The sequence below is a fragment of the Streptomyces sp. NPDC001889 genome (genome assembly GCF_053594535.1).
In genome coordinates this window covers 1-57,671 of record NZ_JBSFER010000026.1, presented here as the reverse complement: position 1 = coordinate 57,671, position 57,671 = coordinate 1, and the positions used below count along the sequence as shown (strand labels likewise).

At 72.1% G+C, this 57,671-nt stretch carries 44 protein-coding genes and 1 pseudogene; 12 read left to right on the top strand and 33 right to left on the bottom strand.

The genetic code is table 11. The features are described 5' to 3' along the window. Positions 1-104 precede the first annotated feature (104 nt). The 5 genes from ACWCRA_RS28075 to ACWCRA_RS28055 all read right to left on the bottom strand — a co-directional run bounded on the left by ACWCRA_RS28075 (position 105) and on the right by ACWCRA_RS28055 (position 15,486). The gene (locus ACWCRA_RS28075; protein WP_351555992.1) at positions 105-1,160 is read right to left on the bottom strand and encodes an MDR family NADP-dependent oxidoreductase; all 1,056 of its coding nucleotides are present in this window, start codon (positions 1,158-1,160) and stop codon (positions 105-107) included. Then, on the bottom strand, positions 1,157-2,923 hold the full coding sequence (locus ACWCRA_RS28070) for a phytoene desaturase family protein (protein ID WP_451068903.1): 1,767 nt from the start codon (positions 2,921-2,923) through the stop codon (positions 1,157-1,159). The genes ACWCRA_RS28075 and ACWCRA_RS28070 overlap by 4 nt, the downstream gene beginning before the upstream one ends. Beyond that, complete coding sequence (locus ACWCRA_RS28065; protein ID WP_451068902.1) at positions 2,920-4,758, bottom strand: phytoene desaturase family protein; 1,839 nt, start codon at positions 4,756-4,758, stop codon at positions 2,920-2,922. Before ACWCRA_RS28065 ends, ACWCRA_RS28070 begins: the two co-directional genes overlap by 4 nt. Further along, the gene (locus ACWCRA_RS28060; RefSeq protein WP_451068901.1) at positions 4,748-14,365 is read right to left on the bottom strand and encodes an amino acid adenylation domain-containing protein; all 9,618 of its coding nucleotides are present in this window, start codon (positions 14,363-14,365) and stop codon (positions 4,748-4,750) included. The genes ACWCRA_RS28065 and ACWCRA_RS28060 overlap by 11 nt, the downstream gene beginning before the upstream one ends. Positions 14,366-14,532: 167 nt before the next feature. Beyond that, a complete protein-coding gene (locus ACWCRA_RS28055; protein WP_351555982.1) occupies positions 14,533-15,486 on the bottom strand; it encodes a sterol desaturase family protein in 954 nt (317 codons plus the stop codon). A gap of 625 nt (positions 15,487-16,111) precedes the next feature. Between ACWCRA_RS28055 and ACWCRA_RS28050 the strand changes: the two genes are divergently transcribed. Next, positions 16,112-17,179, top strand: a complete 1,068-nt coding sequence (locus ACWCRA_RS28050) for an LLM class flavin-dependent oxidoreductase (protein ID WP_351555980.1) — start codon at positions 16,112-16,114, stop codon at positions 17,177-17,179. Next, complete coding sequence (gene msuE, locus ACWCRA_RS28045; protein ID WP_351555978.1) at positions 17,176-17,742, top strand: FMN reductase; 567 nt, start codon at positions 17,176-17,178, stop codon at positions 17,740-17,742. Before ACWCRA_RS28050 ends, msuE begins: the two co-directional genes overlap by 4 nt. Before the next feature lie 103 nt (positions 17,743-17,845). On the opposite strand, the gene ACWCRA_RS28040 is transcribed toward msuE, so the two are convergent. The 9 genes from ACWCRA_RS28040 to ACWCRA_RS28000 form a co-directional block, all read right to left on the bottom strand. Continuing rightward, a complete protein-coding gene (locus tag ACWCRA_RS28040; protein ID WP_351555975.1) occupies positions 17,846-18,403 on the bottom strand; it encodes a MarR family winged helix-turn-helix transcriptional regulator in 558 nt (185 codons plus the stop codon). Positions 18,404-18,536: 133 nt separating this feature from the next. Further along, positions 18,537-19,703 (bottom strand): NAD(P)-dependent alcohol dehydrogenase, encoded by a 1,167-nt coding sequence (locus ACWCRA_RS28035; protein WP_351555972.1) that lies wholly within the window; start codon positions 19,701-19,703, stop codon positions 18,537-18,539. Positions 19,704-20,363: 660 nt separating this feature from the next. Further along, positions 20,364-21,128 (bottom strand): ABC transporter ATP-binding protein, encoded by a 765-nt coding sequence (locus ACWCRA_RS28030; protein WP_351555969.1) that lies wholly within the window; start codon positions 21,126-21,128, stop codon positions 20,364-20,366. Then, positions 21,125-21,925, bottom strand: coding sequence for an ABC transporter ATP-binding protein (locus ACWCRA_RS28025; RefSeq protein ID WP_351555966.1), 801 nt, complete (start codon positions 21,923-21,925; stop codon positions 21,125-21,127). Before ACWCRA_RS28025 ends, ACWCRA_RS28030 begins: the two co-directional genes overlap by 4 nt. Beyond that, the gene (locus ACWCRA_RS28020; RefSeq protein ID WP_351555963.1) at positions 21,922-22,749 is read right to left on the bottom strand and encodes an ABC transporter permease; all 828 of its coding nucleotides are present in this window, start codon (positions 22,747-22,749) and stop codon (positions 21,922-21,924) included. Before ACWCRA_RS28020 ends, ACWCRA_RS28025 begins: the two co-directional genes overlap by 4 nt. After that, complete coding sequence (locus ACWCRA_RS28015) at positions 22,746-23,711, bottom strand: ABC transporter permease (RefSeq protein ID WP_351555960.1); 966 nt, start codon at positions 23,709-23,711, stop codon at positions 22,746-22,748. The genes ACWCRA_RS28020 and ACWCRA_RS28015 overlap by 4 nt, the downstream gene beginning before the upstream one ends. Then, entirely contained in the window at positions 23,711-25,225 is a 1,515-nt protein-coding gene (locus tag ACWCRA_RS28010) for an ABC transporter substrate-binding protein (protein ID WP_351555957.1), read from the bottom strand. The genes ACWCRA_RS28015 and ACWCRA_RS28010 overlap by 1 nt, the downstream gene beginning before the upstream one ends. Positions 25,226-25,269: 44 nt before the next feature. Continuing rightward, positions 25,270-26,010 (bottom strand): DUF1684 domain-containing protein, encoded by a 741-nt coding sequence (locus ACWCRA_RS28005; RefSeq protein ID WP_351555955.1) that lies wholly within the window; start codon positions 26,008-26,010, stop codon positions 25,270-25,272. Between the two features lie 858 nt (positions 26,011-26,868). Beyond that, positions 26,869-27,603, bottom strand: coding sequence for a LysR family substrate-binding domain-containing protein (locus ACWCRA_RS28000; protein WP_451068900.1), 735 nt, complete (start codon positions 27,601-27,603; stop codon positions 26,869-26,871). A 58-nt stretch (positions 27,604-27,661) separates the two neighbouring features. On the opposite strand from ACWCRA_RS28000, the gene ACWCRA_RS27995 reads away from it, so the two are divergent. Continuing rightward, the gene (locus ACWCRA_RS27995; protein WP_351559954.1) at positions 27,662-28,057 is read left to right on the top strand and encodes a DUF5997 family protein; all 396 of its coding nucleotides are present in this window, start codon (positions 27,662-27,664) and stop codon (positions 28,055-28,057) included. Positions 28,058-28,201: 144 nt separating this feature from the next. Here the strand turns inward: ACWCRA_RS27995 and ACWCRA_RS27990 are convergent, their stop codons facing one another. After that, positions 28,202-28,837, bottom strand: coding sequence for a TetR/AcrR family transcriptional regulator (locus ACWCRA_RS27990; RefSeq protein WP_351559897.1), 636 nt, complete (start codon positions 28,835-28,837; stop codon positions 28,202-28,204). A gap of 272 nt (positions 28,838-29,109) precedes the next feature. On the opposite strand from ACWCRA_RS27990, the gene ACWCRA_RS27985 reads away from it, so the two are divergent. The 3 genes from ACWCRA_RS27985 to ACWCRA_RS27975 all read left to right on the top strand — a co-directional run bounded on the left by ACWCRA_RS27985 (position 29,110) and on the right by ACWCRA_RS27975 (position 33,612). Beyond that, positions 29,110-30,423: a UDP-glucose dehydrogenase family protein gene (locus ACWCRA_RS27985; RefSeq protein ID WP_451068899.1), complete on the top strand. Its 1,314-nt coding sequence runs from the start codon at positions 29,110-29,112 to the stop codon at positions 30,421-30,423. A 125-nt stretch (positions 30,424-30,548) separates the two neighbouring features. Further along, complete coding sequence (locus ACWCRA_RS27980) at positions 30,549-31,766, top strand: glycosyltransferase (protein ID WP_451068898.1); 1,218 nt, start codon at positions 30,549-30,551, stop codon at positions 31,764-31,766. A gap of 211 nt (positions 31,767-31,977) precedes the next feature. Beyond that, positions 31,978-33,612, top strand: coding sequence for an MDR family MFS transporter (locus ACWCRA_RS27975; protein WP_451068897.1), 1,635 nt, complete (start codon positions 31,978-31,980; stop codon positions 33,610-33,612). A 94-nt stretch (positions 33,613-33,706) separates the two neighbouring features. Here the strand turns inward: ACWCRA_RS27975 and ACWCRA_RS27970 are convergent, their stop codons facing one another. The 17 genes from ACWCRA_RS27970 to ACWCRA_RS27890 all read right to left on the bottom strand — a co-directional run bounded on the left by ACWCRA_RS27970 (position 33,707) and on the right by ACWCRA_RS27890 (position 51,598). Continuing rightward, complete coding sequence (locus ACWCRA_RS27970) at positions 33,707-35,197, bottom strand: FAD-binding oxidoreductase (protein ID WP_351558446.1); 1,491 nt, start codon at positions 35,195-35,197, stop codon at positions 33,707-33,709. Positions 35,198-35,509: 312 nt separating this feature from the next. Next, positions 35,510-36,013 (bottom strand): MarR family winged helix-turn-helix transcriptional regulator, encoded by a 504-nt coding sequence (locus ACWCRA_RS27965; protein ID WP_351558444.1) that lies wholly within the window; start codon positions 36,011-36,013, stop codon positions 35,510-35,512. Continuing rightward, the gene (locus ACWCRA_RS27960; protein ID WP_351558442.1) at positions 36,014-36,901 is read right to left on the bottom strand and encodes a class I SAM-dependent methyltransferase; all 888 of its coding nucleotides are present in this window, start codon (positions 36,899-36,901) and stop codon (positions 36,014-36,016) included. It abuts the gene before it with no gap. Continuing rightward, complete coding sequence (locus ACWCRA_RS27955; RefSeq protein WP_451068896.1) at positions 36,894-37,427, bottom strand: VOC family protein; 534 nt, start codon at positions 37,425-37,427, stop codon at positions 36,894-36,896. The genes ACWCRA_RS27960 and ACWCRA_RS27955 overlap by 8 nt, the downstream gene beginning before the upstream one ends. After that, the gene (locus ACWCRA_RS27950; RefSeq protein ID WP_351558439.1) at positions 37,424-37,753 is read right to left on the bottom strand and encodes a hypothetical protein; all 330 of its coding nucleotides are present in this window, start codon (positions 37,751-37,753) and stop codon (positions 37,424-37,426) included. Before ACWCRA_RS27950 ends, ACWCRA_RS27955 begins: the two co-directional genes overlap by 4 nt. Then, positions 37,750-38,850, bottom strand: coding sequence for a class I SAM-dependent methyltransferase (locus ACWCRA_RS27945; RefSeq protein ID WP_451068895.1), 1,101 nt, complete (start codon positions 38,848-38,850; stop codon positions 37,750-37,752). The genes ACWCRA_RS27950 and ACWCRA_RS27945 overlap by 4 nt, the downstream gene beginning before the upstream one ends. Before the next feature lie 20 nt (positions 38,851-38,870). Further along, the gene (locus ACWCRA_RS27940; RefSeq protein WP_351558435.1) at positions 38,871-40,424 is read right to left on the bottom strand and encodes an ABC transporter substrate-binding protein; all 1,554 of its coding nucleotides are present in this window, start codon (positions 40,422-40,424) and stop codon (positions 38,871-38,873) included. Continuing rightward, complete coding sequence (locus ACWCRA_RS27935) at positions 40,421-41,377, bottom strand: ABC transporter ATP-binding protein (RefSeq protein WP_351558433.1); 957 nt, start codon at positions 41,375-41,377, stop codon at positions 40,421-40,423. Before ACWCRA_RS27935 ends, ACWCRA_RS27940 begins: the two co-directional genes overlap by 4 nt. After that, the gene (locus ACWCRA_RS27930) at positions 41,374-42,357 is read right to left on the bottom strand and encodes an ABC transporter ATP-binding protein (RefSeq protein ID WP_451068894.1); all 984 of its coding nucleotides are present in this window, start codon (positions 42,355-42,357) and stop codon (positions 41,374-41,376) included. The genes ACWCRA_RS27935 and ACWCRA_RS27930 overlap by 4 nt, the downstream gene beginning before the upstream one ends. A 62-nt stretch (positions 42,358-42,419) precedes the next feature. Continuing rightward, the gene (locus ACWCRA_RS27925) at positions 42,420-43,322 is read right to left on the bottom strand and encodes an ABC transporter permease (protein WP_351558429.1); all 903 of its coding nucleotides are present in this window, start codon (positions 43,320-43,322) and stop codon (positions 42,420-42,422) included. Between the two features lie 3 nt (positions 43,323-43,325). Further along, positions 43,326-44,285 (bottom strand): ABC transporter permease, encoded by a 960-nt coding sequence (locus ACWCRA_RS27920; RefSeq protein ID WP_351558427.1) that lies wholly within the window; start codon positions 44,283-44,285, stop codon positions 43,326-43,328. 77 nt (positions 44,286-44,362) lie between these two features. Further along, complete coding sequence (locus ACWCRA_RS27915) at positions 44,363-45,370, bottom strand: SDR family oxidoreductase (RefSeq protein WP_351558425.1); 1,008 nt, start codon at positions 45,368-45,370, stop codon at positions 44,363-44,365. A 238-nt stretch (positions 45,371-45,608) separates the two neighbouring features. Beyond that, a complete protein-coding gene (locus tag ACWCRA_RS27910) occupies positions 45,609-47,012 on the bottom strand; it encodes an aldehyde dehydrogenase family protein (RefSeq protein ID WP_351558423.1) in 1,404 nt (467 codons plus the stop codon). A 14-nt stretch (positions 47,013-47,026) separates the two neighbouring features. Further along, positions 47,027-47,860: a maleate cis-trans isomerase family protein gene (locus tag ACWCRA_RS27905; protein ID WP_351558421.1), complete on the bottom strand. Its 834-nt coding sequence runs from the start codon at positions 47,858-47,860 to the stop codon at positions 47,027-47,029. Then, positions 47,854-48,993 (bottom strand): FAD-dependent oxidoreductase, encoded by a 1,140-nt coding sequence (locus ACWCRA_RS27900; protein WP_351558419.1) that lies wholly within the window; start codon positions 48,991-48,993, stop codon positions 47,854-47,856. The genes ACWCRA_RS27905 and ACWCRA_RS27900 overlap by 7 nt, the downstream gene beginning before the upstream one ends. 229 nt (positions 48,994-49,222) lie before the next feature. After that, positions 49,223-50,143: an HpcH/HpaI aldolase/citrate lyase family protein gene (locus ACWCRA_RS27895; RefSeq protein ID WP_451068893.1), complete on the bottom strand. Its 921-nt coding sequence runs from the start codon at positions 50,141-50,143 to the stop codon at positions 49,223-49,225. A 6-nt stretch (positions 50,144-50,149) separates the two neighbouring features. Beyond that, entirely contained in the window at positions 50,150-51,598 is a 1,449-nt protein-coding gene (locus tag ACWCRA_RS27890; RefSeq protein WP_351558415.1) for a dihydroorotase, read from the bottom strand. Between the two features lie 163 nt (positions 51,599-51,761). On the opposite strand from ACWCRA_RS27890, the gene ACWCRA_RS27885 reads away from it, so the two are divergent. The 4 genes from ACWCRA_RS27885 (at position 51,762) to ACWCRA_RS27870 (ending at position 56,094) form a co-directional block, all read left to right on the top strand. Further along, positions 51,762-52,961, top strand: a complete 1,200-nt coding sequence (locus ACWCRA_RS27885; protein WP_351558413.1) for a CaiB/BaiF CoA transferase family protein — start codon at positions 51,762-51,764, stop codon at positions 52,959-52,961. A gap of 1 nt (position 52,962) precedes the next feature. Continuing rightward, positions 52,963-53,736 carry a cyclase family protein gene (locus tag ACWCRA_RS27880; protein WP_351558411.1) on the top strand — a complete coding sequence of 258 codons (774 nt, stop codon included), beginning with the start codon at positions 52,963-52,965 and terminating at the stop codon, positions 53,734-53,736. Further along, positions 53,729-55,147 (top strand): MmgE/PrpD family protein, encoded by a 1,419-nt coding sequence (locus ACWCRA_RS27875; protein ID WP_351558409.1) that lies wholly within the window; start codon positions 53,729-53,731, stop codon positions 55,145-55,147. The genes ACWCRA_RS27880 and ACWCRA_RS27875 overlap by 8 nt, the downstream gene beginning before the upstream one ends. Positions 55,148-55,278: 131 nt before the next feature. Further along, positions 55,279-56,094 (top strand): IclR family transcriptional regulator, encoded by an 816-nt coding sequence (locus ACWCRA_RS27870; RefSeq protein ID WP_351558407.1) that lies wholly within the window; start codon positions 55,279-55,281, stop codon positions 56,092-56,094. A 61-nt stretch (positions 56,095-56,155) separates the two neighbouring features. Here ACWCRA_RS27870 and ACWCRA_RS27865 read toward each other — a convergent pair whose 3' ends face one another. After that, on the bottom strand, positions 56,156-56,503 hold the full coding sequence (locus ACWCRA_RS27865) for a PRC-barrel domain containing protein (protein WP_351558405.1): 348 nt from the start codon (positions 56,501-56,503) through the stop codon (positions 56,156-56,158). A gap of 401 nt (positions 56,504-56,904) precedes the next feature. Between ACWCRA_RS27865 and ACWCRA_RS27860 the strand changes: the two genes are divergently transcribed. Together ACWCRA_RS27860 and ACWCRA_RS27855 are read left to right on the top strand one after the other, a co-directional pair. Next, entirely contained in the window at positions 56,905-57,330 is a 426-nt protein-coding gene (locus ACWCRA_RS27860) for a DUF2267 domain-containing protein (protein ID WP_351558403.1), read from the top strand. A gap of 97 nt (positions 57,331-57,427) precedes the next feature. Then, positions 57,428-57,574 (top strand): annotated as a pseudogene (locus ACWCRA_RS27855) (CsbD family protein); the annotation flags it as partial. Between the last annotated feature and the right edge of the window lie 97 nt (positions 57,575-57,671).

Here is a 57,671-nt window from a genome sequence, read left to right as displayed (position 1 = left end):
CTGGCGGGGCGGGACGAGAGGGGAGCGCCCGGGTGCGGGGGTCCGGCCCGGGCGGGGTGCGGGTGTGCGGACGGGAGGCTCGCCCGGTCGGGCGGGGTGTGCGGTCAGAGCGCGACCAGGACCTTGCCGAGCCGGCTCCCCCGGTCCCGGTAGAGGCTCGCGTAGGCGGCCGGGATGTTCTCGAACCCGTGGTGGACCGTCTGGTCGCAGACCACCTCGCCCCGGCGGATCAGACCGCCCAGCTCCTCGTGGAGGGCCTGCCAGTTCCGCTCGGTGAACCATTCGAGCGAGAAGATGCCGCGGATCGTCGTGCGCGGGAACATGATGTACGGGAGCAGCCGCGGCCCCATGGCCTCTCCCCCGACCTGCGTGGCCCACTGCCAGCACACGGCCACCTGGCTGTCGACGTTGAGCAGGGGGAAGACCGCGTCGGTGACGGCGCCGCCCAGATTGTCGAAGTACTTGTCGACACCGTCGGGGGCGGCGGTCCGCAGCGCCGACCGCACGGTGTCGGCGCTGTCCCCGTGGCGGTAGACGACGACGGCGTCGAAGCCCAGTCCGGCGAGGAGTGCCGCCCGGTGCGGGGTGGAGGTGGTGCCCACCACCCGGGCGCCCGCGCGCCGGGCGAGCTGGCCCACCAGGGTGCCCACGGAGCCGGACGCGCCGCTGATCACCACCGTGTCCCCGGCGGTGACCGTCATGAACCGGGTGAGCGTTCCCCAGGCCGTCATGCCGGGCCCGCCCAGGGCGCCCAGCGCGGTGGCGGGCGGCAGCACCTCGTCGTACCAGAGGGGGTCGAGCCGGCGGTAGGCCGGGAAGACCATGGGGAAGGTCCCGGTCCGCCAGAGCGCGGGGGCGCCGGTGCTGATCAGATGGGTGCGCCAGCCGCCGAAGCCCTGGACCAGGTCGCCCGGGCGGTGGGCCGCGAGCGGGCCGGCGTCCAGCACCTCCATCACGGAGTCGGCGCCCATGGGGTCGCCGATGGGGGTGTCGCGGGCGATGCCCTGGAGGTAGGGGTCGACCGATACGTACACCGTCCGCAGCAGCATCTCGTCGGGCGCGAGCGTCACATCGAGGTGTTCGACGACCCGCTCGTAGACCCGTTCCACATCGGGGACGCCCTCCATGTGCTCCCGGACGACCCACTTCTCCGTTCTCATGACTCCTCCTTCGCCGGGGGGACGGCTCCGGGGCCGGTGCCGTCCGCGCCCGGGGCGACGGGAATGACCAGATGGACCGGCGGCGGGCCGGACTCGTCGATGGACGCGGTGAACTCCCTGCCGTCGTCCCGGCAGACGAACTGCATGACATGCCGGCCGGCGGCGGCGGCGCGGATCAGACCGCCGGTGGTGGCCCACACCCCCGACTGGTAGAAGCCGGCCAGGCCCGGCACCCCGGGCCCGTGCTTCTTGACCAGTTCCTCCAGGGTCTCGCCGCTCTCCACGAAGGGCTGCCAGCCGAGGACGGTCCCGTTGTAGTTGCCGGTGTAGCGGACCTGGGTGAGCGGGCTGGACACATCGCGTACGGCGATCGCGTCCCCGATGCCGGGGTACCGCTCCTCCAGGAACCGCACGATCGCGTCCCGGGCCCGCCGCTTGGCCGCGTAGTAGCCGCGTCCGTGCCGTACGGGCAGGGTGTGCAGCCGCAGGCCGCCGCGGTTCCTGCTGGCCTGTTCCGGGCCTTCGTCGAGGGCGCGCCAGGGTTCGATGTCGCAGAAGTAGGTGGCGTAGACGACGGTGGTGTCCCGCGGGGACAGCTCGGGGTAGTGCCTGCTGCGGAACTGCACGTTGATGCTCGGGTGGCGGATGCCGGTCAGCTCGGCCGCCAGGGTGTCGTCGAGCAGATGGGTGGTGCAGGGCTCGCCCTCGGGGAAGGGCCGGCGCAGGCCCAGGAAGAGGGTGAAGTAGCCGGGGAAGACCATGCCCGGTTCGAGGATGGTCCGGGTGTAGAGCTTGCGGTACTCGTCGTTGAGATAACGGCCCTTGAGGAGCTTCATCATGGTGGTGTGGCCGTCGCAGGCGGAGATGACGATGTCGGCCCGGTACTCGCGGCCGTCGGTGAGCCGGACCCCCACCGCCCGGTCGTTCTCGACGAGCACCTCCTCGACCTTCGCGTTGTACGTCACCTCGCCGCCGAGCCGGAGGTAGCGCTGTTCGATCGAGGTGGCGAGGCCGAGCGAGCCGCCCTCGGGCACTCCGGCGGAGAGGTTGGCGTGCGAGGCGAGCTGGAAGTGGAACGGCAGCACGGGGAAGGCGGGGTGCTTCTCGTACAGGATGAAGTTGAACGCCTCGCGCAGCAGCGGGTCCTTGAACCGGGCCGAGTAGTCGGCCATCAGCACGGTGATGGAGGTGCGGATGACATTGAAGTACGGGAGGAAGGAGGCGAGCATCCGCCAGCGCTCCATCCGTCCCATCAGGCCGACGGGTTTGAGGAAGGGGTAGACGGCGAGGCACTCGCGGAAGGCGCGCAACTGGCCGCAGAAGTGCCGGATCAGTCGCGCGTCGGCGGGCGAGAGCCGGGTGAGATGGGCCTGGAGACGGTCGGGGTCGGAGTAGAAGCGGACGGTGCGGCCGTCCCGGCCGCGCACGATGTTGAACACATCGAAGTGGCGCACCAGTTTGCCCTGGAGAGCGCCCAGCTCCAGCCAGATCTGGTGCATCTCGTTGCCCGGGCCGCTGCCGAGCAGCCAGCTGACACAGCAGTCCAGGGTGAAGTCCCCGCGCTCCCAGGCGGTGCAGCAGCCGCCCGGGATCTCGTGCATCTCCAGGATGTGGCTGCGGTAGCCGTTCATCTGGGCGTAGCACCCGGTGGAGAGGCCGCCGAGCCCCGCACCGATGACGATCACTGTCTCCCTGCCGCTCCTGGCGGTTCGCGCCACGGGTCCGCTCTCCTTCGCCGGGGTCTCGCGCCGGATCGCCCTCATGGGCCGGTCCCCTCCCGCCAGGGCTGCCGGCCCCGCCGGTCCAGCTGGGGGAGCCGGCCGAGGCGGTCGCGGTGCCAGGGGCCGCGCACGGTGGCCTCCTCCGCCCGGAACGGCAGGCCCCACTCCTCGCAGAGGTACTGGACGGCGAACCGGCCGGTGGAGGCGGCGCGGATCAGACCGCCGAGGCCGACCCACTGGCCGGCCATGGAGAAGCCGCTCAGACCCGGCAGCCGCATCCGGTCCTTGCCCACCAGTCCCGCGGCCACGTCGTCGGCGTCGGAGAAGGCCTTCCAGGCGAGGATGGAGCCGTCGAGATTGCCGGTGTACCGCTTGGTGGTGACGGGCGAGGCCACGTCGATCAGCTCGATCCGTTCGGCGACGCCCGGCCAGCGGCGCTCCAGGAAGTCCCGGACGAAGAGGGCGACCTGGCGCTTGCGCTCCCGGTACTCCCGGCGGTCGTGGGCGCGCAGCTCCCGCCAGTAGGCGAAGTCGCTGAAGTAGGTGCAGTGGACGACCGATTTCCCCGGCGGGGCGAAGCCGTCCGCGTAGCGGGAGCGCAGTTGCACCACCAGGCTGCGCTGGAGGCCGCCCGGGAGCCGGGCGGCGTCCTCGGCGGAGAGCAGATGGGTGGTGCTGTGGGTGGTGTCGGGGCCGGGGTCGCCGTCGATGCCGACGAAGGCCGAGACGACCGCCGGGAAGAGGGTGCCGGGGCGGTTCAGCAGATCGTCGTAGAGCCGGTCGATGCGGGGTCCGGTCCAGCGGCCGTCGAGCAGGGAGTAGATGGTGGTGTGGCCGTCGCAGGCGGCGACGACATGGTCCGCGTAGAAGCGCTTGCCGCTGGTGAGTTCGATCCCCACGGCCCGGTTCTCCTCGACCAGGACGCGCGCGACCCGGGAGCGGTAGCGGATCGAGCCGCCGAGCCCCGTGTACCGCTCCTCGATGGAACGGGCGAGGCCGAGCGATCCCCCTTCGGGGAAACCGGCGTTGCGGTGGCGGGCGGCGGCCATGTTGAAGAGATAGGGCAGCAGCGGAAAGCCCTCGGGGTCCTGGAAGAAGATGTTCCGGAACGCCCGGCGGAGCAGGGGATCCTCGAAGCGGTCGGCGAAGGTGTGGATGGGGGTGGCGGCGGTGCGCCAGAAGAGCAGGAAGGCGGGGAGGACGGTCCGCAGCAGGGCGGCGCGCTCGCGCACCGTGCGCAGCGGCGGCGGGGTCAGGAAGGGGTAGAGCTGGATGGCGGCGAACCGCCGCAGGTCACGGCAGAAGGCGCGGATGTGGGGGGCGTCGGCGGGGGAGATCTCCAGCAGGTGCCGCTCCAGCCGGTCGGGGTCGTTGTAGAAGGTGACGGAGCGGCCGTCCTCGCCGACGACCCGGTTGAACATGTCGAAGTTGGTGATGGTCTTGCCGTCGAGCGCGCCCAGCTCGCGCCAGATGCGGTGTGCCTCGTTCCCGGGCGCGGTGCCGATCAGCCACTCGATGCAGTAGTCGAAGATGTAGCCGTCGCGGGCCCATGCGGTGCAGCAGCCGCCGGGGAGCACATGCTTCTCGAAGATCCGGGTCCGGATGCCGTTCATCTGCGCGTAGCACCCGGTGGACATTCCGGCGACCCCCGCGCCGATGATGATCACTCGGGGCGGCCGGGCGGCCGGGCCGCGCCCGGGGGTCCAGCGGTCGGGCGGGCGGACGCTCCAGTCGCAGGAGTCGTCCACGGCCGTATCGCCCCCGGAGGTACCGCTCCCGGCCGTATCGCGCGCGGCGGCCGTACCGCTCCCGGTCGCGTCGTCCTCGGGACGGCTGTCCGGTGGAGGGCCGTCACTGGGCAGGTCGTCACTGCGCATGGCGCGCCCCGTCTCCCGTCAGCGTGCGGTGGACCAGCTCGGCGTTGCGGGCGAGATGCCCGGAGTCGAGCATGTCGGCGTGGGTTCCGGAGCCCCGGAGCACGGTGTGGGCGGTGGTGGAGCTGCCGTGCCAGGTGCCGGGGGCTCCGGCGGCGTACAGCTCCGCCTTCTCCTCGTCGGTGACGACGCTGACCGCGGCCTCGACCTCACCGAGGTTGGGGGTGCGGCCGCAGAAGGCGAGGTACTCGGCGGCGTGCTCCATGGTCTGCCGGGCGACGATCTCCGATCCGGTGTGTTTGCGGAGGTGCTCGCGCAGCTCCGTCTCGAAGCCGTTGAGGTGTTCCGGGCCGGGGACATGGACCGCCGTGATGCGGTGCGAGTCGAGGATGACCACATGGGCCACCCGGCGTCCGCGCCGCTCCAGCTCCTTGGCGGTCTCGAAGGCGAGGTTGCCGCCGAGGGAGTAGCCGAGGAGGAGACAGGCGCCCTCCGGCTGGAGGGCGACGACGAGATCGGCGTAGCGCGTCACCTTGTCGTCGCCGGGCACGTAGTTGAAGGCGGTGAGGCGGTAGCGCGGGAGGTGGGCGGCGAGCCCCCGGTAGACGAGGCCGTGGCCGCCGGCCGGCGGGAAGCAGAAGATCCGCTCCCCGGGTCCCCGGCCGGGGCCGTCGCCGGCCTCCTCGCCGACGGGGTCGTCCGCGTGGTCGTCGGGCCGGTCGTCGAAGTCGATCCAGGGCCGGTCGTCGGCGGAGCCCTCGGCGCTGATCTCCGCGACGGCGGCGGCCATCCCGTGCAGGGTCGTGACCCGGTAGAGCCGGCTGACGGGGATGGCGACGCCGAACTCCGTCCGGAGGTGGTGGATCAGCTCGATGAGCTTGATCGAGCTGCCGCCGGCCTCGAAGAAGTCCGTCTCGGTCCCCACCTCATCCAGCCCGAGGAGGGCCTTCCAGTGCCGGGCCATGCCGATCTCCCAGCGGGTCGTGGGCGGCTCGTGGGCCGGCTCCTCCGTCTCGCCGGTCCCGGGGCGCGGGTCCGGCAGGGCGGCGGTGTCGACCTTGCCGTGCGGGGTGAGGGGCAGCGCCGGCAGCTCGACGAAGTACGAGGGGATCATGTACGCCGGGAGGAGCCCGGCGAGGTGGCGGCGGAGCGCGCGCCGGTCCAGCGGCGTCCCGGCGACGGGAACGCACCAGGCGCAGAGCACCGGCTCGCCCCGGGCGTCCGGGCGGACCGCGACCACCGCCCGGGTCAGACCGGGCGACTGCGCGAGGGGCGAGGCGATCTCCTCGATCTCGATGCGGTGGCCGTGGAGCTTGATCTGGGTGTCGGCCCGGCCGAGCAGATGGACCCGGCCGCCGGCGTCCCAGCGGGCGAGGTCGCCGGTGCGGTAGAGCCGTTCGGGCGCGGCGCCGGGACGGCGGCTCAGGGAGCGGGTGACGAAGCGCTCCGCCGTGCGGTCCGGGTCACCGGCGTATCCCATGGCGACCCCGTCACCGCCGATCCAGAGTTCACCGCCCACCCCCGGCGGCACCGGTTCACCGTGCCGGTCCAGGATGTGCAGGGTGCTGTTGGCCAGCGGCCGGCCGATCGGAACGGTCCGGCCGGGCTCCAGACCGTCGGCGGGCCCCTCGAAGAAGGCGCTGTCGATGGTGGCCTCGGTGACCCCGTAGGAGTTGATGACCCGGGTGCGGGGGCCGGCGAGGGCGCGCAGCCGCTCGTACTCCTCGACCCGCCAGGCGTCGGAGCCGACGACCAGCAGCCGCATGAAGTCCAGCCGCAGGCCCCGGCTCGCGCAGTGGTCCATCAGCCCGCGCACGACCGCCGGGACGAACTCGGCGCTGTCGACGCCCTCGTCGAGCATCGTGCGGTACAGCCGGTCGGTGTCGAAGAGCAGATCCCGGTCGGCCAGGACCAGGCTGCCGCCCGAGCAGAGCGCCCGGACGAGGTCGCCGGTGAAGACATCGAAGGAGGGCGCGGCCATCTGGAGATGGACGCCGGGCTCCCCCTCCTCCAGCCCGTACTCCTCGCGCCACGCGCCGTACGCGGAGGCGAGGTTGCGGTGGCTGACCCGGACGGCCTTGGCGCGGCCCGTGGAGCCGGAGGTGTGGATCACATACGCGGGCGAGTCCGGGTCCACGGTCACCACCGCCCGGTCCGGCCCGCCGCCGCAGGGGTCGGGGCCGCCGGGGTCCATGGGGTGGGTGGTGGAGACGGCGGAGCGCGGCTCCGGCGCGTCCAGCTCGGCCGGGGTGACCGTCCGGGCGGGCAGTTCCGGCAGGCCCGCCCGCGCGGCGGTGTCCTCGACCACCACCAGGCCGGCGCCCGCGCCGCGCACCATCCGGGCGATCCGGCCGGCCGGCTGGTCGGGCTGGACCGGGAGGTACGCGCCGCCCGACTTCCATACCGCCAGCAGGGCGATGACCAGCTCGGGGGACTTGTCCAGACAGAGGGCGACCACGGAGCCGGGCCCGACGCCGAGGGCGCGCAGCCGATGGGCCTGGAGAGTGGACCGGCGGTCGAGTTCGCCGTAGGTCAGCCGCTCCCCGGCGCGCCCGGGCGACGGAGGTACGGAGACGGCCACCGCCCCGGGCCGCTCGGCCGCCACCCTGCTGACGCGCAGATGGACCGGCACACGGGGAGCGGACCCGGCGGCCGGGTCCGCGCCGGGTGCCTCGCCCCGCCGTCCGGCACCGCTCCACCGGCCGATGAGCCGCTCGCGCTCCTGGTCGCCGAGCATCTCCAGCCGGGTGGCGGGCGCCCCGGCCGGGGCGCGGGTCAGTTCGTCGAGCAGCCGGCGGTAGTGGCCGGCCAGCCGGCGCGTCGTCGCGGGGAGGAAGAGGTCGGTGTTGTACTTGAGGACGCAGTGGAAGCGGTGCTCCGCCTCGTCCTCGTAGGCCGACAGGGTGAGGTCGAACTGCCCCTCCTCCTCGGGGAGTTCGATGTACTCCAGCCGGTATCCGTACTTCTCGGTGGCCACCTTGTGGGTGAGCAGGATGAACATCGCCTGGAAGACGGCGGAGCGGCTGGGGTCGTGCTGGAGGCCGAGCCGGTCGACCAGCAGGACGAAGGGGTACTCCTGGTTGTCCAGCCCGTTCAGGACCGTTCTGCGCACCTGCTCCAGCAGGGCGGCGACGGACGGCTCGCCGGACAGGTCGGCGTGGAGGGGCAGCGGGTTGACGAAGTATCCGTAGACCGGGGCGAACTCCTGGCGGGTGCGGCCGGTGACCGGGCTGCCGACGACGATGTCGTCCTGGCCGGAGTAGCGGTGCAGCAGCAGGTAGTAGGCGGTCAGCAGCACCACGAAGGGGGTCACCTGGTGGGCGCGGGCGAGGTCGTGGACGCGGGCGCTGAGGCCGGTGTCCAGGACGAAGAACTCGGACGCGCCGTTGTGGGTCTGCACGGCCGGACGGGGCTTGTCGGCCGGGAGGTCGAGCAGCGGCACCCGCTCCGGGAGGTGGGAGCGCCAGTAGGTGAACATCCGCTCGGCGTCGGGGCTCGCGAGGAAGCGGTTCTGGTCGTTGAGGAAGTCGAGGTAGCGGGCGGTCACCGGCGCGAGTTCCGGTTCGGCGCCCCGGCGCAGCGCCTCGTACACCGCGAGGAGTTCCTCGATGAAGGTGAAGGTCGAGATCGCGTCGGAGACGATGTGGTGGACCGCCTTCATGATGATCCAGCGGCCGGGGGCGCGCCGGAACAGCCGGAAGCGGAAGAGCCGGTCGTGGGCGAGGTCGTAGGGCCTGCGGTACTCGGCCACGATGCGGCTGTGGATGTCGTCCCACTCCAGGTGCCGCACGTCGAAGAGGGCGAGGTCCGGGTCGGCCTCCGGGGAGACCCGCTGGACGGCCCGGCCGTCCACGAGGAGGAAGTTGGAGCGCAGGGCGGGGTGGCGGGCGACCACCCGGCGCACGGCCTCGAACATCAGCTCGGGGTCCAGTTCCACCCCGACCTCCACCGCGCCGCCGATGTTGTAGGCGTACCCGTCGGGGTTGAGCTGCTTGAGGAACCAGAGCGCCTTCTGGTTCTGGGTGAGGGGGTACTCGCTCTCGTCCTCGAAGACGGCGGGCGCGAGGGCTGCGGAGTGCTCCTCGTCGGCCGCCACCAGCGCGGTCAGCTCCTGGTGCAGCCGGTCGCTCAGCTCGCCGACCGGGGTGCCGCTCAGCAGGGCGACCACCGGGAGCGCGATCCCGAACTCGGTCTGGACCCGGCCGCGCAGCTCCATCGCCAGGAGGGAGTCGAGGCCGAGGCCGCCGAGACCGGCGGCGGGCTCGATCTGCTCCGGGCGCGCCCGGAGCACCGAGGCCGCGAGTTCGGTGAACCGCGCGGCCACCAGGGAGCGCCGCTCCTCGGGTCCCGCGGCGCGGAAGGCGTCCGCCAGTCCGTTCCCGCCGGTGCCGCGCGCCCGGGGCGCCTCCGCCGCCAGCTCCGCGACCAGCGGTGGCGGGGTGGCGTACCAGGAGAGGAAGACCGGCCAGTCGACGACGGTGGCGATGAGCAGCTGGGCCCGGTCCTGGCCGATGACGCGCTCCAGCACGGCCATCCCGGCGTCGGGCGCCAGCGAGCTCATGCCCCGGTTGTCGAGGTAGTGGCCGACGAGACCCAGCTCCTCGATCATGCCGGTGGCCCAGGGTCCCCAGTCGAGACTGAGCGCCGGGAGGCCCCGGGCGCGGCGGTGGTGGGCGAGGGCGTCCAGGAAGGCGTTCCCGGCCGCGTAGTTGGTCTGGCCGGCCGTGGTCAGCAGCGAGGCGATCGAGGAGAAGAGGACGAAGTGCTCCAGGGGCTCGTCCGCGAGGTGCCGGTGGAGCAGCAGGGCGCCGAGGACCTTGGGGTCGTGGACGGCGTCGAAGGTCGCCCGGTCCATCTCCGGGACGAGCGCGTCGCGCACCTGTCCCGCCAGGTGGAACACGCCCCGGACGGGCGGCGGATCGCCGCGCCGGTGGGTGTCGAGCCAGTCGGTGAGCGCCCGCTCGTCGGTGAGGTCGACGGAGGCGGGGAGCGCCTGGGCGCCCAGGGCCTCCAGCTCCTTGAGGAAGGCGACGGCCCGGCCCTCGGGGGTGGCGGGGTCGGTGTCGCGCCACTGGTCGCGGGCGGGCAGCCGGGTGCGGCCCAGCAGGATCAGCCGGCGGGCGCCGCGCCGGACGAGGGTGCGGCAGAGCAGCCGGCCGAGCGCGCCGAAGGCCCCGGTCACCAGATAGCTGCCGTCGGCGCGCAGCCGCAGCGGCAGGGGCCGGGTGAGCCCTTCGGCACGGCGCATCCGGCTGGTGAGGCGGTGCCCGCCGCGCAGGGCGATCTCCTCCTCGTCGTCGGTGAGGATCTCGCGGAGCAGTTGGTGCGCGCGGTCGGTCGGCGCGTCCCCGGAGCCGGCCGGCTCTCCGGGATCGAGGTCGATCAGCTTGCCCCGGTGGTCCGTCAGCTCCTGGTGCCACAGCACCCGGCCCACTCCCCAGGCCGGTGCGCCGAGCGGTGCGACGTCCTCCCCCGGGGTCACCGGCTGCGCCCCGCGGGTGACGACATGGAGGCGGCCCCGGACCCCGGAGGAGAGCAGCGCGCGGGCCAGGGCGATCAGCGAGTACGCGGCGGTGGCGCTGTGGACTCCGAGTTCGGCCGCCGGGGCGTCCGCGATGCCCGGCAGATCGAGGTTCCAGAGGTGGACCACGGCCCCGAAGGAGGTCGTGCCGCCGGCGCCGAGGTCGGCGAAGAGGCGCTCCAGGTGGTCGCTGGAGCCGGGGACGACGGTGAACTCGCCGCCGCCGGACGGGGCCGCCGGGCCGGCCTCGTACCCTCTTGCGCGGTAGGCGTCCCCCGGGCGGACCAGATGGCAGCGGATGCCCCGGGCGGCCACCAGGGCCGCGAGCGCGTCCCCGGTTCCCCGGGTGTCCGCGAGGATCAGCCAGTCGTCCCCGGGGCCCGCCGGCTCTCCGTCGTCGCCCGGGGCGGGCGGGGTCTCGGTCCAGACGGTCTCGGTGAGCCAGGAGTCGATCGTGCCCCGGCCGACCGAGGTCGCGGCCCTCTCCACATCGGCCGCGCGGAAGCCGCCGATCCGCCCGATCGCCGTGCCGTCCTCCGTGTGGAGGGCGATGTCGCCGACCAGCTCGTCCCCGGTGGCGCGGGTCACGGTCGCGTGCGCCCAGAGCGACCGGTCCCCCACGGGGTCCACGGACACCTCGTCGATGGCGAGCGGCAGCCGGATGCCGGTGCCCGCCGCGCCGCCGGCACCGTGACCGCCGTCCTCCTCGGTGTCGAGGAGCTGGGGGGTGAGCAGCGACTGGAAGCAGGCGTCGAGCAGGGCGGGGTGGAGGTGGTGGCCCGCCGCGTCGTCGCCGATCGCCGCGGGGGGACGCAGCCGCGCCAGGGCCTCGCCGGGGCCGATCCACACCTCCTCGATGGCCTGGAAGGCGGGGCCGTACCGATAGCCCAGGGCCGCCAGCTCCGCGTAGCACCGCGCGCCGTCGAGCCGGCGGGTGCTGCGGGCGCGGATCGGCCCGGGGTCGAGCGCCGGCCCCGGCGACCGGCGCTGACCGGTGCGGACGACACCGCTGGTGTGCACGGTCCGCTCCGCATCCGGGCCGCTCCCCGTTCCGGGCACCGACGCGATGGTGAACTCCGCGCTCTCCTCGGAGAGCGAGAGCGTCACGGTCCGGCTCTCCCCCTCGGGCAGGAAGAGCGCTCTGCGCAGCTCGATCCCGGTGAGCCGGACGGCGGTGCCGCCGGTGAGGGAGCGGACGGCCTGGGCCGCCATCTCCAGATAGCCCGCGGCCGGGAAGACCACGGAGTCCTGGATGCGGTGGTCGGCGAGGTAGGGCAGCCGCTCGGTGTCGAGCGCGGACCGCCAGGTCGGCTCGGGGTGGTCGGTGCGGCGGCCGAGCAGGGGGTGGTCGAGCCGGCCGAGGCGGACCCGGGCGACCGGCTCCGGCTCCGTCCAGTGCCGTTCGCGCTTCCAGGGGTAGCGCGGCAGGGGCACGGGGACGCCCGAGGGGTGCAGGACGTTCCAGTCGATGGCCGTGCCCAGGTTGTGCAGCGCGGCCAGGGAGGCGGCGAAGCAGCCGGTCTCGCTCTCCCGGCGGCGGATGGAGGGCAGGGTGCGGCACTCGCGCTCCCGCTCGTCGAAGCACTCGCGGATCGAGTGGCCGAGGACGGGGTGCGGTCCGATCTCCAGGAAGAGCCGGTGTCCGTCGTCGGCCAGCCGGTCGATCGCCGCGCGGAAGCGGACCCGGTCGCGGACGTTGTGCCACCAGTACCCGGCGTCCAGCTCCCGGCCGTCCGCGAGGCCCTCGCGGGCGGTGGTGTGGAGGGGTACGCGCGCGGCGCGCGGCTCCAGCCCGTCCAGCGAGGCCAGCAGCTCGTCCTTGATCGATTCCATGCCGGCGCTGTGGTACGGCACCCGCACGGCCAGGAAGCGGGTGAAGACCTGCTCGGCGCGCAGCTCCCCGGCCAGCTCGGCGAGTGCGTCCTCCTCCCCCGCGAGGGTGATCCCGGTGGGGCCGTTGACCGCGGCGACGGACACCCGGTCGCCGTAGGGGCGCACCCGCCGCTCCGCCTCCTCCTCGGGGAGACCGGCGGCGAGCATGGTGCCGGTGCCGGAGAGCTTCTGCTGGAGCCGGCTGCGGTGCAGGGCGATCCGTACCGCGTCGGTCAGGCTGTAGACACCCGCCTCGTGGAAGGCGGCGATCTCGCCGGTGCTGTGGCCGACGATGGCGTCCGGCCGGACTCCGTGGCTGCGCCAGAGGGCGGCGAGGCCGGTCTGCACCGCGAAGTTGGCGGGCTGGGCGAGCCAGGTCTCCTCCATCCGGGACGCGCTCTCGTCCGCGAGAAGCTCGTCGATCAGGGACCAGTTGGCGAGCCGGTGGATCTCCCGGTCGCAGCGGACGAGCGCCTCGCGGAAGACGGGTTCCCGGTCGAACAGCTCCCGGCCCATGCCCCACCACTGGGGCCCCATACCGGTGAAGACCCAGACGAGCCGGCGGTCGGCGGGGTCGGCCACCCGGCCCTCGACCACGCCCGGATGGGGCTCGTCGCGGAGGAAGGCGGCGAGGCCCTCGTCGAGTCCGGCGCGGGAGGAGTGGATGACGGAGAGGCGTGACTCCAGGTGCTGGCGGCGGTGGGCGAGGGTGTGGCCGAGGTCGGCCAGCGCGACCGGGGTGCCGTGCTCCCCGGCGAGTTCGCGCCGGATGCCGTCGGCGACCTCGCGGAGGGCCTCCGGGGTGCGCGCGGTCAGCGGGAGGATGGTCCAGCCCCGTGCGGGCGTCTCCTCGGCCGGCGTCTCCTCCGCCGGCGTCTCCCGGGCGGGCGGTGTTCTGCCGGGTGCCTCCTCCAGGACCACGTGCGCGTTGGTGCCGCCGAAGCCGAAGGAGTTCACCCCGGCCCGCGCGGGCCCGGGGTGGTCGGGCCAGTCGGTGACCCGGGTGGGGATCTCGTACGGCAGCGCGGCGCGGTCGATGGCGGGGTTGAGCCGCTCCAGATTGATGTGGGGCGGGATCGTGCGGTGCTTGAGGCAGAGGGCCGCCTTGATCAGCCCGGCGATGCCGGCGGCGGACTCGGTGTGCCCGATGTTCGCCTTGACCGATCCGACGTAGCACTTCGCGCCCGGCGCCCGCCCGGTGGCGAGCGCCCTGCCCAGCGCGTTCGCCTCGATGGGGTCGCCGAGCGGCGTCGAGGTGCCGTGGGCCTCCATGTACTGGAGCCCGCCCGGGGTGATGCCCGCCTCGGCGCAGACCCGGCGGACCAGCTCCACCTGGGCGTCCGGGTTGGGCACGGTGATGCCCTGGGTGCGGCCGTCCTGGTTGACCCCGCTGCCGGTGATCACCGCGTGGATCGGGTCCCCGTCGCGCAGCGCGTCCTCCAGCCGCTTGAGGGCGACGATGCCGACTCCTTCGGCCCGCACATAGCCGTTGGCCCCCGCGTCGAAGGTGCGGGAGCGGCCGTCGGGCGAGAGGAAGCCGCCCTTGGTCTCGGCGATGGTGTACTGCGGCGCCATGTGCAGCAGGGCGCCGCCGGCCAGCGCGAGCCCCGTCTCCCCCTTGTTGAGGCTCTCGCAGGCGAGGTGCACGGCGACCAGGGAGGAGCTGCACGCGGTGTCGACGGAGAGGCTGGGGCCGCGGAAGTCGAAGCAGTACGAGATGCGGTTCGACACCATCGTCATCATGGTGCCGGTGGCGGTGTGCGCGGCCAGGGAGCCGAAACCGAGGTCGGAGAACTGGAGGATCTTGTAGTCGAGGGTGAACGCGCCCACGTAGACGGCGGTATCGGTGCCGGCGAGGTCCGCGGGCCGCTGGCCGCCGTCCTCCAGCGCCTCCCAGGCCACCTCCAGCAGCTTGCGCTGCTGGGGGTCCATGTGGTCGGCCTCGCGCGGGCTGATGCCGAAGAAGGCGGGGTCGAACTCGTCGAAGCCGTCGATGTATCCGCCCCGGCCGCCGGTCAGCCGCCCGGGCTTGTCCTGGTGCCGGCTGGCGAGCGTGGTGATGTCGTAGCGGTCGGCGGGTGTCGGGGTGATGCAGTCCTTGCCCTCCAGGAGGTTGCGCCAGTACGTGCGGTGGTCCGACGCGCCACCGGGCAGCCGGCAGCCCATGCCGATGATCGCCACTCTGCCTCGCGTGGGGGCGCTGGTCTCGTCAGCCATGGTCGAACTCCTCACGTCGTGGCGCTGGGCAGGGGGGACCCGCTTGACCGGGCAAGGGGGTACGGAGAGACCGGCGGCGGGCCCGTGCGGGCACCGGCCCGCTCGCTCACCGGGGGGAGACCGGACTCACCGGGCGGGAACCGGCCGGCTCGCTCCGGAGGAACCCGTCAGACGGGTCCGCCGCCGGTCCGCCGGGGGCGGCGGACGGGGTGGAGCAGGCCGGCGAGAATATCGCCGGTATCGGGAAAGGACGCCGGATCACTCAGTCCGACGGCGACCGGTTCCCGTCCGGGCCGCCAGGTGTAACTGCCGAAGAGGTGGTCCCAGACCGACAGATCGGAACCGTAGTGACCCGCTTCGGACAGAGCGGTGCTGTGGTGCAGTCGGTGCTGTTCCGGGCTGGCGAGGAAATGGTTCAGCCTGCCGATGCGCACATCGATATTGGCGTGGACAAAGTAGCCCTGCGCGGTCACGAAGAGCCCGACCACGAACACTGAGGCGCGGGAGAACCCGGCCAGGGCGAGGGCCAGTTGAACGACTCCCTGGGCAAGAACGATATCGAGAACGTGATTGACGCCGTTGTTGGCGACATTGACCTTCGGCGGGACATGGTGCACACCGTGCAGCCGCCACAGCAGGGGGCTGGTGTGGCCGAGCCGGTGCACGAGATAGCTGGCGAGTGAACCGAGCAGCAGGGCGCCGGGGATCTCGGCCCAGAGCCGGAGCGGCGGCCCGGCGGGTGAGACGGCGGCGACCACGGCGGTCACCAGGGCCTGTGCGAGGGCGCTGCCGACCATGGTGAGCAGGAAGTAGGCGCCGTACCAGCGCCATTCGCGGCGGCTGGGGTGCCAGTCGCGGTTGTGTGGAATGAGTTGTTCGAGCGCGGTCAGATAGAGCAGGACGCCCACGAGGAAGAGCGGGCTGATCCGGGTGGGCTCCCATCCGAGTGCCAGGGTGGCCGTGCCCACCGCCGCCGTGGCGGCGAGGAGACAGGGGTAGGCGGTGGCGCGGAGCGCGGACCTTCCGGGGCGGAGCGGTGGGCGTGTGCGGGACGCGCGCCCGGGGGCGGGCACGGGGGCGGGGTCCACCTCACCACCGGACGATATTCCGTTCTCTTCCATCCATGGCTCCTCTGCAAGAGGCACGGCACAGCGAAACGAGCGCGGACAGAGAGCAGAGCGGAAATCACGGCCGGGGGTATCAGCTCCCGGCCCTGTGCGGATTTCCGCGATGACACAGGCCGAACAGTGTGCGAGAAATCGTCAACTGCCCGGCGGTAGCGGTGACTTCGCGTGTGATGGGAATCCCAGAAATTTTTCGACAGGATGCCCCTGGACGCTACCAGCTCTATCCAGTTGCCATTGGACAGGATTTCCACCGGAAGAGGAATAGGGCGGGACACTTTTAGTCAATGTGGGTTACATAGTGTTATTAGTGGTTCATGGGAGAACGGCGCGGGCCGCCCGGCGGAGGCGACCCCGGCTCCGGCGGCGCACGGCACCGGGGGGCGGCGGTGGCCGGTGCCCCGGCGAGACCCTCGACCACCTCCGCCGGCGCCCGAGCCGCCGCGACGGCGATCAAGGGGAAGGCGGCCGGCCCGGTGGGCGGCAGGGGCGCGGACCGGGCCCCGTGACCGGCGTCACCGGAGGGGAACCCCGGGGTGGCACCCGGCCGGGGAATAGCCGGCCCCACTCCCCATGTTGTTCGTTGCGCAAGTAACGATATCTCCTGGACGGGGCTCACGTCATGGCCTTTGAACTCGGCATCTACCACTTCGGCGAGCTGACACCGGACCCGGTGACCCAGCTTCCGCCCGCGCCCGGTCACCGGCTCCGGGAGCTGGTGGAGCAGGCGAAGGCGGCCGACGAGGCGGGGCTCGACATCTTCGCGGTGGGCGAGCACCACCGTACGGACTTCGCGGTGTCCTCCCCGGCGGTCGTCCTGGCCGCGATGGCGGAGAACACCCGGCGGATCAAGCTCTCCAGCGCCGTGACCGTGCTCAGCTCGGACGACCCGGTACGGGTGTTCCAGCAGTTCGCCACCCTCGATCTGCTCTCCGGGGGCCGGGCGGAGATCATCGCGGGCCGGGGCTCGTACATCGAGTCCTTCCCGGTCTTCGGCTACGACCTGAACGACTACGCGGAACTCTTCGCCGAGAAGCTCGACCTGCTGCTCCGGCTCCGCGAGGAGAACCCCCTCACCTGGGAGGGCTCGCTGCGGCCCGCGCTGGTGAACGGCGACATCACCCCGAGGCCCGACCGCGAGCTGCCCGTCTGGGTCGCGGTGGGCGGCACACCCGCGTCCGTCGTACGCGCCGGGCGGCTCGGGCTGCCGCTCTCGCTGGCGATCATCGGCGGCGGCTACCGGCAGTTCGCCCCCTTCGTCGATCTCTACCGGCAGGCGGCCGCCGAGGCCGGGCACGACCCGCGGACCCTGAAGGTGTCGATCAACTCGCCGGGCTTCGTCGCCGCCACCCACGAGGAGGCCATCGAGGTCTCGCACCCCTCCTTCCAGGCGGGGTGGATGGCCAACCACCACCAGCGCGGCCAGGGCGTCCCGATGCCCAAGCGGGCCTATGAGGCGCAGGCCACACCCGGGGGCGCGTTCTTCCTGGGGAGCCCCCAGGAGATCGTCGACAAGATCATGGCCCAGTACCGGCTCTTCGGCCACGACCGCATGATGATCCAGCTCGGCTTCGGCAATGTGCCGCAGAAGGAGGCGCTGAAGGCGATCGAGCTGCTCGGCTCCGAGGTCGCCCCGGTGGTGCGCCGGGAGATCGCGTCCCTCCGGGAGAGCGCGGAGGCGACGGCATGACCGGGCCCCTGAGGGTGGTCGCGGTGGTCGGCAGCCTCCGCTCCCCGTCGAAGACGACGGCGCTGGTGGAGCTGATGCTCGACACCCTGGCGGCGCGGACGGGGACGGAGGCGCGGCTGATCGAGCTGCACACCCTCGGCCCGGCGGTGACCGGCGCGGTGGAGCGCGAGCAGGCGGGCCCCGAGGCCGAGGAGGCCCTGCGGGCCGTGGAGGAGGCCGACCTCGTGATCGCCGCGACGCCGGTGTTCCGCGGCTCCTACACCGGGCTGTTCAAGCACTTCTTCGATCTCGTCGACCAGTACGGGCTCGCGGCCAAGCCCGTGCTGCTGGCGGCGACCGGGGGCAGTGACCGGCACGCCCTGGTGATCGACCACGCGATGCGCCCGCTCTTCGCCTTCCTCCAGGCGTGGACCGCGCCGGCCGGGGTCTATCTCAGCTCGGGCGACTTCGACGGAACCACCATCCTCAACCCGGAGGTGTACGAGCGGGTCGAGATGGCGGTCGCCGATGTGGTCCCGGTGGCCCGGGCGCTGCGCACGGCCCGGACGGCCGCCGCGCACTGAGGCCGGTGGCACGGGGAGCGCCCGGTGGGACCGCTTGCGCGGCGGTCCCACCGGGCGTTCCCGTTCCCGTGCCGGTATCCGTGCCGTCGGCGGACGGCGGAGGTCAGCAGGTGCCGGCGCGGTCGTCGAAGCCGAGGGTGCGCCAGATGCCGGCGAGCGCGGTGAGCTGCTCCTCGGTGAGCCGGTCGAGGAACTCGCCGCGGAGGCTGGTGAGGTGGACCTTGCGGGCGCGGCGGTAGGCCTTCTTGCCGGCGTCGGTGAGGACGGCGTCGAAGCCGCGGGCGTCGGTGGGGCACTTCTCCCGTGCGACGAGTCCCTGGCGTTCGAGGTCGTCGACGATACGGGTGAGTCCGCTGCGGCTGATGAGCAGGGAGGCGGCGATGTCCTTCATCCGCAGCCGGTCCCCGGGGGCCTCGGCCAGGGTCAGCAGCACCTCGAAGGAGGAGAGCGGGATGCGCTCGGCGGCCACCAGTTCGGTGTCGAGCGTGCGCAGCAGCCTCATATGGGTGGAGAGAAGACCGAGCCAGACCGTCCGCTCGGTGTGGTTCAGCGGGCGGGAGGGCGAGGCCGCGCTCTCCCCGGCCGGGCCGGATCGATCGGCGGGGGCGCTCTCGGCGGGGCCGGGCTGTGCGCCGGTGGCGCTCTCGGTGTTCGGGCTCACAGCCTCTCCCAGGAAGGTTTCTTTCACACATGAGGATATCCGGACCGCGCACCGGTCCGGGCCCGGGGACGGGCCCCGGGACAGGACCCCGGCCGCGGGCGGCCCGGGGTCCTTCGCGCGGGACGGCGCGCGGTCAGCTCCCGATACGGAGCACGGGCTTGATCACCGTTCCCGACCGGGTGTCGTCGACGGCCTCGTTGATCCGGTCGAAGCCGTAGGGGGTGATGAGCCGGTCGAAGGGGAAACGGCCGCTCCGGTACAACTCGATGAGCTGGGGGATGAAGAGCTGGGGGATCGAGTCGCCCTGGGCGATACCGCGCAGGCTCCGGCCGCCGAGGAGCGCGTTCATGTTGACGGGGGCGTGGGCTCCGGCGGGGGCGCCGCCGATGAGGGCGGCGGTGCCGAGCGGGGCGAGGGCGTCGACGGCGAGGGTGAGCATCTCGGGCCGGGCGGTGATCTCCAGGACGTAGTCCGCGCCGCCGCCGGTGATCTCGCCGATCCGGGCGGCGGTGTCCTCGTCCCGGGCGTTGACGGTGTGGGTGGCGCCGAGTTCGCGGGCGAGGTCGAGCCGTTCGGCGACGATGTCGACCGCGATCACCGGGCTCGCGCCCGCGACCTTCGCCGCCATGACGGCGGCGAGACCCACGGTCCCGGTGCCGATGACCACGACCGAGGCCCCGGCCTCGACCCGGAGTGAGTTCAGTACGGCGCCGGCGCCGGTCTGGATGCCGCAGCCGAGCGGCGCGAGCAGCTCCAGCGGCACCTCGTCGCCGACCTTGACCACATTGCGCTCGGTGGCCAGGGAGTGGGTGGCGAACGACGACTGGCCGAAGAAGTGGCCGTGGATCTCCTCGCCGCCGGGGGCGCTGAGCGCGTTGCTGCGGTCGAGCCGCGCGCCGCCGAAGTTGAGCGGGAACGAGAGGGCGCAGTAGGCGGGGTTGCCGCTGCGGCAGGGTGCGCAGTGGCCGCACGCCTGATAGGACATCACCACCCGGTCACCGGGGGCCACGGTGGTGACCGCGCCGCCGACCCGCTCCACCACACCCGCGCCCTCGTGGCCGAGGACCGCGGGCAGCGGGGTGGGCAGATACTGGTCCCGGACGTGGATGTCCGTCTGGCAGACCCCGGTCGCGACCACCCGGACGAGGACCTCGTCCGGGCGCAGCCGGGTGTCGAGGGTGAGGGCCTCGAAGACGAACGGTCCGCCCTTCTCCCGGACCACCGCGGCCCGGACGGCGGTGGCCGACGGGTCGGGGTCGCCGGTGGTGCGGGGTGCGGGTGAACCCTCGACTGCCGTCATGATCACTTCTCCCAACCGGACCCCCTCCGCCGCGGCCGGGCGATCGGCCCGCCGTCGGGGGACGGGGTCCCTCAGCCGCCCATGGCGGCACGGAACGGATGCGAACGGGAATCCGGCCGTCGGGCGAGCCGCGCCCGACACCCTCATTTAGTTCGTTGCGCAACGAAGCATAAGCACGGTTTTCGGTCACGGTCAAACGCTGAGGGTGCCTCGGGGGGCATACGGGTGATGGTGGCGGCCGCGTGAAGCGCCCGGGCCCACGGGCGGCCCGGCTCTCCGGTACGCGCACCTGCGCGGTGCGGGGTCCTGTGGCACGGGGTCCGTCCTCGAACGCCGGACCGGCTGACATACCCAGTCCCTCCGGCGACTGAGCGCACCGCCCAGCCCCGCCGGGGGCACCTCCCAGAGACAGCTCTGGGGGAGATTGAGGAGCGGGGGTTCGGGGGCCGACCCCCGACCGAGGCCCGCAGCGTGCGGGGCTCCTGTCGCACAGGGTCCGTCCTCAAACGCCGGACGGGCTGGGATACACAGGCTCGGGCCACCCGTAGTGCGGGGTCCGTCCTCGAACGCCGGACCGGCTGGGATACACAGGCTCGGGCCACCCGTAGTGCGGGGCTCGTCCTCAAACGTTGGACCGGCTGACACTGGCGGGGCGAGGGGTCAGTGCGGCAGTCTCGGGACGCTCTCGACGAGACGGGCCGTGTACGGATGCGCGGGCTCCCCCAGCACCCGCGCGGTATCCCCCTCCTCCACAATCCGGCCCCCCTCCAGCACCACCGTCCGCTCACACAGCGCCGCCACCACCGACAGATCGTGAGAGACCATCACCAGCGTCAGCCCCTGCTCCTCCCGCAGCTCGTTGAGCAGATCCACGACCTTCACCCGCGTCGTCACGTCGAGCGCGCTCACCGGTTCGTCCGCGAGCAGCACCCGGGGGGAGCACACCGTCGCCCGGGCGATCGCGATGCGCTGCCGCTGCCCGCCGGAGAACTCGTGCGGATAGCGCTCGGCGGCGTCCGCGGGGAGGCCGACCCGCTCCAGCGCCGCCGCCACCTTGGGAACGGCCGACTGCCGGGTGTCCAGCCCGAGCGAGCGCAGCGGCTCCGCGACCGTGGCGCCGACACTCCGGCGCGGGTCGAGCGAGGAGTACGGGTCCTGGAAGACGCACTGCACACCGCGCCGGAACCGGCGCATCATCTCCCGGTCGCCGAGGCGCAGCGGGTCCCCGTCGAAGCGGACCGTGCCCGAGGTGGGGCGGGTGAGCCCGAGCAGCAGCCGCAGCAGGGTCGTCTTGCCCGCGCCGGACTCGCCGACCAGGGCGAGGCTCCGCCCGCTCTCCACGGTGAGGCCGATCCCCTCCACCACGGGTGCGCGGGCGCCCCGGTAGGCGAAGGAGACATGGTCGAGTTCCAGTACGGGCGTCATCGCCCACCCCTCGCGTCGAGCGCCGATTCCAGCTGCCGCGCACTGGCCACCAGGGCCCGGGTGTACGGCTCGCGCGGGGCGGTGACGATCTCGCCCACCCCGCCTTCCTCCACGGCCCGGCCGTCCTTCATCACCAGCACCCGGTCGGCCACCTTCGCGACGACCGCGAGATCGTGGCTGACGAAGAGGACGGCCATCCCCCGTTCGCGTACCAGCGCGTCCAGCAGGTCGAGCAGTTCGGCCTGGACGGTGACGTCCAGCGCGGTGGTGGGCTCGTCCGCGATGAGCAGCTTCGGGTCGCAGGCGAGCGCCATGGCGAGGGCCAGGCGCTGACGCTGGCCGCCGGACAGCTCGTGCGGGAAGGAGCGCGCGATGCGTTCGGGCTCGGGGAGCCGCACCTGCTCCAGTGCCGCCAGGACGGCCCCGCGCAGCTCCGCGCCCTTCAGCCCGCGGTGCCGGCGCAGGGGTCCTGCGAGCTGACGGCCGGCCCGCATCAGCGGGTCGAGCGCGGTCAGCGGCTCCTGGAAGACGATCGCGGCGTCCCGGCCGCGCACCTCCCTGAGCCGTCGCTCGCCGGCCCCGACCACCTGGGTCCCGGCGAGTTCGACACTGCCGCTCGCGGTCATGGTGCCGGGCAGCAGACCGAGCAGCGCCAGGGAGGTGAGGGACTTGCCGGAGCCCGACTCGCCGATGAGTCCGAGGCGCTCGCCGGGAGCGAGGGCGAAGGAGAGCCGGTCGACGAGGGTGCGCCCGTCCGCCGTGGTGATGGTGAGGTCGTGTACGCCGAGGATGTTCACGCGCGCCTCCGCCGGGCCGCCGGATCGAGGGTGTCGCGCAGTCCGTCGGCGATCAGGTTCACCCCGATGACGAGCAGGACGAGCAGGATGCCGGGGGCCAGGGCTCCGGCCGGGGCGGTGGTGAAGGTGGCCTGGGCCTCGTGGAGCATCCCTCCCCAGGAGGCGTTGGGCGCCGGGGCGCCGAGACCCAGATAGGAGAGACCCGCCTCGGCGAGGACCGCGAGGCCGAACTGGAGGGCCAGGTTGACCACGAGGGTGGGCCAGATGTTGGGCAGGATGTGCCCGGCGACGATCCGGGGCCAGGAGGTTCCGGAGGTGCGGGCGGCGGTGATGTAGTCCTGTGCCAGGACCCGTTTGACCAGGACCCGGACGAGCCGGCCCACCACCGCGCTCTGTGCCAGTCCGATCGCCAGCACCGCCGATCCCAGGGTGGCCGAGCGGGCGGCGACGATCAGCATCGCCAGCAGCAGGGTCGGGAAGGCGATGAGGATGTCGAGGAAGGCGGAGAGGGTGTCGTCCAGCCAGCCCTGGGCGAACGCCGCCAGCACCCCGAGGGTGACACCGACGGTGGCCGCGATGAGCACCGACCCCAGGCCCGCCTGGACGGCGATCCGGGAGCCGGTCATCAGCTGGGTGAAGAGGTCGCGGCCGAGTCTGTCGGTGCCGAGGAGGTGGTCCCCGGCGGGGGCGGTCAGCCGGCCGCCCGAGGTGTCGTCGGGGGCGTACGGCAGCCAGATCAGCGAGACCAGCGCTAGCAGGCCGATCGCCCCGGCCACCACCGAGCCGGTCAGCAGGGTGTACGAACGAGTGCGGGAACGTTTCACCGGTGGCCTCCGGTGAGTCCGCCGCGCAGCCGTGGGTCGATGATCCGCTGGACGAGATCGGCGGCGAAGCCGATGACGAGCACCGCGAGGGTGGAGACGAACAGCACGCCCTGGATGACCGGGTAGTCGTGCTGGTCGATACCGGTCGCGAGCAGCGAGCCGAGGCCGGGCAGGGCGAAGACGGACTCCACGACCACCGCGCCGAGCAGCGTGGAGGCCAGTTCGATGCCGAGGATGGAGATCACCGGTACGGAGGCGTTGCGCAGCCCGTGGCGCCACATCGCCCGCCCGAAGGAGGAACCCAGCGCCCGCGCGGTGCGCAGATAGTCGCTGTCCAGGACGTCGAGGGTCGCGGAGCGGACATAGCGGATCAGGGAGGCGCTCATCACCAGGGCGATGGTGAGGACGGGGAGGATCAGCGAGCGGACCGCATCGGCCGGCTGCGCCCAGCCGTCCGGCGGGAAGCCGCCGGCGGGCAGCCAGCGGGCGTTCAGCGCGAGGACGGCGATGAGGATCATTCCGAGCCAGAACACCGGGATGGCGATGCCGAGCTGGGAGACCCCGCTGAGCAGTGACCCGTACCAGGTGTGGCGGCGGTACGCGGCCACGAAGCCGGCCGGGACGGCGACCAGGACCGCCAGGACGAACGCGGCGAGCGTGAGCGGGACCGTCACATCGAGCCGGGCGGTGACCTCGGGGCCGACGGGCAGGGAGCTGACGAAGGAGGTGCCGAGATCGCCCCGGAGCAACTGCCCGATCCAGTGGGTGAACTGTTCGGGGAGCGGCTTGTCGGAGCCGATGGACCGGCGGGCCGCCGCTATCTGCTCGTCGGTGGCTCCCACGGCGGTGAGCGCGTTGGCGGGGTCCCCCGGCAGCATCCGCAGCAGCACGAAGAGGACGACGCTCGCCAGCGCCAGCGACACCAGGAGAAAGGCGAAGCGGCGCAGCAGGTAGCGCGCCATCAGCCCTTCTTGATGTCGTAGGCGTGGAACTGCGAGTTCAGCCCGTTGAGCGGGTAGCCGGAGAGCTTGCTGGAGGCGACCACGATCTGGGGGTACAGATAGAGCCAGTCGCTGGCCGCGTCCTCGGCGGTCCTGCGGTTGACCTTCTTCAGCAGCTCGGTCTGCTCGTCGGTGGTGGCGGCCCGCTCGGCCTGCTCCACCCACTTCGTGACCTGCTTGTCGTCGTAGCCCCAGTAGAAGTCGGGGTTGCCGTACCAGACCAGGTCGCGGTCGTTGACGTGCTCCTGGAGCGTGGCGCTGAAGGTCCGGTTCTTGTAGACCTTGGTGTACCACTCGTCCGAGGTGATGGTGTTGATCTTGACGTTGATGCCGACCTTGGCGAGCTGCGACTTGATGAAGGTCGCCGCCGTCGGGTGCGGGTCGTAGTTCGGGGTGTCGAGGGTGAAGTCGAAACCGTCCTCGTACCCGGCCTCGGCGAGGAGCTTCCTGGCGTGCCCGGGGTCGTGGGTGTCGATCGCGGTGAGGTCCTCGTACCACGGGTCGGTGGGCGGCACCATCGAGCCGATGAGCTTGCCCCGGCCGCCCCAGACGGACTCCAGCAGCTTCTTGTCGTCGATGGCCGCCGAGACGGCCCGGCGCACCTTGACGTCGTTGAAGGGCTTGACCCGGTCGTTGAAGGCGAGCAGCAGCTTGGTGGTCGAGTTGCCCTCGTTGACCTTGTAGGCGGGGTTGTTCTCGAACTGGTCGAGGGCGTCCGGGGACTGTCCGCTGGTGACGACGTCGACGGCGTTGGTGAGCAGCGCGTTGTTGAGCGCGGTGGCGTCCTTGAAGTAGCGGAAGACGACCTGCTTGTTGGCGGCGGCGTCACCCCAGTAGCCGGGGAAGCGGTCGAGGCTCAGGGCCGATCCCCGGGTCCACTTGCCGAGGGTGTACGGGCCGGTGCCGTCCTCGCTCGTCCTGAGGTCGCGGGCCTCGGAGTTGATGATCCAGACGTAGGAGAGCTGGTAGACGAAGGAGATCGACTTCTGCTTCAGCCGCACGGTCACAGTGCGGGGGTCGGGGGTGGCGATGGAGTCGATGACGGAGAGGTTGGCCTTGCGCGCGGACTGCGAGTCCTTCGCGATCACCTTCTCCAGGCTGTACTTGACGTCCTCGCTGGTGAGCTTCTTGCCGCTGTGGAAGGTCACCTTGTCGCGCAGGGTGAAGGTGTAGGTGAGCCCGTCGCCGCTGACCTTGTGGTCCTGGGCGAGCAGCTTCTCGACCTCACCGTCGTCGGTGAGCTTGAACAGGCCCTCGTACACATTGCCGTTGAGCGCCTCGGTGACGCCCTGGCCGCCGCCCGCGGTGTTGTCGAGGTTCTGCGGCTCGTAGAGGGAGCCGATGTTCACCGTGGCGCCGGCGCCGGCCGCTCCGCCGGCGGAGCCGGTGCCGGTGGAGCCGCCGCAGGCGGCGAGGGTGAGGGAGAGGGTGACGGCGGTGGCCGCCGCGTACAGGGAGGACTTCTTCATGCTCATGAGGGTGCGCGTACTTTCGTGCTGCGGGGCGGGAAGTGGTCTGATCAGTTGCTGTCGGGGAAGCCGTCGCGGAAGACAGGGCGCTTCTCACCGGCCGGTACGGGCAGGTGGAAACGGTTCTGCCGCGGCGGCATCGGACAGTTGTACTGATCGGAGAATCCGCAGGGCGGCACGAACGCGCGGTTGAAGTCGAGCCGGACAGTGCCCTCGCCGGTGTGGGTGACGAAGAGGAAGCGGCCGGCGCCGTAGGTGGTGTCCCCATTGGTCGGGTCGCCGAAGACGAGCAGCAGGACGCCGTCGTCGTCGAAGGCGTTCAGGGTGTAGTCGCGGCCGTCCACGGTGAGGGAGATGTCCCCGGGGACGGCGAGATCGCGGCTGCCGCCATGGTCCCGTATGTGCTCGAAGGCCACTTTCCGGGCGCCGGGTATCGGGGTGTAGACGGCGTCCAGCACCCAGGCCGGGTCGTACGGAAAGACCTCGGTGTGGTCGAAGTGCCGGATCGCGGGCGCGTCCGCGTCCCAGAACCGCAGGCCGTGCTCCGGCTCCCCGGTGACCAGATCGGTCCGCCGGACCGTGGTGACGGTCACCCCCTCCGGCTGCCCGGCGCGGGCGGCGTCGAGATCGGGGCGCTCGCCGAGGGGGAGCCAGCGGGTTTCGACGAGGGCGAGGTTCCCGGTCGCGGAGGTGACCGACCGCCGGCGGTCGGCACACCAGGCCGCCCACTCCCCGGCGGGATCACGGGTCGGCTGATCAGGAACGGCGGAGTGCGGCACGGCGAGACTCATTCGCGTAGAGGTCCATGGCGACCACGCCGTTAAGTACCACTCGGCGTGAAGTTCAACCCAAAGCTTGTTCTTTATCAGCTATAAGGCGAACTAATGTCAAGTTGTGCCACATGGCGAGATGCTGACGGTGTCGGACCCCATGTCCCCTATCGGCCCGAGGGCGGGCGGGACGAAGGAGACATCCCGCTCATACCGATGTCGAAGCGGCGGGGGTCCTCGGGGATGTTGCGGTGCGGCACATCGGAGAGGCTCCCGGTGGAGCGGGTCAGGCGCGGGCCCCAGGCGGTGAAGGCGCTGTGCCACAGGACCCCGCATCCCGCGGGCCACGGTCGGGGGCCGGCCCCCGAACCCCCGCGCCTCAATCGCCGGCGAGGCTGGATTTCGTGCCTCGGCCCGGCCTGAAGCGCTGGGGTGGTGCGGCTCGGCCGGCCGGAAGGGCTGGGATGGTGCGGCTCGGCCGGCCGGAAGGGCTGGGATGGTGCGGCTCGGCGCCGGAGAGGCTGGGTCGCGCGGCTCAAACGCCGACGGGGCGGGACAGGTGCGCCTCCATCGCCAGCAGGACCGGAGTGGCGCTGCTCAAACACCAGCGGAGCCGGGTGGGTGTGGTTCAGCTCCTCGGGGGGAGCCGGGCCTCGCGTACCGGCTCTCCAGCGACGCGGGACACCGGGCCTCGGCCCCTCCGGCCCGAACAGCGCAGGGCCCTCCATTCCAGCCCGTCCGGGGGCACCTCCCAGAGACAGCTCTGGGGGAGCTTGAGGACGGACCCCGCGCCACAGGTGGCCCGAGCGATAGCAACCCGTCCGGGCCCGCCCCCGGCACCCGCGGGGCCCGGGCGGGAGGTGGCCGATCGGGGGCGGGTCAGCGGGGGCGGCGGGGGCGTTTGGCGGGCTTGGGGGTGCGGGAGGAGGGCTTGCCCTGGTTGGGCTTGCGGCGCGGCGCCGGAGGCGCGGAGCGCTTCTCCTTCGGCTGGGCGGGAGCCTGCGCACGGCCCCGGGTGCTGTTCACCGTCCGGCCGCGGACGATCCCGATGAAGTCCTCCACCAGATCGGTGGTCTCCTCCTCCGGCCACGACAGCGCCACCCGCGACTCCGGCGCGCCGCCCACCGGCCGGTAGGTGAGGTCCTTGCGGTGGTGCAGCCGGGCGAGCGACTGCGGCACGATCAGCAGCCCCACCCCCGCCGCCACCAGCTCCACGGCGTCCGCCGTCGTCTCCGGGCGCTCGTTCGCGGGCCGCCCCGGCGGGTGCTCCCAGTCCAGGGTGTCGTCGAGGGGGTGCAGCACGATGTCATCGGCCAGATCCTCCACCGACACCTCGTCGACCGCCGCCACGAGGTGGTCCTTCGGGACCACGACCACGGTGGTCTCCGTGTAGAGGGGGATCGCGCTGAGGCCGGTCCGGTCGACGGGCAACCGCACGAACCCCGCGTCCGCGCCGCCGCCCCGCAGCACGTCGGGCGCCTCGGCCGGGGAGACCGGGACGAGGGTCAGCGGGACACCGGGCAGCCGCTCGTTCCAGATACGCACCCACTTGGTGGGTGTCACCCCCGGGACGTACGCGAGCCGGAAGGAAGGGGTTGTTTCCGAGCCTGTCACCCGCCCAGATTACCGGTGGTGGTCGGAGCCGGCGCACACGCTCGATACTCTTGGCTCCATGAAGTCGCACCAGACCGCCCAGACGATGAAGCCCGCGACCGCGGCGAAGAAGCTGGGTGTGTACCTTGAGGCCACCCCCGCAGAGTTCCAGGAGGGTGTCGTCTCGCGCACCGAGCTGAACGCACTCCAGACCGACCCGCCCGAGTGGCTGACCGAACTGCGGCGCACCGGCCCGCACCCCCGCCCGGTGGTGGCGGCGAGGCTGGGCGTCTCCATCGCGGGCCTGGCCCGCGGCGGGGTCACCGAGCCCCTCACCACCGAGCAGATCGACGCGCTGAAGAAGGACAGCCCCGAGTGGCTGGAGAAGGAGCGCGCCACCCAGGCCGAGGTCCGCAGGGAAGCCGCGCGCATCAAGGAGAAGAAGGCCGGACAGGCGGAGCGCCCGCGCCCCTGACCCCCGGTCCGCGTGCCCCTCATGGAGGCCGTGGGTGATCCTCACCTCATCTGGTGAGGATCACCCACGGCCTCCATCGCGTGCCCCGCCCGCTCACCGCGGTGGAGGGTCCGGCCCGGCCGCCCCCGGGGAATGCCGAGGCCCTCACGCGTCCCCGGACCTGTCGTACCCGTCCGGCGGGTTCAGCAGCGGGTCGATGCCCGCCCGGAGGTACCGGAGCAGCGCTCCGTCCGACGCGGAGGCCAGGGCCGGGGTGCGGATCGCCATGCGCATCAGGGTGGTGCCGAGCAGCCAGGCCGAGAGCAGCTCGGCCCGGAGTGCGGCGTCGGGACCGTCGAGGCGCTCGGCGAAGGTCTCCGTGAAGATGCCGGCTATCTCGTCGCGGAGCCGGCCCACGGCCTCCTCCCGGCTGGAGGAGCGGAGCACCGACAGCACCGGGTGCGGCACCTGGTCCTCGCTGGGCGCGTTGGAGACCACGTCACAGACCCAGGCCGCCACGTCCTCCAGCGGCAGACAGGTCAGCGGCTCGAACATGGCGACGCTCGTCGACACCTCCGCGAACAGTGCTTCTTTTGAGCCGAAGTAGCGGTAGACGAGGGCGGCGTCCACACCGGCGTCCTTCGCGATGTCGCGCACGCTGGCGCCGTTGTAGCCGTACCGGCCGAACCGGAGCGCTGCGGCGTCCGCGAGGGCGGCACGCGTGATCGCCGCGTCGTTCTTCCTGGTCTGTGCGGGGGTGGTTCCCCCTTGTCGCGATGGGGCCGACCTGTCCACTGTCATACCTCCGCCTGGGTCATGCCGCGTGTACTCGTGGTCCAGCTTCCCTCATGTCCAAAAGTCATCGAACGTTGTCACCCATCGTTGACCGATCGTCGGGACGATCATATTTTTCCGTCAACGGGCGGTGACTTCGATGGTTTCCGCCCCATCCTGCGGGTGGCCCGCGGGGCCGTCCGCGTCCCGGGCCTCCGCACCGGCCGACACCTCGCTCCCCCACCACGCACCACGCACCACGCGCCCACCCCCGAACCCAGCAGAAGTGGTGATCTCCTGTGTCTGGACCAAGCGTCGCCGTCATCGGAACCGGCTACGTCGGATTGACCACGGGCGCCTGTCTGGCCGCTCTGGGGCACCGCGTGGTGTGCGCGGACGCCGACCTCCGCAAGGTGGAGCGGCTGCGGCGGGCCGAGGTCGACATCCTGGAGCCCGGGCTGCCGGAACTCGTCGCGGACGGAGTGGAGTCCGGACGGCTGGAGTTCGTCCACGAGACACCGGCCGCCGTCGCGGGCGCCGGTGTGGTCTTCCTCTGTCTGCCGACCCCGATGGGCGTCGGCGGCGCCGCCGATCTGGCCGCAGTCGAGGCCGTGGCGGACGAGATCCGTACGGTACTGGCGCACGGGGCCGTGGTGGTCAACAAGTCCACCGTGCCGGTCGGCACCGCCGAGCGGGTCGCCGCGCTCATCGGCCGGCCCGATGTGAGCGTGGTGAGCAACCCGGAGTTCCTCCGCGAGGGCCGGGCGGTCCAGGACTTCCGCCGGCCCGACCGGATCGTCGTCGGTGCCGCCGACCCGGACGCCGCGCGGCGCGTGGCCGCTCTCTACGCCGAACTCGACGCGCCCCTGGTGGTCACCGACGCCGCCAGCGCGGAACTCACCAAGTACGCCGCCAACTTCTTCCTGGCGATGAAGCTCTCGTTCGCGAACAACCTGGCCACGGTCTGCGAGCGGTTCGACGCGGATGTCGACGATGTCATCGCCGGTCTCGGCCACGACCCGCGCATCGGCGCGGCGTTCCTCCAGCCCGGGCCCGGCTGGGGCGGCTCGTGCCTGCCGAAGGACACCCACGCGCTGCTGACCGTCTGCGAGGAGTCCGGGGTGGAGTTCCCGCTGCTGCGGGCCACCATCGAGACCAATGTCCGGCATCAGCGGCAGCTCGTGGAGCGGGTGGTGGCGGGCTGCTCCCCGGGGGACGGCTCGCTGCGCGGTGTACGTCTGGCCCTGCTCGGGCTGACGTTCAAGGCCGGCACCTCCGACCTCCGGGACTCGCCGGCCCTCGCCATCGCCCGGCTGCTCAAGGAGCGGGGCGCCGAGCTGTGCGCCTACGACCCCGCTCTGAGCGAGTCCCGCCCCGACCTCAGTGATCTGCTCACCCTCGCCGGCACACCCGAGGAGGCGGTACGGGACGCCCGTGCCGCTGTCGTCCTCACCGAGTGGCCGCACTTCCGCGACCTCGACTGGGAGACGATCGCCGGGCTGCTGACGTCCCCGGTGGTCTACGACTTCCGCAATCTCCTCGATCCCCGCCGGCTCGGCCGTGCCCGGCTGACCTGGGAGGGCATCGGCCGCTCGTTCGCGATGGCGGGCTGACGGCCGGCGGTCCGGCCGCCGGGGCGCCCCATTCCCCGTACCCTCCGCCTCCGCCTCCGCCGCGCGCCCGCGCCCGGAGCCTCCCGGCTGATCCACGAGAGAACAACCAGAGAAAGGCGTCATTCGTGCGCGTCATGATCACCACCGTCGGCAGCCCTTCGCACGGGCGTGCCCAGCTCCCCCTGGTCCGGGCGCTCGCCGCGGCCGGCCATGAGGTGCTGGCGGTCACCACCGAACCCACCGCCTCGGTCTTCGCCCAGGAGAACGTCCGGGTGACGAGTTCCATCAAGGACTTCATCCCGGGCGACCACGCCGCCGTCCGTCTGAAGGAGATCTCCGCGCGCACGGATCTGGAGGAGAGCGAGCGGAACGCGCTGATCGTCGACGAGCTGTCGCGGACGCTCTCCGGCCGGATGGCCGAGGATCTGCTGGAGGCCGTGCTCCCGGAGGCCCGGGAGTTCCGGCCCGATCTGATCCTCCGCGACGGCATGGACATGAGCAGTGTCCTCATCGGGCAGATGTTCGGCATCCCGCAGCTGCCCACCCCGTCCGGGGCCAGCAACAGCATGAACCCCGCCGAGATCCTGCCGGGCCTCAATGTCCTGCGGGCCAAGCACGGACTGCCCACCGACGAGAGCCCGCTGTCGATCGTCCCGCACGGGCGCATCGACTACGTGCCCTCGGAGTTCACCTTCGCCGCGTATCTGCCGGCCTCGTTCTCGTACCGGCAGACGGTGACCGTGGACCGCGATTCCGTGCTGCCGCGGTGGGTGGTGGATCTGCCCACCGACCGTCCGCTGGTCTTCGCCGCCCTCGGCACCGCGCTGCCCATGCTGCACCAGATGCTCAACCAGGAGGAGCCGCCGGAGCTGCCCTTCACCGTCCAGGACCCGGTCACCACCCTGCGCTCGCTGATCGGGGCGGCGGCCCTGCTGGAGGAGTGCACGGTCATCGTGGCCACTGCCGGGCTGCCCACGGACACCGACGCCCTGCCGCCGCATGTCCACCTCACCGACCGGCTGCCGCAGCCGCTGCTGCTGGAGGCCTGCGACCTGCTGCTCACCCACGGCGGGTTCAACAGCATCCGGGAGTCGCTGCGCACGGCCACGCCCATGGCGATCCTGCCCCAGTTCGGGGACCAGCCGGGCAACGCCCTGCGGGTCGAGGAGCTGGGGCTGGGCCGTCTGATCACCGACACCACGGCCGACGGCATCGCCGGGGTCTGTCGTGCGGTGCTGGCCGACCCCGCGATCGGCGCACGGGCCCGCCGGGCGCGGCTCGCGATGCTGGCACTGCCGGAGATCGAGGCCGCCGTCGCCGATCTGGAGGCGCTCGTCGCGTAGCGCATCCGCTCGCCGGTGAGCCGGGGCCCGCGAGGGCCCCGGCTCCCGTGGCTCCCCCGCCCCCTCGAATCGACGCACCGCCCCGACGCGCGGCAGAGAAGGTTTCCATGGCTCCCCCACCTCCCCCGACCGCCGGGGCCGTGGCCCCGGCCCGGCCGTGCGCACGGCCGGGCCGCGCCGCCCCCGCCCCGTCCAGCGCGCGGGTGACGACATGACCTCATCGGGCACGGCCGCCCACGGCACGGAGGACGGCGCGGGCGGCGGCCCGAACACCCCGGTCCGGCTGACCCACCGGCAGATCGTCACCGTTCTCTGGGGTCTGATGCTGGGGATGTTCCTCGGCGCGCTCGACCAGATGGTGGTGGCCTCCGCGCTGCGCACCATCGCCGACGACCTCCAGGGGCTGACCGCCCAGGCGTGGGTGACCACGGCGTATCTGGTGGCCGCCACCATCGCGACCCCGCTGTACGGAAAGCTCTCCGACATCTACGGCCGCCGGCCGGTCTATCTGAGCGCGATCGTCATCTTCACCGTGGGTTCGCTGCTGTGCGGGTTCGCCGACTCCATCCACCAGCTCGCGGGCTTCCGCGCGGTGCAGGGGCTCGGCGGCGGCGGGCTGATGTCCCTCGCCATGACGATCATCGCCGACATCACCTCGCCCCGGGAGCGCGGCCGTTACCAGGGCTACATCACGGCCGTCTTCGCCGGCGCGAGCGTGGCCGGTCCGCTGGTGGGCGGGGTCTTCGCGGAGCGCTCCACCCTGCTCGGGCTCGACGGCTGGCGCTGGATCTTCCTGATCAATGTGCCGCTGGCGGCGCTCGCCATCGCCGTGGTGCTGCGGGTGCTGCATGTGCCGCACCGGCCGGTGCGGCACCGGCTGGACTACGGCGGGGCGGCGGCGCTCGCGGTGGGCATCGTTCCGCTGCTCGTCGTCGCCGAGCAGGGGCGGGGCTGGGGGTGGGGCTCCCCCAGGACGCTGGCGCTGTGCGCCGTCGGGGTGGCCGGCCTCGCGGTCTTCGTCCTGGTGGAGCGGAGGATGGGCGACGCCGCCCTGCTGCCGCTGCGGCTCTTCGGCATCAAGGCGTTCCGGCTGGGCTCTCTGCTGCACTTCATCGTCGGCACGGTGATGTTCGGCTCGATGGCGATGCTTCCGCTGTACCTTCAGCTCGCCCAGGGGATGAGCCCGATCGGCGCGGGGCTGGCCACCCTGCCCATGGTGGTGGCGAATGTGGTCGTCACCCTGGCGGTGGGCCGGCTGATAGCGCGGACGGGGAAGTTCAAGGTGCATCTGGTGGCGGGGATCGCCGCCTTCGCGGTGGCCATGCTGGTGTTCGCGACGCTCCGGGTGGAGACGCCGCTGTGGTGGGTCTCCGTCGGCATGCTGTTCATGGGCGCGGGGATGGGTGCGGCGATGCAGACGATCACCATCCTCGCCCAGTCCGACGTGCCCCAGGGGGACATGGGGGCGGCGACCGCTTCGGTGAACTTCTTCCGCTCGAACGGCGGCACGGTGGGCACCGCCGCTTTCCTCTCCATCTTCTTCTCGCTGGCGGGCCCCAGGATCAGCGCGGGGCTCGCCGACGCCGGTGAGGACCCGGCGTTCCGCCGGCTGGCCGGCGAGCCGGCCAACGCGGGGCCGCTGGAGGAGGTGGTGCGCGCCGACGGCGGGGTGAACCTGGAGGACTCGGCCTTCCTCCACGGCCTGGACGCGCCGGTCGCCCTGCCGTTCGTGGAGGGGTATGTCAGCGCCGCGCAGCCGGTGTTCCTCACCGGCGCCGCCGTGGCCCTGATCGCCGTGGCGATCGCCGCGTGGCGGGTGCCGGACACCAGGCTCTCCGCCGACTAGGGAGTTTCTTTCGGATCGGGCCGCGGAGACGGCGGAGAGGGCGGCCGGACAACCGTCGCGTGGTTGTCGGGTCCGCCCCCTCCGCCGCGTGGGGCTACTCGCTCGGCAGCTCGATCGACTGGGAGTGGCGGAAGAAGTTCCGCGGGTCCCACTTCGCCTTGATCTGCTGGAGCCTCGGGTAGTTGTCCTTGTAGTACAGCACGTGGTGGGACGTGCCCGACCGGTTGAACGAGGGATCGCTCAGGTCGTTGTCCGGGTAGTTGATGTAGCAGCCGTCGGTGATCCCGTTCGGCACCGGGACACCACCCGTGTCGGCGTACAGGTCCTGGTAGAGCGAGCGCATCCAGTTGATGTTCCGCTCGTCGTCCTCGGCCTGGTGCCAGTACGACTCGAAGTACACCAGCAGCAGGGCGTCGCGGTGGGTGACCGCGGTGTCCTCGTCCTCCAGATCGGTGATCCGGCCCAGCACGGAGTTGATCACCAGGAAGGTGTACGGGTTGGGGTTCTTGATCTCCGTCAGATACCGGTAGATGGTGGCGATCTGGTGATCGGGGAAGGCGTCCTTCATATACGTCGACTTGTGGCAGGTCCGCAGGTTGGGGCTGGTGATCGTCTCACCCGCGGTCATGGTCTGCCCGGTCGCCTTCAGGAACGGCTGCTCCGAGATGTTGTTCATCACCGGCTGGACGCCCAGCGCCTCGGCGGCGAAGTCGATGAAGTCGTCCACCAGCTTCCGCGCGTTGGGCAGGGTCGAGTCCATCTGCGCGACCACATTGAAGGTGCCCTTGTCGGAGTGCTGGACGAAGATCCAGTGACCGAGGTCGAGATAGGGCGAGTCGGTGGAGCCGTGCTCCTTGGACCAGTCGGCGTACGCCCGGAAGAAGGAGGCGAACCCCTCCTCCGTGATGGTGTCCCACGCCCAGGCCGCGAAGATGGAGTAGACGCTGGACGGCGCCTTGGGGAGCAGGTCGCCCGGGTCGCCCTCGGCGTCGCGGCTGCGCATCCAGAAGCGGGTGACCACACCGAAGTTGCCGCCGCCGCCACCGGCGATGGCCCAGGCCAGGTCGTGGTTGGGGTCCTCCGGGTCACGGGTGGCGACCACCGCCCGGACCTCGCCGTCCGCGTCCACGGTGACGACCTCGACCGCGTACATGTGGTCGCTGACGATGCCGTACGGGCGGGAGAGGATGCCGTAGCCGCCGCCGGAGATGTGTCCGCCGGCGCCCGTGTTGTAACAGCCGCCGCCGGGGAGGGTGACTCCCCAGCCGAGGTACAGCTTCTCGTAGATCTTGAGGAGGGTGGCGCCGGGCTCGATGACGAAGGCGTTGTACTCCTCGTCGAAGTCGACCTGGTCCATCAGCCGCAGATCGACGATGATCTCGGTGTCGTCGTTGAAGACGAGGTTCTCGCAACTGTGTCCGCCGCTGCGGAGCGAGATCATCTTGTCGTCGCGGACCGCCTCCCGGACGATCTCGACGACCTGCGCGGTGGTGGCCGGCAGCCGGACGGACTCGGGGGACGCCACATGGCGGTTGTTGCCGTGACCTCTGACCATGCTCGGGTAGCGCGGGTCGTCGGGCGTCACGGTGGGGATGGCACCGGCGGGCTGCCGGCGTGGTGTGCTGTGCGGGGCCGAGGTGGCCGCAGGGGAGTCTGCCCCGCCCGTGGCCCCGCCGCCGGACGCGGCGCCCTCGGTATCCGTCCCGGCCAGAAACCCTCGCTTGTCCACGTGCTTCACACTCCCGCGTATCGTGAGCCGGCCTCTGTGAGCTGTCTCTGCCTGCTGCGCTCCCACCCTCGCGGTCGCGCACCGGATACCGGGCAACTCCCCTGAGTATTTGTCAGGTCCGCCGGGGCCGTCCGGGAACCCGCGGGAAGCGGTCCCCGGACGGCGTGCTCACCGGGTGAAGATGTCCCGGTCCCGGGCGGGCAGCGCGGACAGCACGGCGGGTTCGAGCCAGGACAGGACCCTGGTCAGCACCCGCATCGCGGTGGCCAGGTCCTCGGTGCCCACCAGCTCCCGCATCTCCCGCTGGAGCCCGGAGACGACCGCGTACACCTCCGGTTCGAGCGCCCGGCCGGAGGCCGTGAGGGTGATGATCTGCCGGCGGCCGTCGGCCGGGTCCGGGGAGCGCAGTACCAGCCCCGCGCGCTCCAGATCGCCCAGGAGCAGGGTCCCGGACGGTCTGGCGAGGGCGAGCGAGGTCACGAAGTCGTGCTGGTGCATGCGTCCTTCGGGGGAACGCCAGAGTCTGACGAGCGCCGCGGCCTGGGCGTAGGTGACGCCCAGGGGCCGCAGCGCACCCGACAGACGGTCCTGGACGAGCCGTGAGGTCAGCGTCAGCAGACCGCTGAGGTGATTCTCCGACCCGAGGAACGCGCCCTCACCGTTGTCCGCCACCTAAACGAGATTACCCTTGCGGGCGCGCCAGCTCGCGGACTGGCTGTGCCGCTCCACCATCACGATCTCCTCGCACCCCAACTCCGCGAGCAGGGCGGGGTGGTCGGCCCGGGAGTAGTCGAGCATGAAGGGCTCGACATTGTTCCGGACCATGCCCTCGCGCTGCCGCCAGTCCCGCTCGTTCTCCGGGATGGCCCAGTCGAAGAAGCCCAGGAATCCGCCGGGTGCGCAGACCCTCACCATCTCCCGGACGGTCCGGTCGATCTGGTAGGCGGGCATCTCGTGCAGCAGATGGGACTCGTGGACCACGTCGAACTCGCCGTCGCCGAAGTACGACAGATCGCCGGAGTCCATGTGGTAGAAGCTGACGTTCTCCAGGCCCAGCTCCCTGGCCCGCGCGCGTGCCCAGCGCAGCACGGAGGGGGAGAGATCGACCCCGATCACCTCGGCGTCGGGGAAGACCTGGGCGTAGACGAAGGCCGTGGCCCCGGTGCCCGCGCCGACCTCCAGGACGCGCCGGGGGCGCACCCCCCGGTCGAGCACCTGGCTCTGCACCCACCACTGGATCTGTTCGCGCTTGCCGAGCGGGAAGTCCTCGGCCATCCGCTCCAGCCGGTACCCCATGGACGGGTGCATCCAGTGCAGTCCGTTCATGTGGTGGACGGGGTTGGAGATGTAGTACGAGGGGAAGTCGGCCGGCCGTTCCTGTCCCGGGGCCAGCAGATCGGAGAGGTCGCCGGGGCCGGTGGCCTTCGGTGCCCGGTGCATCTCCCACCGGATGATCGCGCGGGAGAGCCTGGGGTGCTTCCTGGCCAGCCGCAGGGAGAGCAGGGTGGGCTTCCAGCCCTCGGGCAGGGGTGGTCGCGGACGGGTCGTCTGATCAGCCATCGCTCTCCTCCGGGCCGGGCACATACCTCGGGTGGTCGAGGTAGCGGGGGGTGTCGGGTGTTTCGAGGTTCTGCTCGCTGACGCACCGTTCGTTGGGGGCCTGGATCTTGATGATGTTGTTGTCGGGGTCGAGGAGGGTGAGGAGCCGGCCGTACTGGCCCTTGAACTCGGGGGTGAAGTACGGCACTCCCATGGCCTCCAGATGGGCCTTGGCCCGGGTGAGGTCATCCACCTGGAAGGTCACCGAGACGGGGGTGTCCCACACATCGGCGGGCTTCCCGCTCGGCACTCCCCGGCCGGTGATCTCGATCCGGCGGTTGTCCGGGCCCACCAGGACGGCCATGCGGAAGGGCCGGTGGGGCACCCGGATGGGGATGTCGAACTCCAGCTTGAAGCCGAGGACATTGCGGTACCAGCGCACGGCCCGGGGCTGGTCGGTGGAGCGGATGGTGATCATGCTGGTGCGCCAGAGGATCGAGTCGTCGCTCTGCGAGGGTTCGCGCTCCAGCCAGAGGGGTGCGGTCACGAGCCCGCCGCCCTGAGCGCGGCGTCGGCCTTGAGGGTGGCCTCGGGGCCCATGAGGTCGGAGGCGAGCGGGCCGAGGAGCCGGTCGAAGAACGCGTCCCGGTCGGTGCGCCACTCCGCCTCGGCCCCGGCGGGGATCACATAGCTCTCGGCCGCGTTCTCGGGCAGGGTGCCGCCGTCGGTGAGCAGCCGCTCCAGTACGCGGACCCGGTCGCGCAGGACATAGGTCTCGCCGGCGAGGGCGAGGACCATGCCGAGGAGCTTGTCGATGGCGGGGTCGTCGAAGAAGACCATCTGGCCGTCGACGATCCTGGGTGCTTGCTTCATGCGGGCTTCCTTCCCGTGACCAGCCGCCAGCCGCCGGCCCGGGCCCTGCGGGGGTCCGGGGGCGCGGCGGAGGCGTAGGACTTCTTGTCGCCGTGCCGGAACGCGTCCACGACCGTCGTGCTGACCTCGGTGTAGCCCGCGTCGATGAGGGGCTTCTCCAGATCCGATCTGAAGAAGTCCGACATATACGGCTCATTGTTGATATGGGCGTGCCAGTCCATCATGAACAGGCCGTAGGTGGAGGGGAGTTCACCGGCGGTGTAGATGGCGAACCGTCCATCGGGCGCCAGCAGCCGGAAGCTCTCCCGGATGATCGCCGCGATCTTCTCGGCCGGCATCTCGTGGAAGATCATGGTGGAGGTGGCGAGCTGGAACGAGCCGGACGCGAGTCCGGTGGCGGAGGCGTCCTTCTGGAGGAAGCGGATGTCCAGGCCCCGGTCGGCGGCCTTGAGATGGGCCCACTTCAGGAAGGGGGCCGCCAGGTCGACCCCGATGACCTCGGCGCCCGGGAAGGCCTCCGCGAGGCCGAAGGTGCCATCGCCGGTGCCGCAGCCCAGATCGATGATCCGCCGGTAGGGGCCCTTGGGGAGCGCCTCGGTCTTCGCCCGGTGGATGGAGCCGACGTTCTCCAGGCCCGCGAAGTGGATGCGGGTGCCGAAGTCGTAGACCGGTCCGTCCAGGTCGTCGCGCCAGTAGCCGCCCTTCTCCAGGTGGTAGTCCGTGTCCGCGTAGTACGCGGGCATCTCCAGGGCGGGGTCCAGCTCCAGCCCCTCGATGGCGGCGATCCGCTCCTCCAGCTCGGCCCGGTGCCCCTCGATGTACGCGTGGGTGCCGTGCGGTCCGTACTTCATCAGCAGCTGGGTGTGGCGCTGGAGGTACATGAAGTACCGGAAGAGCGGGGATTCCTCGATGACCTCCCCGATCTCGGTGGTCTCCTCGGGGGCCCGGCCGTGCGCCGCCTCCCAGCCGGCGGCCCGGCTGTCGAAGGCGTCGAGGAGGGGGTGGTGGAGTCCGGCCCAGCCGATGCGCAGCCCCAGATAGAAGTCGAGATAGGCGCGGTCCGTGCCCGTGACGGGCTGGTCGTTGAGTCCAAGCATGATCGTTTCTCCTGTTCTCCTTAACGGCTGGTGAGGCTCACGCCGCGCAGATTCAGCCGGCCGAGGAGCAGGGCCTTCTCATCGAGGCCGCTGACCTCCGCCCTGCGGGCGACGAGGAGTTTGGGGTAGACCGGGGGCAGCTCGACGGCCTCCTCGGTCAGCATCCGGTTGAGTCCGCTCGCCAGCCGGGTCCGCTCGGCCTCGTCCGATGTGGCGAAGAGCCGGGCGAAATCCCGGTCGAAGGCACGGTCGCGGAAGCCCGGGTTCTGCCGGGAGGCGGCCCGGTACACGGTGAACTGGGAGAGCGGCATGGCGCCGCCGACCAGGCCGTACTCCTGGACGGTGAGGGACATGTCGTAGTCCCGGATCAGCCAGCGGCGGTTCCAGTTCGCCGGGTCGGCCACATCCAGGCTCACCTTGATGCCGAGCCTGCCCCAGTTCTCGGCGTAGACCTGGGCGATGTCCCGGGCGGCGCCGCTGGTGGAGACCATGATCTTGAATGTGGTGTCCCTGGCGGCGCCCGACCGCTCCAGCAGCTCCCGGGCCCGGGAGAGATCGGGTTCCGCCGGGTAGGGCCGGTAGCCGGGGTCGTGGCCGACGACATTGGGGCCGAGCGGGCCCTGGGCGGTCAGCGCCTCACCGTGGAAGACGGCCTCGCGCACCCCCTCGCGGTCCATGGCGAAGGCGAGCGCCCTGCGGAAGTCCGGGTGGTCGAAGGGCTTGCGGGTCATATTGAGCATGGCCCGGATGCCGCCGGTCCCCTGGACTCCGTGGAGCCGCAGCGAGCGGTCGCGGGTGATCCCCGCGATATCGACGGGCTGCACCCCGGTGGCGATGTGGATTCTGCCCTCGCGGAGGTTGACCAGCCGGGTGGAGGGGTCGGGCACCGAGGTCATCACGATCGCCGACAGCTTCGGCCGGGGGCCCCAGTGGCCGTCGAACCTGGTCAGCCGCATGGACTGGCCGGTGACGACCTTGTCCACCCGGAAGGGCCCGGTGGCCACCAGCTTGGCCTTCTCCGCGATGAAGTCCCGGTGGCTGATGGGGATACGGGCCAGCTGGTCCGGGAGGATGCCGTACGGGCCGGTCAGCTCCAGCCGTACCGTCGCCGGGTCCACCACGACGGCGCGCTTGAACCAGGGGGCGAGCAGGGAGAGGAACTGGCTCCTGCCCCGGCTGCCGGGGATGAAGTTGAAGCTCGCCGCGACATGCTCGGCGGTGAGGTCGTCACCGTTGTGGAACCGTACGCCCTCGCGCAGCCGGACCGTCCAGGACAGCCCGCCCGGGCCGGGCTCGGGCAGGGCGGTGGCCAGGTGCGGGACGAGCCGGCCGGCCGGGTCGTGGGTGAGCAGGGCGTCGGTGGCGGGCTCGGTGACCCAGCGGACGTTCTGGGAGTTGGAGTAGAGCGGCGCGAACCCCACCGGCACCTCGAAGAGCCCGACGGAGAGGGTGTCGGAGCCGCCCGGCGAGGCGGACTCCTCGGCGCCGGCGCACCCGGCGAGCGCGGCTCCGGCGGCGACGGCGGAGGTGAGGCGCAGGACATCGCGTCTGGAGTGGCCTTCGAGAAGGGTCATGACGGGCTCCATGCTGTGAGATGGCAGGCAGTGAGATGCCCGTCGCCGACGGGCCGGGCGGGCGGCCGGGTCCGCGCGCACTCGGGCAGGACATGCGGGCAGCGGGTGCGGAAGCGGCAGCCGCTCGGCGGGTCGACCGCCGACGGCACCTCCCCGGAGAGCGGGAGGAGTTCCTTGCGGCGCCGGGGGTCGGGCAGCGGCACCGAGTCCAGGAGCGAGCGGGTGTAGGGGTGGGCGGGGCGGTCGAAGACCTCATCGGCCTCCCCCGACTCGACGACGTGCCCCAGATACATCACCAGCACCTGGTCGGCGAGGAGCCGGGCCACATCGATCTCATGGGTGATCAGGAGATAGGTCAGCCCCAGGTCGTCGCGGAGATCGCAGAGCAGATTGACCAGGCCCGCCTTGACGCTGACGTCGAGACTCGCCGTCGGCTCGTCGAGCACCAGGAGCCGGGGCCGGGCGGCGAGCGCGCGGGCGATGGTGACGCGCTGGAGTTCCCCGCCGCTGACATCCGCCGGATAGCGCAGCAGGAAGTCCGCGGGGAGGCCGGTGAGGTCGAGCAGCTCCCGGACCCGGGCGGCGCGCCCTTTGCGGTCCAGATCGGGGCGGTGGATGAGCAGGGGCTGCTGGAGCGCGTGCCCGATGGTCTTGCGCCGGTTCAGCGCCGACCACGGGTTCTGCGCCACGAGCTGTACCCGCCGCTCCCCCGGGATCGTGATCGAGCCGGAGGTGGGATCGGTGAGCCCGAGGAGCAGCCGGGCCACGGTGGACTTGCCGCAGCCGGACTCGCCGATGATGGCGAGGGTCTCGCCCTCGGCCACCCGGAAGCCGACATCGTCGACCGCGTGGACGGTGCGCGCGGCCCCGCTCCGGAACCAGGAGCCGGGGGTTCTGCCCTGGCGGAGGGAGAAGTGCTTGGTCAGGCCCTGGGCCTCGACGGCGGTCGTCATGCCGCGGCCTCCGTGGTGTTCCGGGCGCCGGCGGCGTCCTCGGGGAAGTGGCAGCGCACGACCGCGCCGCCCGTCTGTCTCGCCTCGGGCTCCTGCTCACGGCAGCGGGCCTCGGCCCGGGGGCAGCGGGGGGCGAACGGGCAGCCCGGCAGCCGGTTGGCGCCGGCGGCCGTCCCCCCGATCACCGCGATGCGCTCGCCCCGCCGGTAGCGGCTGGGCAGGGCCCGCAGCAGGGCCCGGGTGTAGGGGTGGCGGGGGTGGTCGAACAGCTCCCCGATCGGGGCGGTCTCGACCAGCCGGCCCGCGTACATCACCCCGACCCGGTCGCAGACCTGGGCGATCACCCCCAGGTCGTGGCTGACGAAGACGACTCCGAGTCCGAGGCGCTCGCGCAGATCCAGGATGAGCCGGAGCACCTGGGCCTGGACGGTGGCGTCCAGGGTGGTGGTGGGCTCGTCGGCGAGGAGCAGGGACGGCCGCCGGGCCAGCGCGGAGAGCATGATCAGCAGCCGTTGGAGCTGTCCGCCGGAGAACTCGAAGGGGTAGCCGTCGAGCCGTTCGGCGACCGCGCGCAGCCCCACCTGGCCGAGGAGGTCCTCGACCTCGGACTGCGGCATGTCCCCGAGGAACCAGCGGAGCTGTTTGCGCAGCGGGGTGACCTGGCTCAGCGAGGTCATGGGGCGCTGGGGGATGAGCCCGATGCCGGTGCCCCGGACTCCGCGCAGCCCGGCGGCGTTCAGCGCCATCAGGTCGGTGCCCTGGAACTCCAGCCGGCGGGCGCCGGCGACGGCGACTCCGGGCAGCAGCCGCATGACGGCCGAGAGCACGGTGCTCTTGCCGCTGCCCGACTCGCCCACCAGCCCCAGGACTTCACCGGGCGCGAGGTCGAACGACACGCCCCGGACGGCCGGGACCCGGCCCCGGGCGGTGTCGAAGACCACGTCCAGATCACGGACGGTGAGCAGGGGTTCGGTCCGCATGGGCGCTCCCGTGGTGCTTGTGCGGCGGTCTGCCGGGTCTCGTGGGGAGCCGGGGATCTCCATCAGCGCTCCCCCCGGTCGAGGAGGTCGTTGGCACCGTCACCGAGGAGGCCGAAGCCGACGGTGGCGACGAGCAGGACCAGGCCGGGCATGACGCAGTACCACCAGGCGCCGGCCATCATGTAGCGGGTGGCGTCGGCGATGACTCCGCCGAGCGTGGGGGTGGGCGGCTGCACTCCGACCCCGAGGAAGCCGAGGGCCCCCTCGGCGAACACCGCGACCGCCATCCACAGACAGCTCTGCACGATGACCGGCGGGAGGACGTTGACCATCAGCTCATCCATGATCACCCGGCGCCGGGAGACCCCGAGGAGCCGGAGCGCCGGGATGTAGTCCTCCTGGACCTCGGCGAGGGTGGCCGCGCGGGCGACCCGGGCGAAGTAGGGGGTGGCCGCGATGGCGATCAGCAGGATGATCTTCCCGGCGGCGCTGACCTCGATGGGGCCGAGGTGGAAGGAGGTGACCCCGGTGACGCCGAGCACCACCATGGCGAAGACGAAGAGCGGCACCGTCTGGATCGCCTCGAAGACCCGCATGATCAGTTCGTCCGGCCAGCGGCCGGCGAAGTAGCCCGCGCAGACACCCAGCGGCAGGGCGAAGACCAGGCCGATGCCGACGCTGATCACGGCGACCAGGACGGAGACCCGGGCGCCGGCCGCCACCCGGGAGAGCAGATCGCGCCCGAGGTGGTCGGTGCCGAACCAGTGGGCGGCCGAGGGAGCGGCCAGGGGGTCCCCGGTGCGCTCCAGCGGGTCGACGGTGAGCATCGGGCCGAGGACCGCGAGGAGCAGATAGCCGAGGACGAGGGTGACCCCGATGACCGTCATCCCGCTGACATGGCGGCCTCTGACGACGAGCCGGCGTCGGTGACCGGCCCGCGCACGGGTGGGAGAGATGGTGGTCATGGCTCAGGCACCTGCGAATTTCTGCCGGACGCGAGGGTTCAGGGCCGCGTAGAGGATGTCGACGATCAGATTCGCGAGCAGGAAGAAGACGGCGAGCGAGAGCGTGGCACCGACGGCCAGCGGATAGTCCTGCCGGCGGATGCTGTCGACCAGGAGCCGTCCCATGCCGGGCAGGTTGAAGAGGTTCTCGATGAGGACCGAGCCGCTCAGCATCACGCCGACCAGCTGGCCCACCACCGCTGTGGTGGGGAGCAGCGAGTTGCGGAAGGCGAGCGAGCGGTTGATCCGCCGCTCCGGCAGGCCCATGGCCCGGCCGAACCGCACATAGTCGGTGCGCACCGACTCGATCATCGAGACCCGCAGGGTGTTGGCGGTGACACCGAAGGTGCCGAGGCCGAGCACGAAGGCGGGCAGGACGAGGGAGCGCAGATGCCCCAGGGGGTCCTCGGCGATCCCCACCCAGCCGCTGGACGGCAGCACTCCGGGCAGATAGAGCCCGAAGAGCAGCACGAGCAGGGCGCCGAGCCAGAAGCTGGGGACGGCGATGGAGAGGTTGCCGATGATCCGGACGGCCGCGTCCACCGGGGTGTCCCGGCGGGCGGCGGCGACCCGTCCCGCGATCAGGGCGAGCGGTATCCAGAAGAGCAGGGACACCAGGGTGAGTTCGAGGGTGATCGGGAGTCTGAGCAGCAGCTCGTGGGAGACGGTGTCCCCGGTGAAGATCGATTCGCCGAGGTCTCCGGTGAGGACGCGGCCCAGTTCGGTCGCGTACTGCACCATCAGCGGCTGGTCCAGGCCGAGTTCGCGCTCCACATGGGCGATCTCGGCCGGGGAGGCGTCCGCGCCGACGATCAGATAGGCCGGACTCCCCGGGGCCATGCGCATCAGGAAGAAGACAAGGGTCAGGACGATGAGAAGGACCACCGCCATGGCGGTGGCACGGCGGAGTACGTGGGCTGCCAACGGAGCCTCACTTCCGTTAGGTTACCTAACTGATGGACTGGGCCGGGGAGCGGGAGCCCCTCCGGCCCGCGCAGTCCTCACGGTGTGGGTGAGTAGTGCTCTCTGAACAGGCGGAAGGCGGCGATCAGCTCGGGGTCGTGGTCCTCGGAGCCCTCGGGCCTGAGCAGTCCGAAGCGGAAGGCGCCTTCGCCCTTCTCGTTGTGGAGCACGACCCAGTACTCGGTCCGTCCCGAGTGCCGGCCCGGGCCCTCGCCGAAGACCGGGCGCCACCGGGTCTTCCGGGAGAAGTGCAGCTCGGGGCCGTCGAAGTAGTTGACGTAGTTCTCGGAGACCTGCCAGTGGGTGAAGTGCTCCCTGGCCTCGGCCATGGCCTCGCCGGTGGAGCCGCCGAAGACCGCCAGGTGGACCCGGCCGAGCCGTTTGAGGTCGAAGAGGAAGTCGACGATGTTCAGCCGGGGGGCGAGCGCGTCCAGGGCCTCGGCCGGTGCGAGGTCGCCGCCGAGGACCTCGACGGCCCGGCCGGAGTGGTCGTGCCGGCCGAGGAGTTCGGTGACGACGGCGGCCACATCGGCGCGGCTGACCTTTCCCCGGCCGAGCCCGTTGCCGAGCCGCACCCGGCCCGTCGGCTCCTCGTCGGTGAGCCCGCCGGGCCGCAGTACGGTCCAGTCCAGACCGCTGCCGGCGAGGTGGGCCTCGGCCTTCGCCTTGATCTCCAGATAGGGGCGGAGGAAGTCCGGGGAGCGCTCGGGGTTGTCGGTGCCCTTGGAGGTCACCAGGACGAAACGTTTCACCCCCTGGCGTACCGAGGCGTCGATCAGGGCGGCCGCCGCGGTGTGGTCCAGGGCGCCGGCCACTTCCACGGAGCCGCCGCCGGGGCCGGCCAGCCAGACGACCGCGTCGGCGCCGGCGACGGCCCGGTCCAGGTCGGCCGCGGAGGCGGCGACCAGATCGCAGGGCAGGGACTCGGCGCCGGGAACGGGTGCGTCGGAACGGGTCAGCGCCCGGGTGGCGTGCCCGGCGGCGGTCAGCAGCGGGATGAGACGGCGACCGGTGCGACCGGTCGCGCCCGCGACGACGATGAGCATGGAGGGGCTCCTCTGGTGGGGTGGAGTGGGATGGTGCGGGGGCCGGATGCGGCCCGCGCGGGGCCGGGTGCAAGGGGCCCGCGGGGCGGGGTGCAAGGGACCGGCGGGGCCGGCGGGAAGCGGGCCGGGTGGGTCGGATCGCACCGGATCGCGCGGTGCCGGAGGGAAACGGAGGCGAGTCGGATCGGGAGTGGACCGGATCGGGATCGGGACGGGTGGGAGGGGTGGGAAGGGGTGGTCAGAAGTCGTAGCCGGGGGGAATCCCCGGTTCCGTCGAGGTCCAGACGCTCTTGGTCCAGGTGTAGAGGCGCACCGCGTCCGGGCCGCCCTCCCTGCCGTACCCCGAGCGGTCGACCCCGCCGAACGGCACGCTGTCCGAGAGCATCCGGTAGGTGTTGAGCCAGACCGTGCCCGCGCGCAGCCGGTGGGCCATACGGTGGGCCCGGCCGAGATCCGTGGTCCAGACCCCGGCGGCGAGCCCGAAGTCGGTGGCGTGGGCCAGCTCCACCGCCTCCTCCTCGGTGGAGAAGGGCAGCACCGCGAGGACCGGTCCGAAGATCTCCTCCCGCATCACCCGCATCCCGGGGTCGACCCCCGTGAACAGGGTCGGCGGCACATAGAAGCCGCCGGATTCCGGGCCCGGGCAGACGGCCTCGGCCGCGAGCGTCGCGCCCTCGTCGAGACCGGCCCGGATCATGGCGAGGGTCTTGTCCCGCTGCCCCGGGGTGACCTGCGGACCGACCTGGGTGCGCGGATCGCGCGGATCGCCGACCCGCAGCCCCGCCACGGCCCCGGTCAGCCGCGCCACAAAGGTCTCGTACACCTCGCGCTGGACCAGCAGCCGGGAGCCCGCGATGCACATCTGGCCGGTGGCGCTGAACGCGCCGAGGAGTACGGAGGCGAGCGCGGCGTCGAGATCCGCGTCGGCGAAGACGATCTGCGGCGACTTGCCGCCCAGCTCCATGGCGACGGGGGTGAGGTGCTCGGCGGCGGCCCGGGCGATCACCCGGCCGGTGGCGTCGGCGCCGGTGAAGACGATCAGATCGGCCCTCGGGTCGGAGACCAGCGCCCGGCCGGTCTCCGCGCCCCCGGTGAGCACCTGCGCCATCCCCTCGGGCAGCCCCGCCTCCGCCAGCACCCCGGCGAGCATCAGCGCGGTCAGCGGCGTCTCCTCGGCGGGCTTGAGCAGGCTCACATTGCCGAAGGCCAGCGCGGGGGCGATCTTCTTCGCGGCGAAGACATAGGGCACGTTCCAGGGGATGACCCCGACGGCCACCCCGTACGGCTCGCGCCGGGTGTACGTGTGGAACGGCCCTGCCACATCGAGGGTGTCCCCGGTGACCTTGTCCGCGAGTCCGCCGTAGTACGCGAAACAGGCGGCGGCCCGGCCCGCCTCGCGCCGGGTGTCCTTCAGCGGCTTCCCGGTGTTGAGGGTCTCCGTCCGGGCGAACTCCTCGACCCGGTCCTCCAGCAGGCCCGCGATCCTGAGCAGGATTCTGCCCCGGCGCTCGGACGGGACCTTGCGCCACTCCTCCAGCGCCTTGCGCGCGGTGCCGTACGCCTGGTCGACGGCGGTGGCGTCCATCCGCTCGACCTGGCCGAGCACCTCGCCGTCGATCGGGCTCACTACGTTGGTGGGCATGTCGAGCGGTCCCTTCAGTGGTCGGCCAGCAACCGGCCGGCGCCCGTGAAACGGTCGTTGATCCCGGTGGCCCGCAGCCCCGCCCACAGCGTGGCGGTGTTGATGGCGACGACCGGGATGTCCAGCCGCCGTTCCAGCGACACGGCGAGGGCGGCGAACCAGAGGTTGGTGCCGACCTGCACGATGGCGTCCGGCCGGGCCCGGGCGAGCCGGTCCACCGCCCGGACGAGGACCTCCTCGCCGACCTCGGCGATCTGGTGCGCCGAGGTGCAGAGCAGGGTGTGGTAGCCGGCGATCGCGAATCCGGCCTCGGTGAAGTAGTTCCGGACCTCGCGGTCGTTGACGGGCCGGTAGGGGCTGAGGACGGAGATCCGGCGGGCGCCCAGGGCGCGCAGCGCCAGCGTGCAGGCCGTCGATCCGGCGGTGGCGGGCACTCCGGCCCGGGCGGCGATCTCCGCCTCGTAGGCCCCGGCCCCGGCGAGCCCGCCGTAGAACGTGGGGGCCGACATGCCGAGCAGCACACGGTCGGGCCGGCAGGTCATCACCGAGCGCAGGGCGCCGGGCACCCCCTCCCGTACGTCGCCCAGCAGCCGGGTGGTGTCGTCGTCGCTGGCCACCGAGGGGGCGGGGACGAGCATCCGGCCGGTGTGGAGGGTGACTCCCCGGGGGGCCATCGCCGCGTACTCGCCCTCCACGACGGTGTTGGTGGAGGGCACCAGGACCGCGAGCCGGGCCCGGCGCTCGTCGATGCGCGGCGGGAGAACGGCCTCCGCCGGACCCGCGCCCGGCCCCGGCCCGGGGCCCGCCGCACCGGTCGCGGGGCCCGGGCCGCCGCCCGTGCTCAGCACGGCAGCAGCCCCTGTCCGCGTACGGCGTTGAGCATCGAGGAGTCGAGCAGCCAGCGCCGGGCGCGGACCGGGTCGGCGGCGGTGGCGGCCAGTTCCCGCTGGGCGGCGAGCCGCCGGGCGGGGTCCTTCTCGCCCAGGGCGCGGGCGTTGCGGTCGGTGATGATCCGCACATAGTCGAGAGCGACCCGGCGGCGCTGCTCGGCCCAGCCGTCGAGATCCCCGGGCAGGGCTTCCACCAGCGAGAACGCATCGTGGATGCCGTTGTTCATCCCCATGCCGCCGATGGGGCTGTTCACATGGGCCGCGTCGCCGATCAACAGAACCCTCCCCTCCCGGAAGCGCTCGGCCACCCGCTGGTGGATGAAGTAGAGCTGGTGGTGGACGATCTCGTAGGGGACGGGGCTGGGGACGACCCGCTGGAGCATCCGCTCCCAGACGGCGGGGTCGCGGATCTCCTCCCGGACCGGGAAGAGGACCCGCCAGGCGTCGGGGGCGCGCAGCAGCACCACGTACTCGTCGGGGTCGGAGATGTAGTTGACCTTCTCCAGCCCCGGCAGGTGGTCCTCGAAGGGGAAGGGGGTGAGCAGGACCAGATAGCGGTCCTCGTAGGTGAACCCCTCGAAGGCGATGCCGAGTTGTTCCCGGACGGCGCCGGAGGCACCGCCCGCGTCGATCAGAAGGTCGCCCCGGGCGGTCAGCGGGCCCCCGGGCCCCTCCACGCCGGCGGTGACTCCCCGCGCGTCCTGCCGGACGCCGAGCACCCGGTGCCGGAAGCGGACCCGGTCCCCCAGCCGGTCCAGGAGCAGTTCGCAGAGTCTGTGCTGCTCGGCCTGGAGCCGGAAGGGAAAGGCGGTGTCGGCCGCGAGGTGGGCGTGGTCGAAGTTGGCCACCAGTCCGCGTTCGCGGTCCCGGTGCTGGTGGACGGGGGCCTTGAGGCCCTGTTCGATGAGTGGTTCCGCGATGCCGACGCGGTGGAGCAGATCGAGTGTGGGCGGGTGGAAGGTCGAGGCGCGGGGTTCGGTGCTGATCTCTTCCCGGGCTTCGAACACCTCCACGGTGTGACCCGCTTCGGCGAGCAGAACGGCGGCGGTCAGACCCACGGGGCCTGCCCCGGCAACAAGGACATGTGGCACGGCTGCCTCCCAGTTGTTAGGGGATAAAACAACTTTGCCGACAAGGCGTCAATACCTTTGAGCCGGTCAATTGGCCGGTAAAATTCGGGAGATGGGTGTTTGGGCACGCGGGGACCGCGCTGATCTGCGAGGGAGCCCAAGGGATACGGCGCTGTGCCGGGGCTCCGGGGTGCGGTGGCCGATTCCCGACGATCGGCGCGGGACTATGGCGCGGGGCTAGGGCGCGGGGCTAGGGCGCGGAGGTATGGCGCGGGACTACGGCGCGGGGGTATGGCGCGGGGGCGCCGGGCGGTCCGGCCCCGTCCAGGAGGCGCCGGGCCGCGCGGACGACGGCCTCGTCGACGAACCGTCCCCGCCCGTCCAGACAGACACCCGCGCCCGCCGCCCTGGCCGCCTCGTACCGCCCGAGGAGATCGCGGGCACGCGCCAGCTCGTCCCCCGACGGCGTGAAGACCTCATGGACCACGGCGAGCTGGGCGGGGTGGACGCAGGCCCGGCCGCGGAACCCGAGCCGGCGCAGCGCGAGCGTCGACTCCCGGAGCCGGCCGAGGTCGCGGAAGTCGGTGCTCACCGGGGCCATCGGCGGGTCGATCCCGGCCGCCGCCGAGGCGAGGACGGTACGGGAGCGGGCGTACAGCATTCCGCTCTCGTCGCCGCCCGGTTCGACACCGGTCTCGGCGCGCAGATCCGCCTCGCCCAGTTGCAGCCGTACGACCCGGGGTCCGGCGGCCAGTAACGGCGCGGCCAGCACGGCGCGGGCCGACTCCAGCAGGGGTACGACGCCGAGGGTGCCCGGCCGCCGGCCGCTCCCGCGCTCGGCCTCCCGCAGCGCGCCGTCCAGTTCCGCCAGCCGCTCGGCGCTCTCCGTCTTGGCGGCGCAGACCCCCGCGAGCGGCACCGAGGGCGGCCCGGACGCGACCTCGGCGATATCGGCGAGCCCCGCGGCGCCGGGGTTGATCCGGACCCACAGACGCGCGGGGACGCGCGGGGGGAGCGAGGCGAGCCACTCGGCGACACTCCGCCGCGCCGCTTCCCTGCCGTCCGGCGGTACCGCGTCCTCCAGATCGATGATGAGTTCGTCGGCGCCCCGGTCGAGCGCCCTGGCGAGTTTCCCCGGCGCGTCGCCCGGGACGTACAGCGCGGACCTCATACGGGCTCAGTCGCGGCGCAGATAGGTGCCGGACGGCTCGCCGAGGACCTCGGGGCCGTCGTCGCCCAGCCGGTAGGCGAGCCGGCCGCCGACCACGGTGGCCACCGGCCAGCCCTTGACCTCGACCCCGTCGAAGGGGCAGTGGTCCTGGCCGGAGAGGAGCATGGCGGTGTCCACCCGGCGCTCCAGATCCAGGTCCACCACGGTGAGGTCGGCATCGAAACCGATGCCGAGACCGCCCTTGCGGCCCCAGAGGTTGTAGGCCCTGGCGGGGTTGGCGGAGGCCAGTTCGGCGATCCGGGTGAGCGGGAGGCCGCGGCGGTGGTGGCCCTCGCTGAGGAGCACCGGGTAGAGCAGCGCGGTGCCGCCGAAGCCGGGCCGGGCGGGCCAGAGTTCGTCGCCCTTGTTCTCCTCCAGGCAGCACGCGTGGTCGGACGCCACCCAGCTGACCTCGCCGTCCCGGATGCCCTGCCAGAGGAACTCGCTGTCCCCCGGGGTGCGGATGGGCGGGTTGACCTTGCCGCCGAGACCGCCGCGCGCGTCCAGGGTGTCGTGGTCCAGGCAGAGGTGGTGGAGGGTGACCTCGAACCGCGCGTCGTTGCGGTGCAGCGAGCGGGCGGTGAGCGCCGAGCGGAGCGCGTCGGCGCTGGAGAGATGGAGCAGATTGACCTGGGTGCCGGTGTGTCCGGCGAGGGTGGTGGCCTCGGAGATCGCGACCTGTTCGGTGAGGGTGGGGCGCCCGTCGGAGTAGGCCCTGAGGTTCTGCGGCTGTCCGCTCGCCCGGGTGCGGTCGATGAAGACCCGCATCAGCTCGGCCTGTTCGCAGTGGAGGGAGAGGGAGAGCCGCAGCCCGGGGTGGTCGCGCTGGGTCTTCGCGAGCTGCTCCAGGATCAGATAGAGATGTCCGAGGTCGTACTCGTCGCCCATGGTGAAGGCGCGGGCGTCCCGGCTGTTCGCGGCGAGGTCGAAGCCCTTGTAGAACATGTAGTACTTGAAGGACGTGACGCCGTGGTCGGCGACGAGGGAGGGTATCTCCCCGATCTGCTCCACGGTCATGGGCGCGAGATGGAAGCCGTAGTCGGTGAACGACCGCCCGGCGACGGCGTCCAGCACCTCGGGGAAGATCTCGCGGTAGGGGCCGGTGCGGTCGAGGTAGTGGGCTCCGGTGCGGAAGTAGGAGAGCACCGAGGTCACTCCGCCGACCAGGCCGGAGCGGGTCTCCTCGAAGGTGTCGAGCGCCAGATCCCGGTAGATGCCGAGGTGGAAGTGGGCGTCCACGGCGCCGGGGAGGACCGCCTTGCCGGTCGCGTCGAGCACATCGGCGGCCTCGGCGGCGGGCAGGTCGTCGCCGATCGCGGCGATGCGGCCGGCGGAGACGGCGAGGTCGGCGCGGACCTCTCCGTGGTACGGGAGCACCAGGACTCCCCCTTTGACGAGCAGATCGTATCGAGTCATCAGGGCCGGCCCGGTCAGGTGTCTGACCTGCCGTCACCTCCCTCTCGTTGTCGGTGTCGCCCGGCTGTTCCAAAAATCGTAACGCCGTTCTACATTCAAGGGCCAGAGTCGGGGGATGAATTCGTAACAGCTTTCCGTTAACCGGAACATGCGAGGAGGACAGATGACTGAACCGGGACCTCTGGACGGGATCGTCGTACTCGATCTCGCGACCCTCTTCGCCGGGCCGCTCGCGGCGACGATCCTGGGCGACTACGGCGCCGAGGTCATCAAGGTCGAGCACCCGGTGAAGGGGGACCCCTCACGCGGCCACGGCCCCGCCAAGGACGGGCACGGGCTGTGGTGGAAGATGCTCGGCCGCAACAAGAAGGCCATCACCTGCGACCTCGGCTCCGAGGACGGGGCCCGTCTGCTGCGCACCCTGGCCGCCGGGGCCGATGTGCTCATCGAGAACTTCCGGCCCGGCACCCTGGAGAGGTGGGGCCTCGACCCCGCCGTGCTGCGGGAGACCAACCCCGGGCTGGTCGTCGCCCGGGTCACCGGCTTCGGGCAGTTCGGGCCGTACGCCCGGCGGCCCGGCTTCGGCACCCTGGCCGAGTCGATGAGCGGGTTCGCCGCCGCCACCGGCGAACCCGGGGGGCCGCCGACCCTGCCGCCCTTCGGTCTCGCGGACGGCATAGCCGCCCTGACCTGCGTGAGCGCCGTCATGATGGCGCTGCACCACCGGGAGAGAAGCGGCGGCGACGGCCAGATCGTCGATCTCGCCATCATCGAGCCCCTGGTCACCCTGCTCGGTCCGCAGCCGATGATCTGGGACCAGCTCGGTGTCGTCCAGGAGCGCCGGGGCAACCGCTCGGCCAACAACGCGCCGCGCAACACCTACCGCACCCGGGACGGCCGCTGGGTGGCCGTCTCCACCAGCTCGCAGAACATCGCCGAGCGGGTGCTCACCCTGGTCGGACACCCCGAGGTCATCGACGAGCCCTGGTTCGCCGGCGGCAGCGGCCGGGCGCGCCACAGCGACCTCCTCGACGGCCATGTCGGCGGCTGGATCGCCGAGCGCGACGCCGACGAGGTCATCAGCGCCTTCGAGGAGGCCCAGGCCGCCATCGCGCCGGTCTACGACATCCGCGATGTCCTCGCCGATCCGCAGTACCGGGCCCTGGACACCGTCACCACCGTCGACGACCCCGACCTCGGGCCGCTGCGGATGCAGAACGTGCTCTTCCGGCTGGACCGGACCCCCGGCTCCATCCGCTCCACCGGCGCCGCCAAGGGCGCGCACAACCAGGAGATCTACGGCGGCAGACTCGGTCTGACCACCGGGGAGATCGACCGGCTCCACGCGAAGGGCGTCCTCTGACATGCGACTGATCGACCTCGCCCAACCCCTGCGACGGGGGATGCCCCAGTCGCCCAACCACCCCCCGTTCCGGATGGTCCCCGAGCGCCGGCACGGCGACATGGTGCGCCCCGACGGCGGCTCGGCGGCCAACGAGATCATCATCACCGGCGGCCATGTGGGCACCCATGTGGACGCCCTCGCCCATGTCTCCCAGGACGGTCTGCTGTACGGGGGGCTGCGGCCGGGCGACCTCGTCTCCCACGACGGCTTCAGCCGGCTCGGCATCGACGGCTTCGCGCCCTATGTCGGCCCCTGTCTCCTGCTCGACGTGGCCGCCGTGCACGGGGTCCGCACCCTGCCGGCGGGGTACGAGATCACCCCGGACGATCTGGACCGGGCCTCGGCCGGGCTCGATCCGCTCCCCGGCCAGGTGCTGCTGATCGGCACCGGCTGGTCCCGGCTGTGGGACGACGGGCCGTCGTTCACCGGCCACGCGGACGGCGTGCCGGGCCCCGGGGAGGCGGCGGGGCGGTGGCTCGCGGAGCGCCGGCCCCGGGCGGTCGGCGGCGAGACGATCGCCTTCGAGCGGCTCGCCCCCGGCCGGGGCCACACCACCCTGCCGGTGCACCGGGTGCTGCTCGTCGAGTCCGGGATCAACATCGTGGAGACGATGAAGCTCGACGAACTGCTGGACAGCGGGGTGCGGGAGTGCGAGCTGATCCTCAACCCGCTCAATATCGCCGGGGCGACCGGCGCGCCCGTCCGCCCGCTGGCGGTGATCCCCGGTGAGTGAGCGGCGCGGAGCGGCGGAGGAGACCACGGCGGTGCGGCGGCTGGCCCGGTTCGCGGCCGGCTGCCGCGACCGGGGGCTCCCCGGACCGGTCGCGGAGGACGTGGCGGGCCGGGTGCTCGACGTGGTCGGCAACTGCCACGCCGGCCGGGCCGAGGGCGGGCCCGGCGACGCCGTCCTGCGGACCGTGCGGGCCTGGGGCGGAACCCCGCAGTCCGGGGTGTTCGGCGACGCGGACCGCCTCCCCTCCCCCCAGGCCGCCCTGGTCAACGGCACCCTCGCGCACACCCTCGACTTCGACGACACCCATCTGCCCTCCGTGCTGCACCCCAGTGCCTCGGTGGTGCCCGCCGCCCTCGCGGTCGCCGAGGAAGTGGGGGCGAGCGGGGCGCGGTTGTCGGCGGCCGTCGCCGCCGGCATCGAGATCTGCGACCGCCTCGGCATGGCGTCCTACCTGCCCGAGCTGCGCAACTCCGTCTTCTTCGAGAAGGGCCAGCACGCCACCTCGATCTGCGGGACGCTGGCCGCGTCGGCGGCGGCGGCGCTGCTCTACGGACTCGACGAGGACGGCATCGCCGACGCGATGGGGGTGGCCGCCAGCATGGGGGCGGGCCTCCTGGAGGCCAACAGGACCGGCGGCACGGTCAAACGCGTCCACTGCGGCTGGGCCGCCCACGCCGGAGTGTCGGCCGCCGCCCTGGCACGGGCCGGGATCACCGGCCCGCCGACCGTGCTGGAGGGCCGGTTCGGCTTCTTCCGGGCCTGGCTGGACGGCATCTGCGACACGGAGGCGATGCTCGGCGGGCTCGGGGAGCGCTGGGAGACCCTGCGCACGGTCTACAAGCCCTACCCCTCGAACCACTTCACCCATCCGGCGATCGACTGCGCGCTCGCGCTGCGCGCGGCGGGGCTCGACCCCGACGACGTGGTCTCGGCCGAACTGGGGCTGCCCGCGCCGACACTGCGCACCGTGGCGGAGCCGCGCGAGCGGAAGATCCGGCCCGGGACCGCGTACCACGCCAAGTTCTCCGGGCCCTTCACCGTGGCCACGGCGCTGCTCGGCGGCGGGGGGCTCGGGGTCCATCTCGACGACTTCACCGAGGAGACCCTCGCCGATCCGCGGCGGCTCGCCCTGGCGGCGAGGGTGGAGTGCGTGGCGGACGAACGCGCCGGGGAGATCTTCCCGCACGCCTTCGCGGCGGTGCTGCGGGTCCGCACCCGGGGCGGTTCGGTCCTGGAGCACCGGGTGGACTCCTCGCTCGGCGGTCCCGGCAACCCGCTGAGCCGGGAGCAACTGCTGACGAAGTTCCGGCTGAACGCGGCCCGGGGCCTGCCGGACGCGGAGGTGACCCGCCTCGCGGACGCGGTCGCCGGGCTGGGCCGCACAGCGGACGTGCGGGGGTTGTTTCTATGATCGGACGGTCACCGGGGGCACCGCGCCCGGCCGGCGCACCGGCCCGTGAGCCACCGGGGCGGGCGGCGCACCCGGCCGTACCGGGTGGGAGCGCTCCCACACCACGATCGTGCCAAGGGGTAGGGAAGCCGATGCCGAATGACGCCCCCGGACCGGCGAGGGTCCGCAAGAAGGAGTCCGGGAGCCAGACGGCCGCCACCGTCGAACGCTCCGCCGATGTGCTGCTGCTCTTCGCCGAACCCGGTTCCGCCACCCTCGGGGTGACGGAGATCGCCGACCGCCTCGGGCTGTCGAAACCGGCCGTGCACCGCATCCTCGCCGCGCTGCGGGTACGGGGGCTGGTCGAGGCGGACGAGGAGACGCGGCGCTACGCGCTGGGGCCCAGCACCATGCGGCTCGGGCTCGCCTATCTGGACCGGATCGACATCCGCGCCCTGGCGGCCCCGGAGCTGGCGCGGCTCTCCCGGGAGACGAACGAGACGGCGACGCTCTCGGTCCTCAGCTCGGGCAGCCGGGTCTATGTGGACCAGGTGACGCCCAACCGGGAGGTCATCATGTCCGTGCGGCTGGGGATTCCCTATCCGCTGCACGCGGGCGCGTCGTCGAAGGCGTTTCTCGCGTTCCTGCCGGACGACGAGATCGACGCCTGTCTGGGGAGGGAGCTGGCGGGTCTCACCGACGCGACCATGACCGACGAGGCGGGGCTGCGGCGGGCCATCGCGACGATCCGCAGAAGGGGCTGGGCGCAGTCCGTCGCCGAGCGGCAGCCGGGCTCGGCCTCGGTGGCGGCGCCGGTCTTCGGCCACCACGGCAGCCCGGTGGGGGTCATCAGTGTCTGCGGCCCCAGGGAGCGGTTCCGCACCGAGGTGAAGCGGTGCGCGGAGGCGCTGCTGGAGGCCACGGGCCGGCTCTCGGCCCGGATGGGCGCGCCCGCTCAGGACCGCTGAGGAGCGCCCACCGCCCGCGTCGGCCGAGGCTGTGCCGCCCCGGCCGGCGCGTGCGCGGCGGTCAGTGGCCCGAGCTGTAGTAGCCGCCGAGCTGGTCCCGGTAGGCGGGGTCACCGAGGTGGGTGTCCTTGTCGAACTCCGGGGCGGCCTTGATCTCGTCCTTGGTACGGGAGACGTGGACCGTCCGCTTCTCGTGGTCGACCCGGGTGACGGTGCCGGCCGGGAGCATGACCTCCTTGCCGAAGATCCAGACCCCGGTGTCGACGACGAGGTACTGCGAGCCGACCTCGCTGGAGTACTTGTCGACCTTGCCGATATGGCCGTCCGTGGCCTCGACGCGATATCCCTGGAGGTCGTCGTCAGCGGTGTGGCCGGCGGTCGGCACGTAGGACCACAGATATTCCGACATGAAATGCTCCTTCGGTGAAAACGTATGGGGTGTGACAGTTCATCGCATGCCCGGCCTCATGGCTTTCACACCAATGGATTCATCTCGCCTGGAATATCGACGCTCCCGGTGCGTGTTTTCCCGGGCTTTCCGGTCCGGACTCGCCGATCGGAGTTTTCCGGTCAGGCCTTCCCGGTCAGGGCTTTCCGATCCGTATGACTGACCCCGCGGAACGGGGGAAGGCGGTCGGTACACCCGCTTCCGTGGAGGAGTTGACGATGCCGAACGGCACATTCGCAGCACACCGTGACCGGATCGACCCGCGGAAGCCCGCCGCCGAAGCCTCCGACCGCCCCTCCCGGCGGCGGCCCCCGCGCCCCGGAACCCCGGTGCGGCCCGGGACGGGGCGCCATATCCGGACCATGACCGATGACCGGTTCATCGAGACCGTGCGGTATCAGGGCCTCTACCCGACCCGTGAGGAAGCGGCCTATGTCACCCGTATCGCCCTGAGAACACTGGCGCGGCAGCTCTCCGACGCCGACCGGGCCGATCTGGCCGCCAAGCTTCCGCCGGGGGTGGCGCGCCATCTGACGGCACGGTCCGCCGCGGCCTCCCCGCTCACCGGGCAGGGGCTGGTGGAAGTGATGACCCGGAGCCTGCCCAGGGCCACTCCGGCCAACGCCCGCTGGGGCGCGGCGACCGTTTTCACCCTCGCAGCGCGGCTCGCGGGGACCGAATTGGTGTTCCGGCTGATCAAGGGGCTGCCCGAGGGGTACGCGCCGCTGTTCGGGCCGGGGTACGAGCGGCCGGTGGCGAGTAATTCGGGTACACCGTCACGGATATGAGAACGCCCCCGTGGAGCATCCGCCGCACATCTGCGGCACCGAGAACGTACTGATACGGTCGAAAGAGTTCATCCGAAACCCGAGGGATTGGGAAATCATGGCGGACAAGGAAAAGGCAAAGGCGAAGGTCGAGCAGACCAAGGGCAAGGTCAAGGAGGCGACGGGCCGCGCGGCGGGAAACGAGAGCCTGACCGCGAAGGGCCGGGCCGAGCAGGCCAAGGGCGACGCCCGCCAGGCCAAGGAGAATCGCCTCGCTCGTCGCCGAGGAGGGCAACGGCTACAACGGCACCACCCACGGCTCCTTCAACGGATGGACCACCGGAGCCGACGCCGCCGACTTC

What these genes read in the sequence shown, in the direction of transcription:
- ACWCRA_RS28075 (WP_351555992.1), bottom strand. Translation starts at nt 1,160, where the DNA reads ATGAGAACGGAGAAGTGGGTCGTCCGGGAGCACATGGAGGGCGTCCCC.
- ACWCRA_RS28070 (WP_451068903.1), bottom strand. Translation starts at nt 2,923, where the DNA reads ATGAGGGCGATCCGGCGCGAGACCCCGGCGAAGGAGAGCGGACCCGTG.
- ACWCRA_RS28065 (WP_451068902.1), bottom strand. Translation starts at nt 4,758, where the DNA reads ATGCGCAGTGACGACCTGCCCAGTGACGGCCCTCCACCGGACAGCCGT.
- ACWCRA_RS28060 (WP_451068901.1), bottom strand. Translation starts at nt 14,365, where the DNA reads ATGGCTGACGAGACCAGCGCCCCCACGCGAGGCAGAGTGGCGATCATC.
- ACWCRA_RS28055 (WP_351555982.1), bottom strand. Translation starts at nt 15,486, where the DNA reads ATGGAAGAGAACGGAATATCGTCCGGTGGTGAGGTGGACCCCGCCCCC.
- ACWCRA_RS28050 (WP_351555980.1), top strand. Translation starts at nt 16,112, where the DNA reads ATGGCCTTTGAACTCGGCATCTACCACTTCGGCGAGCTGACACCGGAC.
- msuE (WP_351555978.1), top strand. Translation starts at nt 17,176, where the DNA reads ATGACCGGGCCCCTGAGGGTGGTCGCGGTGGTCGGCAGCCTCCGCTCC.
- ACWCRA_RS28035 (WP_351555972.1), bottom strand. Translation starts at nt 19,703, where the DNA reads ATGACGGCAGTCGAGGGTTCACCCGCACCCCGCACCACCGGCGACCCC.
- ACWCRA_RS28030 (WP_351555969.1), bottom strand. Translation starts at nt 21,128, where the DNA reads ATGACGCCCGTACTGGAACTCGACCATGTCTCCTTCGCCTACCGGGGC.
- ACWCRA_RS28015 (WP_351555960.1), bottom strand. Translation starts at nt 23,711, where the DNA reads ATGGCGCGCTACCTGCTGCGCCGCTTCGCCTTTCTCCTGGTGTCGCTG.
- ACWCRA_RS28010 (WP_351555957.1), bottom strand. Translation starts at nt 25,225, where the DNA reads ATGAGCATGAAGAAGTCCTCCCTGTACGCGGCGGCCACCGCCGTCACC.
- ACWCRA_RS28005 (WP_351555955.1), bottom strand. Translation starts at nt 26,010, where the DNA reads ATGAGTCTCGCCGTGCCGCACTCCGCCGTTCCTGATCAGCCGACCCGT.
- ACWCRA_RS27995 (WP_351559954.1), top strand. Translation starts at nt 27,662, where the DNA reads ATGAAGTCGCACCAGACCGCCCAGACGATGAAGCCCGCGACCGCGGCG.
- ACWCRA_RS27990 (WP_351559897.1), bottom strand. Translation starts at nt 28,837, where the DNA reads ATGACAGTGGACAGGTCGGCCCCATCGCGACAAGGGGGAACCACCCCC.
- ACWCRA_RS27975 (WP_451068897.1), top strand. Translation starts at nt 31,978, where the DNA reads ATGACCTCATCGGGCACGGCCGCCCACGGCACGGAGGACGGCGCGGGC.
- ACWCRA_RS27960 (WP_351558442.1), bottom strand. Translation starts at nt 36,901, where the DNA reads ATGGCTGATCAGACGACCCGTCCGCGACCACCCCTGCCCGAGGGCTGG.
- ACWCRA_RS27950 (WP_351558439.1), bottom strand. Translation starts at nt 37,753, where the DNA reads ATGAAGCAAGCACCCAGGATCGTCGACGGCCAGATGGTCTTCTTCGAC.
- ACWCRA_RS27945 (WP_451068895.1), bottom strand. Translation starts at nt 38,850, where the DNA reads ATGCTTGGACTCAACGACCAGCCCGTCACGGGCACGGACCGCGCCTAT.
- ACWCRA_RS27940 (WP_351558435.1), bottom strand. Translation starts at nt 40,424, where the DNA reads ATGACCCTTCTCGAAGGCCACTCCAGACGCGATGTCCTGCGCCTCACC.
- ACWCRA_RS27935 (WP_351558433.1), bottom strand. Translation starts at nt 41,377, where the DNA reads ATGACGACCGCCGTCGAGGCCCAGGGCCTGACCAAGCACTTCTCCCTC.
- ACWCRA_RS27930 (WP_451068894.1), bottom strand. Translation starts at nt 42,357, where the DNA reads ATGCGGACCGAACCCCTGCTCACCGTCCGTGATCTGGACGTGGTCTTC.
- ACWCRA_RS27925 (WP_351558429.1), bottom strand. Translation starts at nt 43,322, where the DNA reads ATGACCACCATCTCTCCCACCCGTGCGCGGGCCGGTCACCGACGCCGG.
- ACWCRA_RS27915 (WP_351558425.1), bottom strand. Translation starts at nt 45,370, where the DNA reads ATGCTCATCGTCGTCGCGGGCGCGACCGGTCGCACCGGTCGCCGTCTC.
- ACWCRA_RS27910 (WP_351558423.1), bottom strand. Translation starts at nt 47,012, where the DNA reads ATGCCCACCAACGTAGTGAGCCCGATCGACGGCGAGGTGCTCGGCCAG.
- ACWCRA_RS27895 (WP_451068893.1), bottom strand. Translation starts at nt 50,143, where the DNA reads ATGAGGTCCGCGCTGTACGTCCCGGGCGACGCGCCGGGGAAACTCGCC.
- ACWCRA_RS27890 (WP_351558415.1), bottom strand. Translation starts at nt 51,598, where the DNA reads ATGACTCGATACGATCTGCTCGTCAAAGGGGGAGTCCTGGTGCTCCCG.
- ACWCRA_RS27885 (WP_351558413.1), top strand. Translation starts at nt 51,762, where the DNA reads ATGACTGAACCGGGACCTCTGGACGGGATCGTCGTACTCGATCTCGCG.
- ACWCRA_RS27880 (WP_351558411.1), top strand. Translation starts at nt 52,963, where the DNA reads ATGCGACTGATCGACCTCGCCCAACCCCTGCGACGGGGGATGCCCCAG.
- ACWCRA_RS27870 (WP_351558407.1), top strand. Translation starts at nt 55,279, where the DNA reads ATGCCGAATGACGCCCCCGGACCGGCGAGGGTCCGCAAGAAGGAGTCC.
- ACWCRA_RS27865 (WP_351558405.1), bottom strand. Translation starts at nt 56,503, where the DNA reads ATGTCGGAATATCTGTGGTCCTACGTGCCGACCGCCGGCCACACCGCT.
- ACWCRA_RS27860 (WP_351558403.1), top strand. Translation starts at nt 56,905, where the DNA reads ATGACCGATGACCGGTTCATCGAGACCGTGCGGTATCAGGGCCTCTAC.